Source organism: Ramlibacter montanisoli, assembly GCF_013087525.1.
GTDB classification, from domain to species: Bacteria; Pseudomonadota; Gammaproteobacteria; order Burkholderiales; family Burkholderiaceae_C; genus Ramlibacter; species Ramlibacter montanisoli.
In genome coordinates this window covers 1-55,767 of the sequence record NZ_JABFCS010000002.1, presented here as the reverse complement: position 1 = coordinate 55,767, position 55,767 = coordinate 1, and the positions used below count along the sequence as shown (strand labels likewise).

At 67.9% G+C, this 55,767-nt stretch carries 50 protein-coding genes, 1 tRNA gene and 12 pseudogenes (1 of these 63 only partly in view); 27 read left to right on the top strand and 36 right to left on the bottom strand.

The window, feature by feature from the left end; genetic code table 11:
* The 3 genes and pseudogenes from HK415_RS22510 to HK415_RS22500 form a co-directional block, all read right to left on the bottom strand.
* Positions 1-979 (bottom strand): annotated as a pseudogene (locus HK415_RS22510) (acyl-CoA dehydrogenase family protein); it reaches 136 nt to the left of the window's first position.
* 11 nt (positions 980-990) lie between these two features.
* A pseudogene (locus HK415_RS22505) lies at positions 991-2,167 on the bottom strand (acyl-CoA dehydrogenase family protein).
* Between the two features lie 26 nt (positions 2,168-2,193).
* Entirely contained in the window at positions 2,194-2,865 is a 672-nt protein-coding gene (locus HK415_RS22500; protein WP_171563644.1) for a YceH family protein, read from the bottom strand.
* A gap of 24 nt (positions 2,866-2,889) precedes the next feature.
* Between HK415_RS22500 and purN the strand changes: the two genes are divergently transcribed.
* The 4 genes and pseudogenes from purN to HK415_RS22480 all read left to right on the top strand — a co-directional run bounded on the left by purN (position 2,890) and on the right by HK415_RS22480 (position 6,635).
* Positions 2,890-3,471 (top strand): phosphoribosylglycinamide formyltransferase, encoded by a 582-nt coding sequence (gene purN, locus HK415_RS22495; RefSeq protein WP_171563643.1) that lies wholly within the window; start codon positions 2,890-2,892, stop codon positions 3,469-3,471.
* A gap of 7 nt (positions 3,472-3,478) precedes the next feature.
* Positions 3,479-4,745 (top strand): annotated as a pseudogene (locus HK415_RS22490) (RsmB/NOP family class I SAM-dependent RNA methyltransferase).
* Between the two features lie 103 nt (positions 4,746-4,848).
* Entirely contained in the window at positions 4,849-6,063 is a 1,215-nt protein-coding gene (locus HK415_RS22485) for a DesA family fatty acid desaturase (protein ID WP_171563642.1), read from the top strand.
* 188 nt (positions 6,064-6,251) lie between these two features.
* A complete protein-coding gene (locus HK415_RS22480; RefSeq protein ID WP_171563641.1) occupies positions 6,252-6,635 on the top strand; it encodes a hypothetical protein in 384 nt (127 codons plus the stop codon).
* 45 nt (positions 6,636-6,680) lie between these two features.
* On the opposite strand, the gene rpmG is transcribed toward HK415_RS22480, so the two are convergent.
* From rpmG to trxB, 3 genes are all read right to left on the bottom strand, one after another.
* The gene (gene rpmG, locus HK415_RS22475) at positions 6,681-6,851 is read right to left on the bottom strand and encodes a 50S ribosomal protein L33 (protein WP_055899695.1); all 171 of its coding nucleotides are present in this window, start codon (positions 6,849-6,851) and stop codon (positions 6,681-6,683) included.
* A gap of 17 nt (positions 6,852-6,868) precedes the next feature.
* On the bottom strand, positions 6,869-7,102 hold the full coding sequence (rpmB, locus tag HK415_RS22470; RefSeq protein ID WP_171563640.1) for a 50S ribosomal protein L28: 234 nt from the start codon (positions 7,100-7,102) through the stop codon (positions 6,869-6,871).
* A gap of 151 nt (positions 7,103-7,253) precedes the next feature.
* Entirely contained in the window at positions 7,254-8,207 is a 954-nt protein-coding gene (gene trxB / locus HK415_RS22465) for a thioredoxin-disulfide reductase (protein ID WP_171563822.1), read from the bottom strand.
* 155 nt (positions 8,208-8,362) lie between these two features.
* Here trxB and HK415_RS22460 point away from each other — a divergent pair, with 155 nt between their 5' ends.
* The 3 genes and pseudogenes from HK415_RS22460 (at position 8,363) to lolA (ending at position 12,158) form a co-directional block, all read left to right on the top strand.
* Positions 8,363-9,037: a Crp/Fnr family transcriptional regulator gene (locus tag HK415_RS22460; RefSeq protein WP_171563639.1), complete on the top strand. Its 675-nt coding sequence runs from the start codon at positions 8,363-8,365 to the stop codon at positions 9,035-9,037.
* Between the two features lie 60 nt (positions 9,038-9,097).
* Positions 9,098-11,429: pseudogene (locus tag HK415_RS22455) on the top strand (DNA translocase FtsK).
* Positions 11,430-11,524: 95 nt separating this feature from the next.
* A pseudogene (gene lolA, locus HK415_RS22450) lies at positions 11,525-12,158 on the top strand (outer membrane lipoprotein periplasmic chaperone LolA).
* Here lolA and HK415_RS22445 read toward each other — a convergent pair.
* Positions 12,155-12,526 carry a hypothetical protein gene (locus tag HK415_RS22445; protein WP_171563638.1) on the bottom strand — a complete coding sequence of 124 codons (372 nt, stop codon included), beginning with the start codon at positions 12,524-12,526 and terminating at the stop codon, positions 12,155-12,157. The pseudogene lolA and the gene HK415_RS22445 overlap by 4 nt on opposite strands.
* Before the next feature lie 52 nt (positions 12,527-12,578).
* Here HK415_RS22445 and HK415_RS22440 point away from each other — a divergent pair, with 52 nt between their 5' ends.
* The 6 genes and pseudogenes from HK415_RS22440 (at position 12,579) to HK415_RS22420 (ending at position 17,603) form a co-directional block, all read left to right on the top strand.
* Positions 12,579-13,847: a replication-associated recombination protein A gene (locus tag HK415_RS22440; RefSeq protein WP_171563821.1), complete on the top strand. Its 1,269-nt coding sequence runs from the start codon at positions 12,579-12,581 to the stop codon at positions 13,845-13,847.
* Positions 13,848-13,999: 152 nt separating this feature from the next.
* Positions 14,000-14,929: a branched-chain amino acid ABC transporter permease gene (locus HK415_RS22435; protein ID WP_171563637.1), complete on the top strand. Its 930-nt coding sequence runs from the start codon at positions 14,000-14,002 to the stop codon at positions 14,927-14,929.
* A gap of 13 nt (positions 14,930-14,942) precedes the next feature.
* Positions 14,943-16,064 carry a branched-chain amino acid ABC transporter permease gene (locus tag HK415_RS22430; RefSeq protein WP_171563636.1) on the top strand — a complete coding sequence of 374 codons (1,122 nt, stop codon included), beginning with the start codon at positions 14,943-14,945 and terminating at the stop codon, positions 16,062-16,064.
* 10 nt (positions 16,065-16,074) lie between these two features.
* Positions 16,075-16,810, top strand: a pseudogene (locus HK415_RS22425) (ABC transporter ATP-binding protein).
* Entirely contained in the window at positions 16,789-16,890 is a 102-nt protein-coding gene (locus HK415_RS27355) for an ABC transporter ATP-binding protein C-terminal domain-containing protein (protein WP_373684669.1), read from the top strand. Before HK415_RS22425 ends, HK415_RS27355 begins: the two are co-directional and overlap by 22 nt.
* Positions 16,887-17,603: an ABC transporter ATP-binding protein gene (locus HK415_RS22420; RefSeq protein ID WP_171563635.1), complete on the top strand. Its 717-nt coding sequence runs from the start codon at positions 16,887-16,889 to the stop codon at positions 17,601-17,603. The genes HK415_RS27355 and HK415_RS22420 overlap by 4 nt, the downstream gene beginning before the upstream one ends.
* Positions 17,604-17,619: 16 nt before the next feature.
* Here the strand turns inward: HK415_RS22420 and HK415_RS22415 are convergent, their stop codons facing one another.
* The 15 genes from HK415_RS22415 to HK415_RS22345 all read right to left on the bottom strand — a co-directional run bounded on the left by HK415_RS22415 (position 17,620) and on the right by HK415_RS22345 (position 29,764).
* Positions 17,620-18,156: a hypothetical protein gene (locus HK415_RS22415; protein WP_171563634.1), complete on the bottom strand. Its 537-nt coding sequence runs from the start codon at positions 18,154-18,156 to the stop codon at positions 17,620-17,622.
* Between the two features lie 72 nt (positions 18,157-18,228).
* Positions 18,229-19,230 (bottom strand): Bug family tripartite tricarboxylate transporter substrate binding protein, encoded by a 1,002-nt coding sequence (locus HK415_RS22410; protein ID WP_171563633.1) that lies wholly within the window; start codon positions 19,228-19,230, stop codon positions 18,229-18,231.
* Between the two features lie 42 nt (positions 19,231-19,272).
* Positions 19,273-20,073 carry a tyrosine-protein phosphatase gene (locus HK415_RS22405; RefSeq protein WP_171563632.1) on the bottom strand — a complete coding sequence of 267 codons (801 nt, stop codon included), beginning with the start codon at positions 20,071-20,073 and terminating at the stop codon, positions 19,273-19,275.
* On the bottom strand, positions 20,066-20,749 hold the full coding sequence (locus HK415_RS22400; RefSeq protein WP_171563631.1) for an O-antigen ligase family protein: 684 nt from the start codon (positions 20,747-20,749) through the stop codon (positions 20,066-20,068). The genes HK415_RS22405 and HK415_RS22400 overlap by 8 nt, the downstream gene beginning before the upstream one ends.
* Positions 20,725-21,375, bottom strand: coding sequence for a hypothetical protein (locus HK415_RS22395; RefSeq protein ID WP_171563630.1), 651 nt, complete (start codon positions 21,373-21,375; stop codon positions 20,725-20,727). The genes HK415_RS22400 and HK415_RS22395 overlap by 25 nt, the downstream gene beginning before the upstream one ends.
* A 116-nt stretch (positions 21,376-21,491) precedes the next feature.
* Complete coding sequence (locus HK415_RS22390; RefSeq protein WP_171563629.1) at positions 21,492-21,758, bottom strand: hypothetical protein; 267 nt, start codon at positions 21,756-21,758, stop codon at positions 21,492-21,494.
* Positions 21,755-21,949: a hypothetical protein gene (locus HK415_RS22385; protein WP_171563628.1), complete on the bottom strand. Its 195-nt coding sequence runs from the start codon at positions 21,947-21,949 to the stop codon at positions 21,755-21,757. Before HK415_RS22385 ends, HK415_RS22390 begins: the two co-directional genes overlap by 4 nt.
* Before the next feature lie 327 nt (positions 21,950-22,276).
* Positions 22,277-22,735 carry a FecR family protein gene (locus tag HK415_RS22380; RefSeq protein ID WP_171563627.1) on the bottom strand — a complete coding sequence of 153 codons (459 nt, stop codon included), beginning with the start codon at positions 22,733-22,735 and terminating at the stop codon, positions 22,277-22,279.
* Positions 22,736-22,811: 76 nt separating this feature from the next.
* A complete protein-coding gene (locus HK415_RS22375; protein ID WP_171563626.1) occupies positions 22,812-23,378 on the bottom strand; it encodes a hypothetical protein in 567 nt (188 codons plus the stop codon).
* 23 nt (positions 23,379-23,401) lie between these two features.
* The gene (locus tag HK415_RS22370; protein WP_171563625.1) at positions 23,402-23,611 is read right to left on the bottom strand and encodes a hypothetical protein; all 210 of its coding nucleotides are present in this window, start codon (positions 23,609-23,611) and stop codon (positions 23,402-23,404) included.
* 35 nt (positions 23,612-23,646) lie between these two features.
* On the bottom strand, positions 23,647-23,982 hold the full coding sequence (locus HK415_RS22365) for a hypothetical protein (RefSeq protein WP_171563624.1): 336 nt from the start codon (positions 23,980-23,982) through the stop codon (positions 23,647-23,649).
* A 33-nt stretch (positions 23,983-24,015) separates the two neighbouring features.
* Positions 24,016-25,242, bottom strand: coding sequence for a DnaJ domain-containing protein (locus HK415_RS22360; protein WP_171563623.1), 1,227 nt, complete (start codon positions 25,240-25,242; stop codon positions 24,016-24,018).
* A 234-nt stretch (positions 25,243-25,476) separates the two neighbouring features.
* On the bottom strand, positions 25,477-27,813 hold the full coding sequence (locus tag HK415_RS22355; RefSeq protein ID WP_171563622.1) for a GumC family protein: 2,337 nt from the start codon (positions 27,811-27,813) through the stop codon (positions 25,477-25,479).
* A gap of 62 nt (positions 27,814-27,875) precedes the next feature.
* Positions 27,876-28,652, bottom strand: coding sequence for a polysaccharide biosynthesis/export family protein (locus HK415_RS22350; protein WP_171563621.1), 777 nt, complete (start codon positions 28,650-28,652; stop codon positions 27,876-27,878).
* Positions 28,653-28,717: 65 nt separating this feature from the next.
* Positions 28,718-29,764, bottom strand: coding sequence for a CDP-6-deoxy-delta-3,4-glucoseen reductase (locus HK415_RS22345; RefSeq protein ID WP_171563620.1), 1,047 nt, complete (start codon positions 29,762-29,764; stop codon positions 28,718-28,720).
* A gap of 48 nt (positions 29,765-29,812) precedes the next feature.
* Here HK415_RS22345 and HK415_RS22340 point away from each other — a divergent pair, with 48 nt between their 5' ends.
* Positions 29,813-30,739, top strand: coding sequence for an SDR family oxidoreductase (locus tag HK415_RS22340; protein ID WP_171563619.1), 927 nt, complete (start codon positions 29,813-29,815; stop codon positions 30,737-30,739).
* A 2,137-nt stretch (positions 30,740-32,876) separates the two neighbouring features.
* Here the strand turns inward: HK415_RS22340 and HK415_RS22335 are convergent.
* Both HK415_RS22335 and HK415_RS22330 read right to left on the bottom strand, forming a co-directional pair.
* Entirely contained in the window at positions 32,877-33,062 is a 186-nt protein-coding gene (locus HK415_RS22335; RefSeq protein ID WP_171563618.1) for a hypothetical protein, read from the bottom strand.
* A gap of 100 nt (positions 33,063-33,162) precedes the next feature.
* A complete protein-coding gene (locus tag HK415_RS22330) occupies positions 33,163-34,188 on the bottom strand; it encodes a S1C family serine protease (protein WP_171563617.1) in 1,026 nt (341 codons plus the stop codon).
* A 146-nt stretch (positions 34,189-34,334) separates the two neighbouring features.
* On the opposite strand from HK415_RS22330, the gene HK415_RS22325 reads away from it, so the two are divergent.
* Positions 34,335-34,658, top strand: a complete 324-nt coding sequence (locus tag HK415_RS22325) for an H-NS histone family protein (RefSeq protein ID WP_309246874.1) — start codon at positions 34,335-34,337, stop codon at positions 34,656-34,658.
* An 11-nt stretch (positions 34,659-34,669) separates the two neighbouring features.
* On the opposite strand, the gene HK415_RS22320 is transcribed toward HK415_RS22325, so the two are convergent.
* Together HK415_RS22320 and HK415_RS22315 are read right to left on the bottom strand one after the other, a co-directional pair.
* A complete protein-coding gene (locus tag HK415_RS22320) occupies positions 34,670-35,752 on the bottom strand; it encodes an MraY family glycosyltransferase (RefSeq protein ID WP_171563615.1) in 1,083 nt (360 codons plus the stop codon).
* A gap of 489 nt (positions 35,753-36,241) precedes the next feature.
* Positions 36,242-36,328, bottom strand: a tRNA-Leu gene (locus HK415_RS22315).
* 41 nt (positions 36,329-36,369) lie between these two features.
* Between HK415_RS22315 and cysM the strand changes: the two genes are divergently transcribed.
* The 6 genes and pseudogenes from cysM (at position 36,370) to HK415_RS25975 (ending at position 38,901) form a co-directional block, all read left to right on the top strand.
* On the top strand, positions 36,370-37,272 hold the full coding sequence (cysM, locus tag HK415_RS22310; RefSeq protein ID WP_171563614.1) for a cysteine synthase CysM: 903 nt from the start codon (positions 36,370-36,372) through the stop codon (positions 37,270-37,272).
* A 3-nt stretch (positions 37,273-37,275) separates the two neighbouring features.
* Positions 37,276-37,812, top strand: coding sequence for an NUDIX hydrolase (locus HK415_RS22305; protein ID WP_171563613.1), 537 nt, complete (start codon positions 37,276-37,278; stop codon positions 37,810-37,812).
* Positions 37,813-37,814: 2 nt separating this feature from the next.
* Complete coding sequence (locus HK415_RS22300; RefSeq protein WP_171563612.1) at positions 37,815-38,042, top strand: sulfurtransferase TusA family protein; 228 nt, start codon at positions 37,815-37,817, stop codon at positions 38,040-38,042.
* A 15-nt stretch (positions 38,043-38,057) separates the two neighbouring features.
* Entirely contained in the window at positions 38,058-38,312 is a 255-nt protein-coding gene (locus HK415_RS25750) for a hypothetical protein (protein ID WP_253262378.1), read from the top strand.
* Positions 38,228-38,710: pseudogene (locus tag HK415_RS27350) on the top strand (aldose epimerase family protein); the annotation flags it as partial. The gene HK415_RS25750 and the pseudogene HK415_RS27350, both read left to right, overlap by 85 nt.
* A gap of 62 nt (positions 38,711-38,772) precedes the next feature.
* Positions 38,773-38,901, top strand: a complete 129-nt coding sequence (locus HK415_RS25975) for a hypothetical protein (RefSeq protein WP_256373127.1) — start codon at positions 38,773-38,775, stop codon at positions 38,899-38,901.
* Here the strand turns inward: HK415_RS25975 and galU are convergent.
* Positions 38,891-39,766: pseudogene (gene galU / locus HK415_RS22290) on the bottom strand (UTP--glucose-1-phosphate uridylyltransferase GalU); the annotation flags it as partial. The gene HK415_RS25975 and the pseudogene galU sit on opposite strands and share 11 nt — an antisense overlap.
* A gap of 118 nt (positions 39,767-39,884) precedes the next feature.
* Here galU and HK415_RS22285 point away from each other — a divergent pair.
* A complete protein-coding gene (locus HK415_RS22285; protein WP_171563610.1) occupies positions 39,885-40,934 on the top strand; it encodes an NAD(P)-dependent oxidoreductase in 1,050 nt (349 codons plus the stop codon).
* On the opposite strand, the pseudogene HK415_RS22280 reads toward HK415_RS22285, so the two are convergent.
* The 4 genes and pseudogenes from HK415_RS22280 to HK415_RS22265 form a co-directional block, all read right to left on the bottom strand.
* A pseudogene (locus tag HK415_RS22280) lies at positions 40,935-43,749 on the bottom strand (valine--tRNA ligase). It abuts the gene before it with no gap.
* Positions 43,750-43,758: 9 nt separating this feature from the next.
* Positions 43,759-43,950, bottom strand: a complete 192-nt coding sequence (locus HK415_RS22275; RefSeq protein ID WP_171563609.1) for a DUF2783 domain-containing protein — start codon at positions 43,948-43,950, stop codon at positions 43,759-43,761.
* Positions 43,947-45,665 (bottom strand): FAD-dependent oxidoreductase, encoded by a 1,719-nt coding sequence (locus tag HK415_RS22270; protein WP_171563608.1) that lies wholly within the window; start codon positions 45,663-45,665, stop codon positions 43,947-43,949. Before HK415_RS22270 ends, HK415_RS22275 begins: the two co-directional genes overlap by 4 nt.
* 23 nt (positions 45,666-45,688) lie before the next feature.
* Positions 45,689-46,306, bottom strand: coding sequence for a VOC family protein (locus tag HK415_RS22265; RefSeq protein WP_171563607.1), 618 nt, complete (start codon positions 46,304-46,306; stop codon positions 45,689-45,691).
* Positions 46,307-46,549: 243 nt separating this feature from the next.
* Between HK415_RS22265 and HK415_RS22260 the strand changes: the two genes are divergently transcribed.
* From HK415_RS22260 to HK415_RS22250, 3 genes and pseudogenes are all read left to right on the top strand, one after another.
* Entirely contained in the window at positions 46,550-46,972 is a 423-nt protein-coding gene (locus HK415_RS22260; protein WP_171556308.1) for a rubrerythrin family protein, read from the top strand.
* 104 nt (positions 46,973-47,076) lie between these two features.
* Positions 47,077-48,428, top strand: a pseudogene (locus HK415_RS22255) ((Fe-S)-binding protein).
* Between the two features lie 5 nt (positions 48,429-48,433).
* Positions 48,434-49,024 carry a DUF3501 family protein gene (locus HK415_RS22250; protein ID WP_171563820.1) on the top strand — a complete coding sequence of 197 codons (591 nt, stop codon included), beginning with the start codon at positions 48,434-48,436 and terminating at the stop codon, positions 49,022-49,024.
* A gap of 9 nt (positions 49,025-49,033) precedes the next feature.
* On the opposite strand, the gene ugpQ is transcribed toward HK415_RS22250, so the two are convergent.
* The 5 genes and pseudogenes from ugpQ to ugpB form a co-directional block, all read right to left on the bottom strand.
* Entirely contained in the window at positions 49,034-49,768 is a 735-nt protein-coding gene (gene ugpQ / locus HK415_RS22245; protein WP_171563606.1) for a glycerophosphodiester phosphodiesterase, read from the bottom strand.
* Positions 49,765-50,774, bottom strand: a pseudogene (locus tag HK415_RS22240) (sn-glycerol-3-phosphate import ATP-binding protein UgpC). The gene ugpQ and the pseudogene HK415_RS22240 overlap by 4 nt, the downstream one beginning before the upstream one ends.
* 8 nt (positions 50,775-50,782) lie before the next feature.
* A complete protein-coding gene (ugpE, locus tag HK415_RS22235; RefSeq protein WP_171556310.1) occupies positions 50,783-51,637 on the bottom strand; it encodes a sn-glycerol-3-phosphate ABC transporter permease UgpE in 855 nt (284 codons plus the stop codon).
* A 1-nt stretch (position 51,638) separates the two neighbouring features.
* Positions 51,639-52,520 (bottom strand): sn-glycerol-3-phosphate ABC transporter permease UgpA, encoded by an 882-nt coding sequence (ugpA, locus tag HK415_RS22230; RefSeq protein WP_171556311.1) that lies wholly within the window; start codon positions 52,518-52,520, stop codon positions 51,639-51,641.
* Between the two features lie 133 nt (positions 52,521-52,653).
* Positions 52,654-53,967, bottom strand: a complete 1,314-nt coding sequence (gene ugpB / locus HK415_RS22225; protein WP_171556312.1) for a sn-glycerol-3-phosphate ABC transporter substrate-binding protein UgpB — start codon at positions 53,965-53,967, stop codon at positions 52,654-52,656.
* A 185-nt stretch (positions 53,968-54,152) separates the two neighbouring features.
* On the opposite strand from ugpB, the pseudogene HK415_RS22220 reads away from it, so the two are divergent.
* Both HK415_RS22220 and HK415_RS22215 read left to right on the top strand, forming a co-directional pair.
* Positions 54,153-54,782 (top strand): annotated as a pseudogene (locus HK415_RS22220) (DUF3683 domain-containing protein); the annotation flags it as partial.
* Between the two features lie 374 nt (positions 54,783-55,156).
* A complete protein-coding gene (locus tag HK415_RS22215) occupies positions 55,157-55,300 on the top strand; it encodes a hypothetical protein (RefSeq protein ID WP_171563604.1) in 144 nt (47 codons plus the stop codon).
* Positions 55,301-55,767 lie beyond the last annotated feature (467 nt).

Below are 55,767 nucleotides of genomic sequence, written 5' to 3'. Positions count from 1 at the left end.
TGCCGCCGTGCAGCTGCACCGAGTTCTGGCCGACGAAGCGCATGGACACGCCCAGCTGGTACTTGGCGCGCGCCATCGCGCGGCGGCGCTCGTCGGCCGGCGCATTCAGCTTGAGCGAGGCGTAGTAGCTCATGGAGCGGGCCAGCTCCTGCTGCATCTTCATGTCCGCCATGCGGTGGCGCAGCGCCTGGAAGGTCGCCAGCGTCACGCCGAACTGCTTGCGCGTGTTCAGGTACTCGGCGGTCAGCTGCATGGTGCGGTCGATCACGCCCACGGCCTCGGCGCAGGTGCAGGCGATGCCGATGTCCACCGCGTGCTCCAGCGCGGGCAGGCCGTCCGGCGCCACCAGCGTGCCGCGCGCATCGCGCAGGTTCACTTCCGCGGCGCGCGCGCCGTCCATGGTGGGATAGCCGCGCGTGCTGACGCCCTGCGTCTGGCGCTCCACCAGGAACAGCGCGATCTTGCCGTTGGACTTGGCCGGCACGATGAAGGCGTCGGCCTGGTCGCCCGCGGGCACCAGGCTCTTGTCGCCGGTGATCTTCCAGGCATCGCCGGCCTGCGTGGCCGTCGCTTCGCACTGCTCCAGGCGGTAGCGCGCCTTGCGCTCCTGGTGCGCCAGCACGATCAGCGCCTCGCCACCGGCCAGCCTGGGCAGCCACTGCGCCTTGACGGCTTCCGGTGCGTAGGCGCCCAGCAAGCCGCTGGCGACCAGCGTCTGGCCCAGGGGCTCCAGCACGATGCCGCGCCCGAGTTCCTCCATCACCACCATGGCCTCGACCGGGCCCATGGCCATGCCGCCGTGGTCCTCGGACACGTACAGGCCCGCCAGGCCCAGTTCAGCGAGTTCACCGTAGGCCGCGCGCTCGAAGCCGCCGGCCTTGGTGATGCCGCGGCGCCGCTCGAAGCCGTAGCTGCGGTCCACCCACTTGCGCACCGCGTCGCGCAGCTGTTCCTGCTCGTCGGAAAAATTGAAGTCCATGTCGTGTCTCCTCAGCCCAGCACGGTTTGCGCGACGATGTTGCGCTGCACTTCGTTCGATCCGCCGTAGATGGTGGTCTTGCGCATGTTGAAGTAGCTCGCCGCCAGGGGTGCGAGATAGGCGGCGCCCACGAACTCGCCCTGGTAGCCCGCCTCCATCGCTTCCTTGACGAAGGGCAGGGCGTAGGGGCCGGCGGCCAGCATCATCAGTTCCGTGTAGCGCTGCTGGATCTCGCTGCCCTTGATCTTCAGCAGGCCGGCGATGTCCAGCGGGTTCTTGCCCGACTTCTCTGCAGACAGCACGCGCAGCACCAGCATCTCCAGCGCCACCACGTCCACTTCCAGCTTGGCCACTTCGTCGCGGAAGCGCTGCTCGTTGTACACACCCTCGCCCTTGGCGATGCGCTTGAGGCGCTCGAGCTCGCGCTTGGCGCGGTTCACGTCGGCGATGTTGGTGCGCTCGTGCGACAGCAGGTGCTTGGCGTAGGTCCAGCCCTTGTTCTCCTCGCCGATCAGGTTCTCGGCGGGCACTTCGACGTTGTCGAAGAACACCTCGTTCACCTCGTGCCCGCCGTCCAGCATGATGATCGGCCGCACCGTGACGCCGGGCGACTTCATGTCGATCAGCAGGAAGGAGATGCCGGTCTGCGGCTTGCCTTCGGTGGACGTGCGCACCAGGCAGAAGATCCAGTCGCCGTACTGCGCCAGCGTGGTCCAGGTCTTCTGGCCGTTGACGATGTACTTGTCGCCCTTGCGCTCGGCGCGCGTCTTGAGCGACGCGAGATCCGAGCCCGCCCGGCTCACTGTAGCCCTGGCTCCACCACACCTCGCCGCTGGCGATGCCGGGCAGGAAGCGCTTCTGCTGCTCGGGCGAGCCGAAGGCCATGATCACCGGCGCGACCATCACCGGGCCGAAGGGCACGATGCGCGGGGCGCCGGCCAGTGCGGTCTCTTCCTCGAACAGGTGCTTCTGCACGGCGGTCCAGCCGGGGCCGCCGAACTCCCTGGGCCAGCCGTAGCCCAGCCAGCCCTTCTTGCCGAGGATCCTGGCCCAGCGCTGCATGTCCTCGCGCGTCAGGTGCAGGGCGTTGTGCACCTTGTGCGCGATCTCCTGCGGCAGGTTGGCGCGCACCCAGGCGCGCACTTCCTCGCGGAATTTCTGTTCTTCAGGGGTGAATGCAAGATCCATTGCGTGTCTCCGGAGCAGTCGCAGATTTAAGCACGGTCGTTCGATTCGGGGTGTCCAGGTGGCGACAAGCCGAGCTGGGTGGCGAGATCGGTCATGAGGGCGCGCAGCTCGGCCACTTCATTCTCCAGCGCCGACACCCGCGCCGCCAGCCCACCCTCCGGCGCGCGTTCCTCCGCCGCCGGCGCGGCCGTGGCATCCACGGGGCCGCACAGCAGGTGCGCCCAGCGCGCCTCGCGCGCGCCCGGCGCCTTGGGCAATTGCACCACCAGCGGCCCGCCCTTGTCCTCGCTGCGCGCGGCCAGTTCGTCGAGGAAGCCTTCCACCGAGGAGATGTCGGCGAAGCGGTACCAGCGTTCGCTGTGGATGCGCAGTTCGCCCGCCGTCTGCGGCCCGCGCAGCATCAGCAGGCCCAGCAGCACGGCCGACTGTTCCGGCACGACCATGGCGCGCTGGAAGTTGTGCTCCCAGCGGTCGACGCGGCTGCCGCGCGCGGTGAAGGCGAGCGAACGGCGCTTGAGGCCGTCCAGCGCCTCCTGCACTTCGGATTCGGTGAGCTGGGTGATGGGGTCGCGGCTGCTTTTCTGGTTGCAGCCGGCCACCAGCGTGTTCAGCGTCATCGGGTAGCTGTCAGGCACCGTGCGGGCCTTTTCCATCAGCGTGCCCAGCACGCGCGCTTCGGCAAGGGTGAGCGGGTTCATGCGGCAGGGATAATCGCGGTCGACATGAAGAACATCGTGATCCTGATCTCCGGCGGAGGCTCCAACATGGCCGCCATTGTGCGCGCGGCGCAGCGCGAGCGATGGGGCGCGGCCCTGGGCGCGGAGGTCAAGGCGGTGATCAGCAACCGGCCGGACGCGGGCGGCCTGGCCTTCGCGCGCGAGCACGGCATCGCGGCCGAGGTGGTGGACCACAAGCCCTTCGCCAGCCGCGAACTGTTCGACGAGGCGCTGGCCGCCGCCATCGACCGCCACGCGCCGGCGCTGGTGGTGCTGGCGGGCTTCATGCGCATCCTCACGCCGGGCTTCGTGTCGCGCTACGAGGGCCGGCTGCTGAACATCCATCCTTCGCTGCTGCCGGCCTTTCCCGGCCTGCACACGCACCAGCGCGCGCTCGACGCCGGCTGCAAGGTCGCCGGTGCCACCGTGCACCAGGTGACGGCGGAGCTCGATCACGGGCCCATCCTGGCGCAGGCCGTGGTGCCCATCGTGCCGGGCGACACGGCGCAAACGATCGCTGCGCGCGTGCTCACGCAGGAGCACTTGATCTACCCTCGCGCGATCGCCCAACTGCTGCCCACGCTGTAGGAAACGCATGCATCCCAAGGCCCTGCTGGAGGCCTGCGCCGATCTCGTCGCGCAGGTCCTGAAGTTCGACCATCCCGCCGACGCCATCGTGTCGCGCTACTTCCGCGAGCACCGCTCGCTGGGCCCGCGCGAGCGGGCGACGCTGGCCGAGACCGCCTACGCCGTGCTGCGTCGCAAGCTGCTGTTCGAGCACTTCGCCGGCTCCGGCAGCGGCGCGCGCGAGCGGCGCCTGGCGATCCTGGGTTTCGCGGGACCGCGCGACTTCCTCAAGAGCGCGCTGAGCGAGCAGGAGAAGGCCTGGCTGGACCAGTGCGACGCGGCCGATCCGGCGACGCTGTCGGAACGGCACCGCCACAACATGCCCGAATGGCTGGTGGAGCCGCTGAAGGCGCAGCTGGGCGACCGGTTCTGGGCGCTCGTCGACGCGCTCAACCATCCTGCCGGCCTGGACCTGCGCGTGAACACGTTCACCGACAAGCGCGAGGACGTGCAGCAGGAACTCAAGCTGGCGGGCATCGCGGCCCGCGCCACGCCGTACTCGCCCTGGGGCCTGCGCGTGGACGGCAAGCCGGCACTGACCAAGCTCGATGCCTTCGCGCGCGGTGCGATCGAAGTGCAGGACGAGGGCTCCCAGCTGCTGGCGCTGCTCACGGACGCACGGCGCGGCCAGATGGTGGTGGATTTCTGTGCCGGCGCCGGCGGCAAGACGCTGGCGCTGGGCGCGGCCATGCGCAACACCGGGCGGCTGTACGCCTTCGACGTGTCCGCGCACCGCCTGGACAACCTCAAGCCGCGCCTGGCGCGCAGCAAACTGTCGAACGTGCACCCGGCGGCGATCGCGCACGAACGCGACGAGCGCATCAAGCGGCTGGCCGGCAAGATCGACCGGGTGATCGTGGACGCTCCCTGCTCGGGCCTGGGGACGCTGCGCCGCAACCCCGACCTGAAGTGGCGGCAGTCCCCCAGGCTGTCGTCGAGCTGACGGCCAAGCAGCGTGCGATCCTGGACAGTGCGGCGCGGCTGTTGAAGCCGGGCGGCCGTCTCGTCTACGCCACGTGCAGCCTGCTGAAGGCCGAAAACGAGGACATTGCGGCGGAATTCACGGCCGCCCATCCCGCTTTCCGGCGACTTTCGGTGCAGGAACTGCTCGAATCGGCCAAAGTGCCGCAAGCAGCCAGCCTCTGCAGTGAGGGGGCTCCGACCTGCGGCTCTGGCCCCATGTCCACGGCAGCGACGGCTTCTATGCCGCAGCCTGGGAAAAAGTCCAGCCCTGAAGTCAAAGATTGATGGGCGGGGGAACCCCCGCCCTAGAATCCGTCCTACAGGCACGCGGGATGTCCCGCGCGCTCACGCTTTTTCGAAAGAGACTCACACCACATGCTGCTCCCGGATTGGGCCGTGCTGACCGCGGCGATCGACTGGCTCGCCAACGGTCTTTGGAATCTGTCCTGGTGGCAGATCGTGCTGTACACGCTGGTGACGACCCACATCACCATCGCTGCCGTCACCATCTTCCTGCACCGCACCCAGGCCCACCGGGCCATGGACCTGCATGCGATCCCCTCGCACTTCTTCCGCTTCTGGCTGTGGCTGGGCACGGGCATGGTGACCAAGGAATGGGTCGCCATCCACCGCAAGCACCACGCCAAGTGCGAGACGCCGGACGATCCGCACAGCCCGCAGACCCGCGGCATCGACACGGTGTTCTGGAAGGGCTCCGAGCTCTATCGCGCCGAAGCGAAAAACAAGGAAACCATCGCCAAGTTCGGCCTCGGCACGCCCAACGACTGGATCGAGCGCAACCTGTACACCCGCTACAGCTGGCAGGGCGTGGGCCTGATGCTGATCATCGACCTGGCCCTGTTCGGCGCCGCCGGCGCCGCCGTGTGGGCGGTGCAGATGGCATGGATCCCGATCACCGCCGCCGGCGTGATCAACGGCATCGCCCACTACTGGGGCTACCGCAACTTCGAGGCGCCCGACGCCAGCACGAACATCACCCCCTGGGGCATCGTGATCGGCGGCGAGGAACTGCACAACAACCACCACACCTACCCGACCTCGGCCAAGTTCTCGGTCAAGCCCTACGAGTTCGACATCGGCTGGGTCTACATCAGCGTGATGCAGAAGCTCGGCCTGGCCACGGTCAAGAAGGTGCCGCCCAAGCTGCGCCTGGGAACGATCAAGCCCGTGGCCGACGAGAAGACGCTCGAGGCCGTGATCGCCAACCGCTACGAGGTGATGGCCGGCTACGCCCGCGAAATGCGCCGTGCCTGCAAGGCGGAGATCGACCAGTTCAAGGCCAAGGGCCAGGACATGGCGACGCTGAAGATCGCCAAGCGCTGGCTGCACCGCGACGAAGACCGCGTGCCGACGGCGGCGCGGCAGCAGCTGGCGCAGGTGCGCGCCGAACACCCGGTGCTGGACAAGATGGCCAGCATGCGCGAGGAGCTGCGCCAGATGTGGCTGAACACGAACCAGTCGCGCGAGCAGCTGGCTGCCGACCTGCAGGCCTGGTGCCGCCGGGCGGAGGAAAGCGGCATCGAGGCGCTGCGCCAGTTCTCGCTGAAGCTGCGGTCTGCCCACGCCTGAGGCTCCCGGCTCGAACCGAAAAGCCCCGCGATGCGGGGCTTTTTCTTGGTGGACACCGCGGAGCAGGGAATGCCTACGCGGGCGGGCGCGCATGTCCCACGCCTTTCTCGCCGCCCACCTCTGGCGTGGGCGCCACTCGCAAGGTCGAATGGTGGAAAGCGGACGTTCCGCTCACAGGAGATCAGCAAATGAAGAAGTTCATCCTTTCGGCCGTGGCGGCGGGTGCCCTCGCCGTCGGTGGGGCGGCCTCCGCGCAGGACCTTGGCGGCGTCATCGGCAGCCTCTTCGGCTTCGGCTCGCCGCCGGCGGCCGTGCAGCCGGGTTCCGTTTACATCGACCAGTACGGCCGGCAGGTGGCGGTCGACCAGTTCGGGCGCCACCGCATCCTGCAGTCGGCCGTCGGCATCGTCGGCTACGACGCCTGGGGCCGGCCGGTCTACGGCAACCTCGGCGCCCGCTCGGGGAATGCCGCGGTCAACGCCGTGGTGAACGCGGCGCAGACCCGCGACAACGACGGCGACGGCGTGATCAACATGCACGATCGCATGCCGAACGACGCGAACGTCCAGTAATGAAAAAGCCCCGCGATGCGGGGCTTTTTCCTGGGACCAGCCGAATCACTTCAGCTTGGTTTCCTTGTACTCGACGTGCTTGCGAGCCTTGGGGTCGAACTTCATGATCGACATCTTCTCGGGCATCGTCTTCTTGTTCTTGCTGGTCGTGTAGAAGTGGCCGGTACCCGCGGTGGATTCCAGCTTGATCTTTTCGCGTCCGCCTTTGCTAGCCATGTCTGTGCTCCTTCCGCTTAAGCCTGGCCGCGGGCACGCATGTCTGCGAGCACGGCTTCGATGCCATTCTTGTCGATCAGGCGCACGGCGGCGTTGGAAACGCGCAGGCGGACCCAGCGGTTCTCGCTTTCGACCCAGAAACGGCGGTATTGCAGGTTCGGCAGGAACCGGCGCTTGGTCTTGTTGTTGGCGTGGGAGACATTGTTCCCCACCATCGGGGCCTTGCCCGTCACGTCGCAGACGCGTGCCATCTGGATTTTCCTTTATCCGCCCGTCACTCCCCGCGAACCTTGCGTTCGCTCCGAGGACCGGGCTCACCTCGCCCTGACGGGGGCGGTAACCGGCCGGTTTCCCGGCGAAGCCCACGATTATAGCCCACCCCCGAAGGGGCTGCGCCGGGGGCTATTCCTCCTGCTCCAGGAAGCGCTGGGCGTCGAGGGCGGCCATGCAGCCGGTGCCGGCGCTGGTGATGGCCTGGCGGTAGATGTGGTCCTGCACGTCGCCGGCGGCGAACACGCCCGGGACGCTGGTCATGGTGGCGAAGCCTTCCAGGCCCGCCTTGGTCAGGATGTAGCCGTTCTTCATCTCCAGCTGGCCCTGGAAGATCTCGGTGTTGGGACGGTGGCCGATGGCGATGAAGCAGCCCTGCAGCTTCAGGTCCTCCGTTTCGCCGGTCTTGGCATCCTTCAGGCGCACGCCGGTCACGCCGCTCTGGTCGCCCAGCACTTCGTCCAGCGTCTTGAACAGCTTCAGCTCGATCTTGCCTTCGGTGACCCGCTGCATCAGCTTGTCCACCAGGATCGGCTCGGCGCGGAACTTGTCGCGGCGGTGCACGAGGTAAACCTTCTTGGCGATGTTCGACAGGTACAGCGCCTCTTCGACCGCGGTGTTGCCGCCGCCGATCACGCAGGTCACCTGGTCGCGATAGAAGAAGCCGTCGCAGGTGGCGCAGGCGCTCACGCCCTTGCCCATGAACGCCGTCTCGGACGGAAGTCCCAGGTATTGCGCCGAGGCGCCGGTGGCGACGATCAGCGCGTCGCAGGTGTAGCTGCCGCTGTCGCCGGTGAGCGTGAACGGGCGCTTGCCGAAATCGACCTTGTTGATGTGGTCGAAGATGATTTCGGTCTTGAAGCGCTCGGCGTGCTCCAGGAAGCGCTGCATCAGCTCGGGGCCCTGCACGCCGTGCACGTCGGCCGGCCAGTTGTCCACTTCGGTGGTGGTCATCAGCTGGCCGCCCTGCGCGATGCCGGTGACCAGCACCGGCTGCAGGTTGGCGCGTGCTGCGTAGACGGCGGCGGTGTAGCCCGCGGGGCCGGAGCCGAGGATCAATACTTTGGCGTGCTTGTTGGTCATGATGGGAAAAACCTGTGTGGGAAACACCACAGGTCGGTGTACATTTCTGGCCGGTTCGAGAAGTATCAAGCATCCGGGCACGGCCGGTACTTGCGGCTTCTCAATCAGAACGATTGTAAGAATTCACGAGCGGCCGCCTGGCAGGAGGGAATTGGAACATGTCGATGCTGTCGAACCTGGAGTTGATCCGCCGGGTACCGTTGTTTGCCCTGCTGACCTCCAACCAGGCGGAAGCGGTGGCCGACGCGGTGATCAAGCGCCGCTTCAAGCGCGGCGAGACGATCGTGGAGCAGGGCGAGAAGACCAACACGCTCTTCATCATCCTGACCGGCCGCGTGCGCGTGGTCACCTCCGACAAGCGCGGGCGGGAAGTGATCCTGGCGACGCTGAACCCGGGCGACTACATCGGCGAGATGAGCCTGATCGACAACGAGCCGCACTCGGCGACCTGCCGCGCCGAAGTGCAGACCGACATGCTGACCCTGGGCCGCGCCGAATTCGCGCGCTGCCTGCCGGAAAACAGCTCGATGTCGTACGCGATCATGAAGGGCCTGGTGCAGCGCCTGCGCCAGGCGGACCGCAAGATCGAATCGCTGGCCCTCATGGACGTGTACGGCCGCGTGGCTCGCGCGCTGCTCGAGTTCGCGCAGCCGGACCGCGAAGGCCTGATGACCATCCGCGAGCGCATCTCCCGCCAGGACATCGCCAAGATGGTGGGTGCCTCGCGCGAAATGGTCAGCCGCGTGATGAAGGACCTGGAGGACCGGGGCTTCATCGAGACCCGGGAAGACGGCTCCATGCTGGTGAAGGACCGGCTGACGACGCTCGGTTGACGGCAAACAACACCTCCTGAGGAGGTGAGCGCCCCCTGCGCGCTAAGCTCGCGCTTGCGCATGACGTATTCGCTCCACACCCTCACGGACGGGGCTGCCCCCGCATCCGCGCCCCGCACGGGCATCGCCCGCTTCGCCCACGAAACGGCGCTGGTGCTCGGCGCGGCCGCCCTCGTGTTCTGGCTGCTCGCGATGGTCAGCCACTCCCCGCCGATCCTGCCTTCTCCACCTCGGGTGACGGCGGGGCCATCCGCAACTGGGGCGGCCGGCTGGGTGCCTGGCTGGCCGACGGCGGCTTCTTCCTGCTTGGCTACTCCGCGTGGTGGTGCGTGGCAGCGGGCGTGCGCGCCTGGATGGCTTCGCTGGCGCGCTGGATGCGCGGCGACGAGGCGGCGCCGCCGGTGGCCGGCATGCGCTGGCTGCACGGACGCATGGCCTTCTGGATCGGCCTGGCCGTGTTGCTGGTGGCCAGCACCGCGCTCGAGTGGTCGCGCCTGTACCGGCTGGAGCCGCGGCTGCCGGACCACGCCGGCGGCGCGCTCGGCTACCTGGTCGGGCCCACGGCGGTGAAGTGGCTGGGGTTCACCGGCTCGGGCCTGCTGTTCATCGCCTTGATGGTGCTGGGCGCGGCGGTGGTGTTCCGTTTTTCCTGGAGCCACGTGGCCGAGCGCATCGGCGCGGCCATCGACGGCTTCATCGAGGCGCGCCGCGAGAAGCGCGAGCTGGCCGAGGACCTCGCGCTGGGGCAGCGCGCCGCGCGCGAGCGCGAGGAGACCGTGCAGGTCGAGCGCGTGGAGATCGAGGAGCACCATCCCACGCCGGTGCTGATCGAGCCGGTGGTGGCCGAGGTGCCGCGCAGCGAACGCGTGGCCAAGGAAAGGCAGAAGCCGCTGTTCTCCGAGATGCCGGACAGCAAGCTGCCGCAGGTGGACCTGCTGGACACCGCGGGCGTGCGGCAGGAAAGCGTTTCCTCCGAGACGCTGGAGATGACCTCGCGCCTGATCGAGAAGAAGCTCAAGGACTTCGGCGTGGAGGTGCGCGTGGTGCTCGCCTCGCCGGGCCCGGTGATCACGCGCTATGAGATCGAGCCGGCCACGGGCGTGAAGGGCTCGCAGATCGTCAACCTCGCGCGCGACCTCGCACGCTCGCTGTCGCTGGTGTCGATCCGCGTGATCGAGACCATCCCGGGCAAGAACTACATGGCGCTGAGCTGCCCAACGCCAAGCGGCAGTCGATCAAGCTGTCGGAGATCCTCGGCTCCAACGTCTACAACGAAGCCAGGTCGCAGCTCACGCTGGGCCTGGGCAAGGACATCGTCGGCAACCCGGTGGTGGCCGACCTCGCGAAGATGCCGCACGTGCTGGTGGCCGGCACCACCGGTTCGGGCAAGTCGGTGGGCATCAACGCAATGATCCTCAGCCTCCTGTACAAGGCGGAAGCGCGCGACGTGCGCCTGCTGATGATCGACCCCAAGATGCTCGAGATGTCCGTGTACGAGGGCATCCCGCACCTGCTGGCGCCCGTGGTCACCGACATGCGGCAGGCCGCCAACGGCCTGACCTGGTGCGTGGGCGAGATGGAGCGGCGCTACAAGCTGATGTCCAGGCTGGGGGTGCGCAACCTGGCCGGCTACAACCACAAGATCGACGAGGCGAAGGGCAAGGGCGAGTTCCTCACCAACCCGTTCAGCCTGACGCCGGAGAGTCCCGAGCCGCTGGACCGGCTGCCCCACATCGTGGTGGTGATCGACGAGCTGGCCGACCTGATGATGGTGGTCGGCAAGAAGATCGAGGAACTGATCGCGCGCCTGGCGCAGAAGGCGCGCGCCGCCGGCATCCACCTGATCCTGGCGACGCAGCGTCCCAGCGTCGACGTGATCACCGGCCTGATCAAGGCGAACATCCCCACGCGCATCGCCTTCCAGGTCTCCAGCAAGATCGACAGCCGCACCATCCTGGACCAGATGGGCGCCGAGGCGCTGCTGGGCATGGGCGACATGCTGTACATGGCCAGCGGCACCGGCCTGCCGGTGCGCGTGCACGGCGCCTTCGTGAGCGACGAGGAAGTCCACCGCGTGGTGCACTACCTCAAGGAGCAGGGCGAGCCGAACTATATCGAGGGCGTGCTGGAAGGCGGGACCATCGATGGCGAGGACGGCGCGCTGGGCGGCGCCGGTGGTGAAGGCGGCGGCGAGAGCGATCCGCTGTACGACCGCGCGGTCGAGGTCGTGCTCAAGAACCAGAAGGCGAGCATCTCGCTGGTGCAGCGCCACCTGGCCATCGGCTACAACAAGGCGGCCAACCTGCTGGAATCGATGGAAAAGGCCGGGCTTGTCAGTGCGATGAATGCCCGGGGACAGCGCGAAATCCTCGTGCCCGGACGTCAGGAATAGCCGCGTCTTCGCGATTTCGGCCCGTCCTAACGACTCGTAACGAACTTCAGCGCGCCGCGCGCACCCAAACGACAATGTCGCGTTGGGAGAAAGCAATGAAGAAACTGTTCGCTACGTTCGCGCTGACGGCCCTGGCCGCAGCCGCCCATGCCGGTGCCATGGAAAGCCTGGAGAACTTCGTGCGCAATGCGAAGACCGGCCGCGCCGATTTCACGCAGGTGATCACCGCCCCGGCCCGCGAAGGCCAGGCCGCGCGCACCAAGAATTCCAGCGGCACCTTCGAGTTCCAGCGGCCGAACCGCTTCCGCTTCGAATACCGCAAGCCCTTCGAGCAGACCATCGTGCGACGGCCAGACGCTGTGGCTGCACGACAAGGACCTGAACCAGGTGAGCCAGCGCAAGCAGGCCAAGGTGCTGGCCTCGACGCCCGCCGCCCTGATCGCTTCCGCGCCCGACCTGGAGACGCTCAAGCGCGACTTCGAGCTGCAGGCGCTGCCGGACCAGAACGGCCTGCAGTGGGTGCAGGCGACGCCGCGGCAGAAGGAAGGCCAGCTCACGAACATGAAGGTGGGCTTCCGCGGCGACCAGCTCGCCGCCCTCGAGATCCTGGACAGCTTCGGCCAGCGCTCGGTGCTGACCTTCAACGGCATGCAGGTGAACACCGCGGTGAGCGCCGAGGCCTTCCGCTTCACGCCGCCCAAGGGCGCGGACGTCGTGCAGGCGCCCTAGATCTCGCGCGCGATCTGATCGAGCTGCTTGCGCTCGATGTATTCGTCCATCCGCGACAGCAGCCGCCACCACTCGGAGCCGTCCTCGCGGTAGACGCGGATCGCGCCGGCGCGCACCAGGATCTTGCGCAGCTCGTCGTCCCCGAAGCCGCCGAGGTGCTTGCGCAGGGTGTCGAAGGAACGGTCGGTGAAGCTCTTGTGGCCCAGGAAGTGGCGCGCCGTTGCCTCCGCCATGAACTCCACCTTGTGCTGCTCCTGCAGGATGCGCAGCTGGTTGCGGAACTGCTGGCGATTCAGCAGGTAGCTGATGCCGCCGCCCACGGCGGCGCCGAGCAGGGCGGAGAGGGAGGACCAGATGGCCGGTTCCATGATCCGCGCAATATAAACTGCCCGGGATGAGCAGCAAGTCCGCCCACGCCCCCTGGCCGAGCGCCTGCGGCCGCAGTCCCTGGGCGAGGTGATCGGGCAGCAGCACCTGCTGGGCGAGGGCATGCCCCTGCGCATCGCCTTCGAGTCGGGCCAGCCCCACAGCTGCATCCTCTGGGGGCCGCCCGGCACCGGCAAGACCACCATTGCGCGCCTGATGGCCGATGCCTTCGATGCCCAGTTCATCACCATCAGCGCGGTGCTGGGCGGGGTCAAGGACATCCGGGAGGCGGTGGAGCAGGCGCAGATCGCCCAGGGCCACGGACGGCGCACCATCGTGTTCGTCGACGAGGTGCACCGCTTCAACAAGAGCCAGCAGGATGCCTTCCTGCCGCACGTCGAATCGGGCCTCTTCACCTTCATCGGCGCCACCACCGAGAACCCGTCCTTCGAGGTGAACTCGGCGCTGCTGTCGCGCGCCGCGGTCTACGTGCTGCAGCCGCTGGGCGAGGAGGACCTGAAGCAGATCGTGCAGAGGGCGCAGGCCATCGACGCCGTGCCGCCCATCGCGGAGAAGGCGCTCGACCGCCTGATCGCCTATGCCGATGGCGACGCGCGCCGCCTGCTGAACACCCTGGAAACGCTGGCGGTCGCGGCGACCAAGGAAAAGCGCGGCGAAGTCACGGACGAGTGGCTGCTCAAGGTGCTGGGCGAGCGCATGCGCCGCTACGACAAGGGCGGCGAGCAGTTCTACGACACCATCAGCGCGCTGCACAAGTCGGTGCGCGGCTCGGATCCGGACGCCACGCTGTACTGGTTCGTGCGCATGCTCGATGGCGGGGTGGACCCGCGCTACGTGGCCCGCCGCATGATCCGCATGGCGGTGGAGGACATCGGGCTGGCCGACCCGCGCGCGCTGCGCCTGGCGCTGGACGCGGCCGACGTGTACGAGCGGCTGGGCACGCCCGAAGGCGAGCTGGCGCTGGCCGAGTGCCTGGTGTACCTGGCGATGGCGCCCAAGTCCAACGCGGTCTACGTGGCCTACAACGAGGCACGCGCCCTGGTGCGCAAGGACGGCACCCGGCCGGTGCCCCTGCACCTGCGCAATGCCCCCACGAAGCTGATGAAGGACCTGAACTACGGGCGCGACTACCGCTATGCGCACGACGAGGAAGGTGGCTTCGCGGCGGGAGAAACCTACTTCCCGGAAGGGATGAAGCCGCCCCGCTTCTACCGTCCGGTGGAGCGCGGCCTGGAGATCCGCATCGCCGAGAAACTGCGCGAACTGCGGGCGCGCAACGATGCGCAGGGGACAAACCCCTAGGAACCAGGAATTTTGGCGTCAGGCGGCGCCATTACAATCCCGCCCGCACAACCCGCCCAGGATCCGCATGGCGGGTTTTTTGCTACATGGCCGCACGCCTCACAAAGGCGCCCACCGGCCACACAAGCGGCAAAGAAACGGAGAAAACCTCTATGGAGATCCTGCTGCAGCAGATCATCAACGGTCTGGTCCTCGGCAGCATGTACGCACTGGTGGCCCTCGGCTACACCATGGTGTACGGCATCATCAACCTGATCAACTTCGCGCACGGCGAGGTGCTGATGGTGGGCGCGCTCACCAGCTGGGCGATCATCACCACCGCGCAGGAAGCGATGCCGGGCATTCCCGGCTGGCTGCTGCTGCTCCTGGCGCTGATCATCTCGTGCGTGGTGGCGGCGGCGCTGAACTTCACGATCGAGAAGGTGGCCTACCGGCCGCTGCGCAACAGCCCCAAGCTGGCACCGCTGATCACGGCCATCGGCATGTCGATCCTGCTGCAGACGCTGGCGATGATCATCTTCAAGCCGAACTACAAGCCCTATCCGACGCTGCTGCCGGCCGCGCCCATCCAGTTCGGCGGCGCGGTGATCACCACGACGCAGATCATGATCCTGGGCATGACCGCCTTGTCGCTGGCGGTGCTGATGTACCTGGTGAACTACACGCGGCTTGGACGGGCGATGCGCGCGACCGCGGAAAACCCGCGCGTGGCGGCCCTGATGGGCGTGAAGCCGGACATGGTCATCTCGGCGACATTCATCATCGGTGCGGTGCTCGCCACCATCGCCGGCGTCATGTATGCCTCGAACTACGGCACGGTGCAGCACACCATGGGCTTCCTGCCCGGCCTGAAGGCCTTCACGGCGGCGGTGTTCGGCGGCATCGGCAACCTGGCCGGCGCGGTGGTCGGCGGCATCCTGCTCGGGCTGATCGAGGCGATCGGCTCCGGCTACCTGGGCGTGGTCACCGGCGGCGTGCTGGGCAGCCACTACTCCGACATCTTCGCCTTCATCGTGCTGATCGTCGTGCTCACGCTGCGCCCCTCCGGGCTGCTGGGTGAGCGGGTCGCCGACCGCGCCTGAGGGGATCCGCACCATGATCAACAAGCAGAACAAGACCGTGGTGTGGGTGCTGGGCGCGCTCGCCCTGTGCATCCTCCCGCTGCTGCTGCAGGCGGCGGGCAACTTCTGGGTCCGCATCGCCGACACCGCGCTGCTGTACGTGCTGCTGGCGCTGGGCCTGAACATCGTGGTCGGCTACGCCGGCCTGCTGGACCTGGGCTTCGTCGCATTCTTCGCCATCGGCGCCTACATGTACGGCCTGATGGCCTCGCCGCACCTGTCGGAAGCCTTCCCCTGGTTCGCGCAGATGTTCCCCAACGGGTTGCACTCCTCGGTGTGGCTGGTCATTCCGCTCGGGGCGGGGATCGCGGGCTTCTTCGGCATCCTGCTAGGCGCGCCGACGCTGAAGCTGCGCGGCGACTACCTGGCCATCGTGACGCTCGGCTTCGGCGAGATCATCCGCGTGTTCCTGAACAACCTGGACCACCCGGTCAACATCACCAACGGCCCCAAGGGCCTGGGGCAGATCGACTCGATCACGCTGTTCAAGTTCGATGCGCTGGGGCTGCCCGGCATCAACCTCGCGCGGCCGATCGAGATCACCGAGACCTATTCGATCAACTCGGTCACGCTCTACTACTACCTGTTCCTCGCGCTGTGCGTTGTCAGCGTGATCATCTGCCACCGCCTGGAGCTCTCGCGCATCGGCCGCGCCTGGATGGCGATCCGGGAAGACGAGATCGCCGCCAAGGCGATGGGCATCAACACCCGCAACATGAAGCTGCTGGCCTTCGGCATGGGCGCAACCTTCGGCGGCGTGTCGGGCGTGATGTTCGCGGCCTTCCAGGGCTTCGTGTCGCCCGAGTCCTTCAGCCTGATGGAGTCGGTGATGATCGTCGCCATGGTGGTGCTGGGCGGCATCGGCCACCTGCCGGGCGTGATCCTCGGCGCCGTGCTGCTGTCGGCGCTGCCGGAAGTGCTGCGCTGGGTGTCCGGCGTGTTCGACCTGCAGTCGATCACCGGCGGCCGCCTCGATGCGTCCATCCTGCGCCAGCTGCTGATCGCGCTGGCCATGATCATCGTGATGCTGTTGCGTCCGCGCGGCTTGTGGCCGACGCCGGAGCACGGCAAGAACCTGCCTGCGACGGCGAAGTAAGGAGAGACAGATGGCAGAAGTCGTCCTCCGCGTCGCGGGGATTTCCAAGCGCTTCGGCGGCCTGCAGGCCCTGTCGGACGTGGGCCTGACGATCGAGCGCGGGCAGGTGTACGGCCTGATCGGCCCGAACGGCGCGGGCAAGACCACGTTCTTCAACGTGATCACCGGCCTCTATTCGCCCGACAGCGGCACGTTCGAGCTCGCGGGCAAGCCCTACACGCCCACCGCGGTGCGAAGTGGCGCGCGCGGGCATCGCGCGCACCTTCCAGAACATCCGCCTGTTCGCCGACATGACGGCGCTGGAGAACGTGATGGTGGGCCGGCACGTGCGCACGCACTCGGGCCTGCTCGGCGCGATGTTCCGCACCAAGAAGTTCAGGAAGGAAGAAGCCGAGATCGCCCAGCGCGCCCAGGAACTCCTGGACTACGTGGGCATCGGCAAGTTCACCGACTACAAGGCGCGCACGCTGTCGTACGGCGACCAGCGCCGGCTGGAGATCGCGCGCGCGCTGGCGACCGACCCGCAGCTGATCGCGCTGGACGAACCGGCCGCCGGCATGAACTCCACCGAGAAGGTGGTGCTGCGCGAGCTGATCGACCGCATCCGCAAGGACAACCGCACCATCCTGCTGATCGAGCACGACGTGAAAGCTGGTGATGGGCCTGTGCGACCGCGTCACCGTGCTGGACTACGGCAAGCAGATCCGAGGGTTCGCCCTACGACGTGCAGCGCGACGAGAAGGTGATCGAGGCCTACCTCGGCCACAGCCACAAGGCGACGGGGACGGCACCTGCGGCCGCGACCGCGACCGGAGAAGAACAATGAGCCAGGTGCTGCTGAAGGTGAGCGGCCTGAAGGTCGCATACGGCGGCATCCAGGCCGTCAAGGGCGTGGATTTCGAGGTGCGCGAGGGCGAACTGGTCACGCTGATCGGCTCCAACGGCGCCGGCAAGACCACCACCATGAAGGCCATCACGGGCCTGCTGCCGCTCAATGACGGCGACATCCAGTACCTCGGACAGAGCATCCGCGGCCGCGGCGCCTGGGACATGGTCAAGCAGGGCCTGGCCATGGTGCCGGAAGGCCGTGGCGTGTTCACGCGCATGACCATCACAGAGAACCTGCAGATGGGCGCGCACATCCGCCGGGACAAGGCGGGCATCGCGCAGGACATGGAGCGGGTGTTCACGACCTTCCCGCGGCTGAAGGAACGCAAGGACCAGCTAGCCGGCACCATGTCCGGCGGCGAGCAGCAGATGCTCGCCATGGGCCGCGCGCTCATGAGCCGGCCCAAGGTGCTGCTGATGGACGAGCCCTCCATGGGCCTGTCGCCCATCATGGTGGACAAGATCTTCGAGGTGGTGCGCGACGTGCACGCCCAGGGCGTGACCATCCTGCTGGTGGAACAGAACGCCAGCCGCGCGCTGGAGATCGCCGACCGCGGCTACGTGATGGAGTCGGGCCTCATCAGCATGAGCGGCAAGGCCGCCGACATGCTGAACGACCCGAAGGTGCGCGCCGCCTACCTGGGCGAGTGAGGCGCTTGCTGCGCCTTCAGTAGCGCCACTGCAGGCCGAGGCTGGTGCGCACGTCGCGCGCCTCGCCCGTGCCGGTGCGCATGTCGTAGCTGTCCAGGCCGAACGCCGCGGAGCCGCGGCGCGAGAAGTCCCAGCTCAGGCCGATGCCATAGGTCAGGCCGCCTTCTCCCGTCGTGTTCGGTGCGAGCGCCGCGCGGTTGAAGGTGGTGCCCACGCGGCCGTACACGCCCAGGTCCCAGGCGAGACCGGCCTTCCCCACCAGGCTCACGTTGAGGCCGGGCGCGGGCCCGGCGCCGAACGGGGCCGGAGCCTCCGCACGACCGACCTGCATGCTCAGGGAACGCGGTGCCTTCGCGCTCGAATAGAGCGGCAGGGTCGCAGCATCGCAGGAGAAGGTGAAGCTGCCGCAGGGAACGCGCAGGTCCGGCTGGCCGACCTGCAGTCCCAGGCCGGTGCCGCCGCGCCATCGCAGGGCGCCGCCGGACTGCGCCTCGGCGCTGCCAACCGCCGCCAGTGCGATGGCCAACCCCAGGAGGTGACGCTGCGACGACATTGCGGGCTCCTCACGTTGTGCTTGGAAAGCCACTGTGCCGCCGCGGCTCATCCGGGGCGTGTAGGACAAGTCTCACGAGGCCTGTAGGAGGCCCGGCTCTGCCTTAATCGACTTGGCGCCCGAACCCTTCACAACTTTTTCGTATTTGGCGAGTTCGGCGCGCATGAAGCTGCCGAATTCGTCCGGCGTCGTGGCCACGGGCTCCGCCATCAGGCCGGAGAAGCGGGTCTTCGCTTCCGGCGAATTCAGCGCCGCCACGAAGGCCTGGTTCAACTTCTGGACCACGTCGCGCGGGGTGCCCGCCGGCGCCACCAGGCCCCACCAGGTGTCGATCGCGAAGCCCCGCAGGGTGTCGGCGACAGTCGGCACTTCCGGCAGGTTGGGCGAACGTGCCAGGGTGGTCACCGCCAGTGCCTTCAGCTTGCCGGAGCGGATGTTCGGCGCCGCGGTCGCCAGGTTGTCGAAGTTGAAGTCCACCTGGCCCGAGAGCAGCGCCAGCTGCGCCGGGTTGCCGCCGTTGTAGGGAATGTGCACCGCGAAGATGCCGGCATCGCGCTTGAACATCTCGCCCGCGAGGTGGCCGGCGCTGCCATTACCGCCGCTGCCGTAGTTCAGTTTCGCCGGATTGGCCTTGGCATAGGCGATCAGGTCGCGCAGCGAGTCGATCTTCAGGCGCGCGGCCGTATCGGCGTTCATCACGAGCACGTTTGGCACGCGGACCATCTGCGTGATGGGTGCGAAGTCCTTCACCGGGTCATAGGGCATCTTCGAGAACAGCCACGGGTTGATCGCGTGCGTGGCCACGGCGGAAATGCCGATCGTGGTGCCGTCGGGTGCCGCTTTCGCCACCGCGTCGGCGCCGATGTTGCCGCCGCCGCCCGGGCGGTTCTCGATGATCACGGTGCCCAGCGAGTCCTTCACCCGCTCGGCGAGCACACGCGCGGTGACGTCGATGGGGCCGCCGGCGGCATAGGGAACGATGATCCGGATCGGCCGCGCCTGCGACCAGGCGGCGGGAGAGGCGGCGGCCGCGGCCGCGCCCAGGGAGGAGAGGAGGAGGTGTCGGCGTTTCATGCCCGGCATTGTCGCAAGGCGGAGGCACCCGTGCGCGGGGTGCTAGCCGCGGGCGCCGAACAGGCCCTTCCACCAGCCGCCACCGCCGCCGCGCTTGCGCTCGACCTCCGGCAGGGGAGGCACGGCGGACGGCAGTTCGTTGCGCAGCATGTATTCCTGGCGGCCGCGCACCAGCAGCTCGGCCTCTTCGCGACCCAGCGCGCGCTCCGCAATCTGGCGTGCCTTGGACATGATGGGCGAGCGCCGGCCGTTGGAGTGGGCATCGGTGGCGATGATGTGCGTCAGGCCGTCGTTGAGGAAACGTTCGCCCCAGTACTTGGCGCGGGCGCCGAAGACTCCGGTCAGCGAGGCGGCGGTGATCTGCATCCAGGCACCCTGCCGCACGAGGTCCGCGAACACCGGGTAGTGGTCCTCGACCCAGGTCAGTCGCTCCGGGTGGGTGATCACGGGCACGTAGCCGGCAGCCACGAGCTGGAACACCGAGTCCTGGAAGCGGGGCGGCGCGACGTGGTGCGAGGGCTCCAGCAACAGGTAGCGCGTGTGGTGCAGGCAGGGCACGATGCCCGTGCGCAGGCCGTCCAGGAGGCCGGGAACGAGGTGCACGTCGGCACCGATCGTGAGCTTCAGGGGGATGCCGTTCTCGTCGAGCGATTGCTGCAGCTTGTCACGCTCGGCCTCGATGCCCGCCGTGTCGTTCATGTACAGCCCCGGGTAGATGTGGGGCGTGCACGCGGTCATCGTGATGCCGTCGTCCACGGCCATGCGCGCCATCTCCAGCGACATCTCCAGGCTGCGCGAACCGTCGTCGATGCCGGGCAGGATGTGGCAATGCAGGTCAATCACCGTTGTGCTCCTCGTCGCCGTCGCCGTCGCTTTCGCTCTTGAGCGGGCGCAGGAAGGCGCCCGCCAGCAGCGCCGCCGCGATGGCGTTTGCCGGGATGTGCATGTTGAACTCAACGAACGAGTGAAGCAAGAAGCCGAGCAGGCCCAGGCCGCAGATGGCGGCGGCCATCTCGGAGCGGCGCAGGCGGCGGCCGCGCAGCGCGGTACGCACGAGCTGGACCGCGCGCGTGATGGCCAGCCAGGCGAAGGTCGCCATCAGCAGCACCGAGAAGATGCCGCCTTCGAACAGGAGCTGCGCGTAGTCGTGGTGCGCGTGGCCGGCCGTTCCGTCCACCGTGGCCGGCTGGAAGCGCGGATACACCGCTCCATACGTTCCCCAGCCCGCGCCCCAGGGCCAGAAGGCAGCGGCGCCGTCCAGAGTGCTGGAGGCGAGCAGGGTCCGGAAGGAAGCATCGCCCGCCATGGTCTCCAGCTGGAAGCGAGTCACCACGGAGTCGAAGCCGACCATGGCCATGGCCAGCCCGAGCGCAATGCCTGTCGCGATCAGTGTCGTGCGCCATTGCCGCGATTTCGATGCCGCCGATGCTGTAACCGCCAAGGCGCACATCGCTGCAGGAAGCCCTGCGAGCGCCGCGCCGCGCGAGCGCGACATCAGGATGCCGATGGCCAGCAGCATGCCGCCCGCGGCCCACAGCGCCAGCCTGCGCGCCTGCCAGGAGCGATGGTGCATGCCGAGCACGGGGCGCTGCGAGACGCTGGTCCAGGCGAGCCATATGTACACCGCGAGGCCCATCGCCACGTAGTTCGCGAAGTGGTTGGGATTCGCGAAGGTGCCGAAGGGCCGGCCGCCGATGCCACCGAAGTACAGTGAGGAACTCGCGCCCCCGCGACCTGCAGCAGGCCCATGATCACCTGCAGGATGGCGACGCCCGCCAGGACGCCCAGCACGAGTTTCAGCTGGCGCAGCCGCATCCAGTGGCCGGCAACGAATGCGGCCACGATGGGAATGCCCGCGAACAGGGACGCTGCCGTCGCATCGGGCACCAGCGACAGGGGCAGGAAGGAGGGCGTGGCTATCCCCGCCGCGGCCAGCACCTCGGGATAGATGGCGCGGCCGGGCGCACCAGCCCACAGCGCTGCGGGGAGCGGAAGCAGGTACACGAGCGCCAGCCACAACGGGCTGGCGAGCAGGAAGGCAAGCAGGAAGCCGCGCACCGTGATGCGGCTGCCGCTCCGGTGCGCCCGGACCAGCGACGCGGCCAGGAAGGCCAGGGCAGCGCCTTCGAGCACGATCAGCGCCACGTGCCTGTTCCCTCCGCGCATGAGGGGCGAGGCGGCCACGAGGAACAGGAACGCAGAAACAGCGACGGGGCCGATGGGCCCCGTTTCATCGGTCGCAGCGACGACCTCTTGCGAACTCACTGTGCGCTGAGTGGCGGCGGCACGAAGACGTCATCATCGTCCGTCAACGCGCGAACGACGCCGATCGCGACGGCGGCGGCGCCGACGGCGATGAGGCCATTGACCAGGCCCGGGTTCGGCGCGAACGAGGGCGAGGCGGCAGCCACCGGCACAACGGGCTGCACCGCGGCGGTCAGCTGCTGGCAAGTCATGGTTTGCAGCACCGTGACGCCATGCGCGGGCGGAACGGTGACCGTGCAGCCGTTGTTCAGGCGAAGCGTCACGGACCCATGGACGTGGTCACGAAGCGCATGCCGTTCTGGATGGCGGTGCCGGGCGCGACCGACACGCCGGTGGCGCCTTGCGTGGCGGTGACCACGCCCTGGACGTTGGAAACGGTGCCCAAAGGTGCCTGCGCGAAGGCGGAAGCACCGATCAGGGCGGACAGGGCGAGTAGCAGTTTCTTTGGTGTCATTTGGTTGCTCCCGGAATGAATGACCGGGCCACTATAGCACCGGCTTTTTGCGGGCGGGTGGTTTTACCGAAGCGAATTTCGGCTGCGGGCGCCGGAACCGTCGAATGCAACGCGACCTTAATTCAGGGTTGAGGCGGCGAATTGCGCGGCAGTTTCCACCGGCCGCTGGTCACGGCGTCACGGTCGGGTGGTGCCGTGGACCGGGGGCCGCAGGATCATTGCTTCGCGGCCGGATGTGCAGGGCCCGGGTCGTCAGGAAAGCGCAGGAACGGCAACGGGGCCGATGGGCCCCGTTGGATCGGCCGCCCGGGCGGCCTCCTGCCAGATTTACTGTGCGCTCAGCGGCGGCGGCGCCGCGGCATCATCGTCGTCCGTGAGTTCCCGAATGACGCCGACCGCGATGATCGCGGCGCCGACGGCGACCAGGCCGTTCACGAGGGAGGGATTCGGCGCGAAGGCCGGGGATGCGGCGGCCACCGGCACCACGGGCTGCACCGCGGCGGTCAGCTGCGGGCACGTCATGTTCTGCAGCACGGTGACGCCATGCGCGGGCGGAACGGTGACCGTGCAGCCGTTGTTCAGGCGAAGCGTCACGGACCCATTGGACGTGGTCACGAAGCGCATGCCGTTCTGGATGGCGGTGCCGGGCGCGACCGACACGCCGGTGGCGCCTTGCGTGGCGGTGACCACGCCCTGGACGTTGGAAACGGTGCCCAGGGGTGCTTGCGCGAAGGCGGAAGCACCGATCAGGGCGGACAGGGCGAGTAGCAGCTTTTTGGTCGTCATCTTGGTTGCTCCCCGGGATTGCGTGGCGAGCGAGAACTATATCACGCAGGATTTCGACGGGATCGAATTGCTGCCCTCAATTCGAAGTACGCGCGAGGTTGAATCCGTCAAATGCGACGCGCCCCTTTATTCCGGTCGCCGCCTCGAATTGCGCGGCCGGTTCCAGTTGCAGGCTGGCCACCACCCCACAGTCGGACGGCACCGTGAATTCGGCTTCCAGCGGCTGCCACACGCCGCCGGTGTCCTGGATCGGCCGCGACCGCACCAGCACTGCCTTGCGCCCGGATGTGCAGACCACGGACCAGGTCAACCCGGACTCCGACCGGAGCTTGGAAGCCATGTATTCGCCGCGCAGGCGGTAGGCGCCCGGCGCCGCGAACAGGTACTGGCGCACGATGGGGGCGGTGAAACTGCGGCCGGTGAAATCCAGGCCCAGCACCATCCCGCGGCGCGCCATCACCTCCTGCTCGACCATCACGCCCGCGCGGCTGCGCGGCGCGCGGCTGAATTCCCAGTCGAAGCCATCCTGCTCGATGGCCTGGTCGAAGCTGCCGTTGTACAGCAGCGGGACCGACTCCTTGTGCTGCGCCAGCCAGAGGCCGTAGGCATCCAGCCACTGGCCGCCGGCCTTCAGCGAGCGCATGTACTGGTGCCTGGCTTCGTCGCTCAGCGCCCCTTTTTCACCGCCTCGGCGACCAGCGGCAGCGCGTTGCCCGGGGGCAGTTTCAGAGCGTTTCCGGCGGCGAGCACCTTCGGCAGCCACGTGGTCCCGGGCTTGAGGTGCGGACGCAGGAAGTTGATGCCGTCCGGCGTGGCCGCGATCTGCGCCAGCACGCGGGCTGACTCCGACGAGTTGCGGATCTGCAGGATGGCCACCAGCAGCGCGATGCCTTCGGGCAGCTGGCCGTTCTTCAGCGCCTGCGCGGCACGCCAGCGGGCGACCAGGGGTCGTTGGGCGCCGCCAGCGCGGCGCCCTGCAGCACGCTGTCGCTGCGCTCCCGGGGTTCCGCCACCAGCAGCTTGGTCCAGGCATACGAGTCGCCGGGATTGCGGGCGATGCGCGCGCGCAGTCCCTCGCGCACGGCCTCCGGCTCTTTCGAGGGATCGGCGCACAGCGGCAGGTAGGGCGTGTCCAGTTCCGTGCAGGCGCGGCGCAGGTGGACCGTCATTCCCGCGAGGAACACGCCCACGGCGGCGGCGGCGGCCACGATGCCGAGAATCCAGCGCCTGGAAGGGGGAAGCGGCATCTCAGTCCGGCGCGCCGCTGAGGTTCGTCAGCATCACCTTGCCGCCACGGGAGGCGAATTCGGCGCGCAGCAGGAACCGTTGCCCGTGGGAGCCGATGGTCGTCTCCCCGCGTGCAGCCGGATGCGGCCGGTGACGAGCAGGACGCCATCACGCGGCTCGCCCTTGAACTCCACCTGTGAAAGGTGCACCGGACGCGCACCTTTCACCAGCTGCTCGAAGTTGCGCGACAGCGCCTGTGCGCCCGGCGACTGGCGGGCGTCGGCCTCCAGCAGCCGCAGGAGCTGGTCGCCGCTGCCGGTCTCCAGCATCTGCAGCAGCTGCGTGAGCAGGGGCTGGGCGTCGCTGAGGGTGGGACTGGGGATGGGAGGTGCCACGGCCGGCGCGGCCCTTGCGACCGGAGGCGCGCTGGCGACCGGGGCGGCTGCGGGTGGCGGGCTCGCCACCGGAGCCACCGCGATGGCGGCGACCACCGGGGAAGGAAGCGGCGCAGGCAGGGGCGGCGGCACTGTCGCCGGCGCCTCCTGCGGAGGCCTGGCGGGTGCGGCCGCCATGGGTAAGGCCGCGGGTGGGGACGGCGCAGCGGGGGCGGTACGAGCGGCCACTGGCGCCACCGGCCGTGGCGCCGCCTGGGCTTGTGGCGGGGCTGATGGAAGCTGCCCGAGCCGATCCCACTGCGCGGCCGGTGCCGGTGCCGGCGCCGGCACCGGCGCCTGCGCGGGCGCCCGCTCGGCGACCGCGGGCAGGACCGGGAGCTCGGCAATGCGCGTGGGCGCAGGCGGCAAGGCCAAGGGCTCCTGGGCGCGGGGCAGGTCGCGGGGGACGGTGGCGGGTGCCGCCGTCTTGCGTTGCACGAGGTGATCGGGCTCCTGGCGTGGCATGAGCATGAGGACAGCCATGCCGGTGAGCGTGATGCCCAGCGCCCAGGCCGCCCGCTTGCCGACCTGCAGGCGCGGCTCCTGCTGCCTGCGCACTGCCGCGGCGGGCGCGTGGCTCGCCGCCTTGGCGACGCCGGCGGGGCGCTGCTGCTTCAGGTTCGCCAGCTGCTCCTCGTACTCGCGCCGCAGCGTGGGCGAGGAAAGAACCTCGTTGGCGCGGTTCACCCGCATCGCGGCGTCCGCCGGCCAGGCTGCCGCACCTGCCTGGGCGAAGTCGGGGTGGATCAGGCGCATCAGGAGCCGGTAGCGCTCCTTCAGGTCGCTGGTCTCGGTGCCGAAGCCGAAGCCCATGACCGCGTAGTGATCGGCCCCGGGATAGAGCAACGCGGCCCGGATGAAGAAGGAAGCTGCCTCCCGCAGGGTGCCGTCGGAAGCCTGGGCACGCCCCCGCGTCCGGCAGCGATCTGGAGGATTTCCCGGATCGAGGCGAACAAGGTGGCCGGCTGCCGCAGGCTGAGCTGGTACTTGCCCGGTGCGCTGTAGTAGTCGAGCAGGGCAGCTTGCAGTGTCGCGGCAGAGGGACTCGTCGTCGCTTCGTCTTCCTTCATCGACCTGATGCTAGCGCGACCGTGGCAATGCGGCAGCCGGGTCGGCGCCATAGCCGTAGTAAGACTCGTAGTCTTGCGGCAGCGCGTGCTGCAGCGTCTGGGTGAGCACCACCCCGCGCGGCACCAGGCCGCTCTGGCGCAGCCGGCGCAGCGCGTTCTTGATCTGCGTCTTGCGGGTGCTGCTGGCCTGCACGACGAACAGCACGTTCTGTAGCTGGTTGCCCAGGACCACGGAATCCGCCAGCCCCAGCATCGGCGGCGCATCGACGATCACGTAGTCGATGCCGAGAGCGGACGTGATGTTCAGCAGCAGCAGGAGCTTGGGGCCGGTCAGCAGGTCCACCGGGTTGGGCGGGATCGGGCCGGCGGTGAGGACCGACAGGTTCGGGATCGACGTCGGCGTGATCATCTTGTCGCCGCGGTTGTCGCTGGACAGCAGGTTGGACAGGCCGAAATCGTTCGGGATCCCCAGCAGCTTGTGCACCGTGGGGTTGCGCATGTCGCCGTCGATCAGCAGCACGCGCTGTCCCATCTGCGCGAAGTTGATGGCGAGCGCCAGCGAGGTGGTGCTCTTGCCCTCGTTGCGCGTGGTGCTGGTGACCACCAGGCGCTTGGGCGCGCCTTCGGCGGTGGAGAACTGCAGCGCCGTGCGTACCGAGCGGTACGCCTCGGCGAGCGTGGAACGCGGATCCTCGTGCACCTCCAGCGCCACCGGCTTGTTGGTCAGCGAGCGCTTGCGATTGAGCTTGGGGATGACGCCCAGCAGCGGCAGGCCCAGCACCCTTTCCACTTCGTCCGGGTACTTGATGGAGTCGTCCATGACTTCCAGTGCGACGACGATGGCCGCGCCCAGCAGGATGCCGGCGACGATGCCCGCCAGCAGGTTCGCCAGCAGGTTCGGCTTGTAGGGGAACAGCGAAGGCTCCGCCGCATCCACCACCGACACGTTGTTGCTCACGACGTTGCCGGAGACGCCCAGTTCCTTGAAGCGTTGCAGCAGGCTGTCGTACAGCTGCCGGTTGGTGTCGACTTCCCGCTTCAGCAGGTTCATGTCGATGCCGTGGTCCTGCGTCGTCAGAACCTGCTTGCGCGTCTGGCTCACGCGTTCCTTCAGCAGGGACTCCTGCTTGGCGACGGCATCGTAGTGCGCCTGCAGGCTGCCGGCGACGTTCTGGATCTCCTGCTTGATCTGGGTGTCGATCTCGGAGATCTGCGCCTGGATCTGCTGCATCTTCGGGAAGTCCGGCTTGTAGATGCGCAGGTTCTCCTGGTAGTCGATCTGCAGCTTCGCGCGCCGCTCCTTGTATGCCTGGATCGTCTTGTTCTCGACGACGGCGATGGAGGCTTCGGGATTGCGCTTCATCTCCGCGGCGACGGCTTCGGCCTTGATGCGCTCTTGTTCCGCCTTGGCCAATGCGGCGGCGAAGTCGGTGTAGGTCTGGTTGATCGCGCTGGTCTTGTCGTCCAGGGTCAGGATCTGGTTGGCCTGCGCGTAGCTGTTGAGGCGGCGTTCGGATTCCTCCAGCTTGGCCTTCATCTGCTTGATCTGGTCTTCCAGGAAGCTCTTGGCATAGGAGGAGGCTTCCAGGCGGCGCTCCATGCCCATGGCGATGAAGGCCTGCACCGTCGAATTGGCGATGCGGGCGGCGAGCGCGGGGTCCGTGTTGTCGACGTGCACCTTCACCAGGCGCGAACTGCGCACGGGCTCGACGGTCAGGGACTTGAGGAACCGGCCCACCACCGCTTCCCGCCCGAGCACTTCGCTGTTGCGCACGCTCGGGCTGGTCATCTTGCGGTAGCCGTTGATCAGGCGGTCGAGGTAGTCGCCGCTGTTCTCTTCGGCGGTGGCTTCGCCGTTGTCGCCGTCGGGCTTTTTCGTCGGCGAAAGGGGCAGCGGCGAGCCGCTGGGCGCGGACTGGTCAAGGCGCAGCTCATCGATGACGCGCTCCGCCAGCGAGCGGCTCTTCAGCAGTTCCTGCTGCGTGCGCATCGAGATCGCATCGTCGCCGCCCATGCGTTCCTGCTCGGGGTCGTTCTCGAAACGCACCACGCGTGGCGTCGCCCGGTCGATCTGCAGGATCACGGTCGAACGGTAGATCGGCGTGCTGAGGAAGGTGCGGATCGCGGCGACCGCGCAGGCGAGCGCAATGACGAGCAGGAGCGTCCACTTGTGCTTGAGGATGATCCGGCCGATGTCGGTGAGGGTGAGGGAATCGTCCCCCACCTGTTCCTCCTCGGCACGGGCCATGCCCGGCTGCAACTGGTATTGCTGGCGCAGTGCCAGCTCGTTCGCCTGCGTCGGGGCAAAACCCGAGGTGTCGTCGCGTGAGATTTCGGAAGCGGACATCGTGACGGCTCTTCTTCGTTGGGTCGGCCCTGGCCGTCCCACGACGGCCGGGAGGCGGGAGCTTACCGGCTAAAGACCGAGAACGGGTTCACGGAATCCAGAACGTCGCGGAAGATGGAATCCTTCAGCAGGGCGCGCGCGGAATCCCGCTGCACCACGATCAGGTCGTCCCCGCGGATCATCGGGTCCGGATCCTTGCCCGACCGGATTCGCTCGACATCGAAGGTCGCCACCTGCCGCTCGCCCTTCTCGCCCTGGCGGAACAGCATCACCTGCTGGGAGTTGGCGATCTGGCCGAAGCCGCCCGCCAGCGCGATCACCCGCAGCAGCGTCATCTGGCCGACCAGGGGATAGATCCCGGGCTTGGCCACCGCGCCGTCGACGGTGATCCGCTCGGTGGTGAATTCCTTGATGAAAACCGACACCTGCGGGTTTTGCAGGTATTTTTCACCGTACAGCGCGGCAATATGGGATTCGACCTGCTGCTGGGTCATGCCGGCCACCGTGACCTGGCCGATCAGCGGCATCGTGATATAGCCGGCGGCATTCACGCGGACGGTGCGCTTGCCGTCCCCGAGATTCAATACTTCGATGTCCAGCAGATCGTTCGTTCCGACGCGGTATTCCTTGCCTATGTTGTAGAGCGGATTACCTTGCTGCGGATTTTGCGATCCCTTCGCCTGGGGATCGCCGACCGGCGCGGCGGGCCGGAAGACGCCGTTGTCCGCACCGGAGGACGGCAACATGGAAGAGAGGCTTGGCGCGTTCTGGGCAAACGCCACTGTGCAAAAAAACAGTGTAGCCGCCGCGAGCGCATAACGGTTGATGGTCGCAGTCATACAGCCCCCAAAAGAGTCGATTCTAGGGAAGTATCGGCGAGCTTCCAACGCGGCGTCCTGCAAAGTTAGTGTTTATCCGCCTCGGTGGTAAACGAATCGGCAAAAAATTCCTCGGCCGGTAGGCGGGCCCGCGCGCTGTATTCGGCCCGCGCGGAATCGACGACGATCGGCGCCCCGCAGGCATAGACCTGGTGCCCCGAGAGATCGGGGTGGTCTTCCATCACCGCCTTGTGCACGAAGCCCGTGCGCCCGGTCCAGTTGTCGTCGGGCAGAGCGTTGGAAATCACCGGCACGTATTTCAGGTTCGGCATTTCCGCGAGCCGCTCGCGCACCCATGCATCCATGTAGAGGTCGCCCGGCCGGCGGCCGCCCCAATAAAGGGTGGCGTGACGCTGGATGCCCTTGAACTGCATGTGCTCGATGAGCGACTTGATGGGGGCGAAGCCGGTGCCGGAGGCGAGCAGGATCATCGGCTTGTCCGAGTCCTCGCGCAGGAAGAAGCTGCCGAAGGGGCCCTCGACGCGCATGATCTCCTTTTCCTTCATCGCGGTGAACACGTGGTCGGTGAACTTGCCGCCCGGCATGTGCCGGATGTGGAGTTCGACGCCCGGGCCGTTGTGCGGCGCGTTCGCCATCGAATAGCTGCGGCGGGCGCCGTCGCGCAGGATGAACTCGATGTACTGCCCTGCGTGATAGCGCAGCGTGTCGTTCGCCGGCAGCTGCAGCTTCACGATCATCACGTCGTGCGACACCTTCTCCATGGCGGAAACGCGCGAAGGCATCTTGCGGACCGGGAACGCACTTTCGTCGGTGACCTGCCGCGACTCCAGGACGATGTCGCTCTGCGGAACGGCGCAGCAGGTGAGGATCAGCCCGTTGGCTTCTTCCTCGGCCGACAGCGCCTTGGCCTGGTGCGGGCCGTGGACCACGGTGCCCTCGAGCTTGCGGCACTTGCAGGAACCGCAGGCGCCGTCCTTGCACCCATAGGGCATGCCCACGCCCTGGCGGATGGCCGCCTCGAGGATCGCTTCCCCGCCCTCGCTGCTGAACGCGCGCCCACTGGGCTGCACGGTGATCTGGAAGGGGCCGGCGCTTGCGGGGGCGGCTGTCATGCTTTAGGTATCCTCAGGGGCACTTGTCTGTGTGCTGCGGCCTCGATTTTGCCCTCAAACCAGAACCCCCTCGGCGCATTGCCCGCCCGCTTCCGCCGCAGCCGCGTCCTGATCGTCGGTTGCGGCGACGTCGGCCTGCGCGTCGTGCGCGCCCTGCCGGCGCGCGTGCGCGTCATCGCATTGACCTCTTCGCCGCAGCGCGCACCCGCACTGCGCGCGCGGGGCATCACCCCGCTGGTCGGAAACCTCGATGCGCCGGCGACCCTTTCGCGGCTCGCGGGGATCGCCGATCGCGTCGTGCACCTCGCGCCGCCGGCGGGCGAGCCGCAGGAGCAGTGGTGGCGCGACCGGCGCACGCAGGCGCTGCTGCGCGCGCTGCGCCTGCGCTCGCTGCCGCAGTCGCTGGTGTACGCATCCACCTCGGGTGTGTATGGTGATTGCGGCGGCGAACGCGTCAGCGAGACACGCCGCGTGGCGCCCCACACGCCGCGGGCGCAGCGCCGCGTCGATGCGGAGCGGCAGTTGCGATTCTTCGGTCGCGGCACGGGCGTGCGCACGGCGCTGCTGCGCATCCCCGGCATCTACGCGCCCGACCGCGCGGGAGGCACCCCGCGGGACCGGCTGCTCAAGGGCACGCCGGTGCTCACGCCGGAGGATGACGTCTACACGAACCACATCCATGCGGAGGACCTCGCGCGGGCGGTGCTGGCCGCCCTGTGGCGTGGCCGTGCGCAACGGGCCTACAACGTCAGCGACGACAGCGAGCTGCGCATGGGGGACTATTTCGACCTGGCCGCGGACATCTATGGCCTGCCGCGGCCGCCACGCGTCCCGCGCAGCACCGCGCAGGAACAGCTGCCGCTGATGCTCCTGAGCTTCATGAGCGAGTCCCGCCGCCTGGACAACGCGCGGCTCAAGAACGAACTGCGCCTGAAGCTGCGCCATCCGACGGTGGACAGCGGCTTGCGCGGCTGACGGTCCTCACTGCGCCAGCGAGGCGGACGGGGCCGGCTGCTGCGCGCGCAGCTCCGAGCAGCGCTGTGCGAGTGCCTGGTGCATCTGCACGTGGCGCTGCCCGATCTCGTCTTCCTGGCCCGGCGCCGGCGCGTTGGCCGCCAGGCGCTCGACGCAGTTGTCGCGGCGCAGGTCGTTGCCGATAGCGGCCAGGTAGCGTTCGAGCCGCAGCAGGCTGCTGTCGCTGGCGCGTGCGTTGTAGCGTTCCAGCTCCCCCTGCAGCTGCACCCAGCGTTGCGCGGCCGGATCGTTGGTGAGCGAGGGGCTGCCGAGGGCCAGCAGTCCCTTGGCCTGCTGCACGAGCATGTCCAGCCGGGTGGCGGTGCGCGAGAACGAGGGGGTGCCGCGCCCGCTTCGGCGCCGAGCGCCTGCGCCAGCGGCAGGGGCTCGCCCTGCCACCAGGAGAAGTTGCCCACCTTCGCGTCCTGCAGCGGCTGCTGTTGCCACAGCTCGTGCACCGAGGCGAGCCGCCGCAGCAGCTCGCCGTCCAGCGTCGCCGCCAGCCGGTCGCCGAACCAGGCACCGCCGGTGTCCTTCAGCACGGCCTGCACGGCCAGCACCTGTTCGCGCTGCTGCCGGAAGGCGGCCGGATCGAGCGGGGTCGTGGCGTCCGGAGGAAGGACGGTCTTGAGCGTGCGGAAGGCGCGCTGGTAGATCAGTTCGGACACGCGCGCGTCGATCACGCGCGCCACCACCGGCTGCGCCTGGGCGGGGAACACGGGGAGGATCTCCTGCACGGCGCGCGTGCGCTCCTGCGCCAGCGCGCGCGCCTCCTTCAGCACCATCGGCAGCGTGGTGGTCGTTTCGCGGCCGGCGCGCGCCGCCTCCTCCGACATGAAGGAGGTCTTGAGCAGCGCGCCGAGGCCCTCGCGCATGGCGGCGCGCTCGCGGGACAGGCCGAAGCGCTGCTCGCCTTCCAGCCACACGATGCCGGGCTCGCCGTGGCCGCCGAAGGCGGTTTCGAACTGCCTGCGGAATTCGACGAAGGCCGTGCCGGACTGGTTCTGCAGCTGCTGCAGCGTGTCCGGCCCGAGCAGGCGCATGCGCTCGACGCGCTGCAGGATGTGCTGGTAGGCGGGGCCGAGCTGCAGCGTGCCCTGGCGCATCCAGTCGTTGCGCCCCTTCCCTAGCAGCGCCGCCTGGTCGTCGAGCAGCGCGTGCACCGCCCGGTAGCGCTCCAGCGTGCGGTCGAAGGGCACCGGCCGCGCCGGCGGATCGAACAGGCCGGTGCTGCGCTCCACCAGGCCCTGCTCCAGCGCGAACAGGTCGTTGGTGTTCAGCAGGCGGGTGTGCAGCGCGCCCATGGCCTTGAGCAGCGAGCAGCGCGCGGCCCATTGCAGGCGTGCCTGCATCAGCGCGGGCTGGATGTTCACTTCGTCGCCCACCTGGAACATGCGCATGGCGCCGTCGAGCGCCCCGGGCAGCTCCTTGCCGAGGGTGTAGGCCACCAGCTTGCGCAGCTGCTCCGGCTGGCCGCCGCCGCTGTACTGCAGCGACAGGAAGGACTGCACGGCGTCATCCAGGCGCTCGAGGTTCACCACGTAATCGGCGACCGCCAGGAACTCGGGCATGTCCTCGGCGGCGGCGGTGAGCTTGCGCTCGGTGGACTGCGGCACCGGCGACTGGCAGTCGGCCCCCATCAGCAGGTCGCCGGTGCCGCGCACCAGCGGCACGCCGGTCAGGCGGCTCGCGCGCGCATAGAGCTCGCGGCGCACGGTCTCCACCACGATGTCGCTGAACTCGCGCTCGAGGCGCGACTGGATCTGTTCCTCCAGGCTGTCGAAGGCCTGCCAGGAGCCGGGCAGGAACACGGTCCACATCGAATCGCGCTGCAGCCGCTCGGTCGCCGAGAGCAGCGCGAGCGCCTTGCGCCGGTACCACTCCGGGTCGACGGCTTCGCGGAACTGGGCGCGGGCGCGGAAGTGCGCGTCGGCATTGAGCTGCATCAGCGTGCGCGTGAGCTCCTGGCGCCAGCTCCCGAGCTCGTAAGCCGCCACGCAGATGCCCAGCGCCCACGCGGCCAGCAGCACGTAGGCGGCGGTGACGAGCAGCCCATGGCGACGCACCGCGCCCACCAGGCGCTGCAGCAGCGGATGGATCATGGCGTGCCGGCGCTTCGGGGCGCGGGCGGTTGCAGGAGTTCGCGCACCGGCCACGTCTGCCAGAACCAGAGCGCTTCGGACAGCACCAGCAAGGCGGCCGCCACCCCGGCGACGCGCAACCACGGCCGCCAGCCCGCACGCGCGCGCTGCACCTCAGTGGAGCCTGGAGTTTCCGCCGTCATCACATCCCCTCGCTTGAATGCAGACCCGCAAGGCTAAGGACTGCGGCGCGGCTCCCTGTCAGGATTTATCCGAAGGACCTGTCGGACGCGGCTGTCAGATTCAGATGCCCGCGGGCTTGCGCATCATCTTCATCCGATCGACGGCCTTGACGGTGACCTGCCGGATCGTCGATCCGTTCATCACGGTCAGGCGCACTTCCGCATCGGGCGCCGGCCGTGCCCACAGCTTCTTGTAGAAGCCCTCGAGCGTGCTGACCTTCTCGTCGTCGATCGCAAGCACGACGTCGCCGGGCGAGAGGCCTGCTTCCTGCGCCGGGCTTTCGCGGCTCACGCGCACGATCTGCACGCGCCCACCCTGTTCGGTGGAACTCAGTCCCAGCCACGGGCGGCGACTGACCTGCGTGCTGCCGGTCTGCTGCATCTCGGCGAGGATCGGCTTGAGCAGGTCGACGGGCACGAACATGTTGCCGGGCATCTGACGCTGGTCGCCCATCGCGTTGCCGACGAACAGGCTGCCGATGCCCAGGAGTTCGCCGCGCGGGTTGAAGAGGGGCGCGCCGCTGTGGTTGCGCAGGGGCGGGCTGGTGAACAGCGCGTTCTCGATGTGGTATTCCCAGTAGCCGGAGAAGGGCCGTGCGCTCACCAGGCGCGTGAGGCCCATGCCGCCGTCTTCTCCACCGGTCGCGGCGACCAGGGGCGTTTCCAGCGCGATGCCACTGGCGGCGCCCAGCGCCACCGGCTGGATGCCGCGCAGCGGAAGAAGCGCGCGCACCAGCCCGAAACCGGTGGCCAGGTCATAGCCTATGGGCCGGGCCGGAATCACGCGGTTGTCGTGCGTGGTGACCTGGATGCTGTCGGCCTCCAGCACCAGGTAGCCGATCGTGAGGATGAGGCCGTCCGGTCCGATCACCACGCCGGAGCCCGCGCGCTGGCGGCCCAGGGTCTCGGCCGAACGCGCGCCCTCTGCCGCCGTCACCTGCACGCCGACCACCGCTTCCAGCGCGCGGGTGATCGCATCGATGCTGGCTTGCGAAGCAGGCGGTGACGCCGCGATGGCCGGAGCGGCGATCAGGAAGGGCAGGGTCAGGGCCCCGGCAAGCCGGCGGGCAAGGCACAGGAAGGACATGGTGATCCCCGGAAGTGAACGCACAGGATGCGGCAAAAGGCGGCGCGCTGCAAGCCGGCCGCAATTGACCCCGGCCGTGCAATTGTTCGCGAATTGCGCGCGCTTTTTTTTGCATAATGCGCCGCACCCGAAGCGAAGGAAATTCCGTGGCCACTTATCTCGAACTGAAACAACAGGCCGAAAAGCTCCTGGCCGAGGCCGAGCGTGTGCGCGAGCAGGAAATCGCCGATGCGATCGCGGACGTGAAAAAGAAAATCGAGCTCTACGGATTGACCGCTGCCGACCTGGGATTCGCCCGGAATGCCGGCCCGGGCAATTCACGCGCGAAAGGCACCAAGGGGATCGTGAAATACCGTGGCCCCAATGGCGAGACCTGGGGCGGCGGCCGCGGCCGCAAGCCGCAATGGGTGGCCCAGGTCCTCAAGGAAGGCCGCAGCCTGGACGATTTCGCCGTGAAGAACGGCCGCTAGCCAGAGCGCGCTCAGGCGCGCAGGTCGATGGCGGGCTGGCCCAGCTCCGCCTCGTCGGCCGAGGCGGCCAGGCGGCGATAGGTCAGGTGGTAGGCGAGCACGCACAGTGCCAGCGCACCGAGCAGAAGGTCCGGACGCCCGGGAGCCAGTACCGCGGGAATCACCGGCACGGCCGCGCAGATCCACATCAGCATGGACACCGCCGCATTGCGCAGGTTGGGTGCGACCCCCTGCAGGCGCGGCTGGACGAACTGCGTGGCCACCAGGCTGTGCAGGTGCCGCCGGTCCGCTTCGCCCGGAGACCGACGCTGCTTGCGCCTGCGCACGATGCTGTAGACCACTTCCACGGTGGGATAGGCGCAGAGCAGCACGCTCGCCCAGGGCGACACGCCCGGGTTGCGGGCAAGCAGTTCCACCGACAGCCAGGCCAGCGCGAAGCCGGAGAAATAGGCGCCGCCGTCCCCCAGGAACAGCTTGCCCCAGGGGAAGTTCACCAGCCAGAAGCCGGCCACCGCCGCCGCCAGCACGAAGGCCACCGTGGCCAGCGGCATGTCGCCGACCGACATCGCGATGGCCGCCAGGGCCAGCGAGGAGATGATCACCGTGCCGCTGGCGAGCCCGTGGAAGCCGTCGATGATGTTGACGGCGTTGGCCACGCCGCCCACGGCGAAGGCCGTGAACAGCACCGCGACCGGCCACACGGACAGCAGGACGTCCGCCACCGGCACGTCGACGCGCGTGAGGCCGATGCCGGTCCACAGCGCCGCGAGGCCGCCGCTGCCCATGGTGACCAGCAGGCGCGTGCGCACGCTCACCCGCTTGGTGACGTCCTCGGTCAGGCCCACCAGCAGGGCCGGCATGCCGGCCAGCAGGATGGTGGACAGCAGGTTGGTCTCGGCGCGTCCGGGCACCAGCAGCCAGGCGGCAGTGACGGCCACGTAGATCGCGATGCCGCCGACACGCGGCGTCGGGTTCGAATGGAATTTCTGGACGCCGCTGGGCAGGTCCATCGTCAGGTGGCCATGCTTGTGCGCACTGAGCACCAGGGCCTGGGCCAGGAGCAGCGAAATGACCAGCGTGATCGCAATCGCCATGGGTAAACCGAAGGAGAGCACGGTTTTCTATTCCTGTTCTGGTTCTGTGGGCGCGGGCGCCGTGCCAAGCTCAACACATCGTGTCACAGAGGGTCGCACTTTATTGCAACCACGCAGCGACCGCAATACCAATTTGGGCCGTGTAGCAAGCATGCGCCATTTCCATTGCAGAGCTCGAATTGCTTTCATTGGGGAAAGCAGCTCGGCAATTGAAGATTGGGAATAGCTTGGGCGGCATCAATGCTTTGCCGGCGTGCAGGCCGGGAGCATGCCGGTTCTCGCGTGACTGCGGTTCCATCTACAGCATTTCCGGGGTGGGAAGCGCTGGAGTCTCAGGGTCGCTGTGCTCGGCCGGTGTGTCCAGCTGATTCGACCGTCACCGTTCACCGCTGCACCTTCAGAGCGGTGATGCCGGAAGGTGGCGGGCGCGATGAAGAATTCCCCGGAGGGCCAATTCAAGGAAGAAGGGCTCGGGGTGGTCAGGCGCGCTGGTGCCGGAGGCCGGAATCGAACCGGCACGGTGTTGCCACCGGCAGATTTTGAGTCTGCTGCGTCTACCGATTTCGCCACTCCGGCAGCGTCTCGAGGGGGAAAAGAAATTATGGCACAGTGACAGCATGCAATATCCCACGATCGAGGATGCGATCGGCAGGACTCCGCTGGTGGTGCTGCAGCGCATAGGCGCGGCGGACAACGCGAAACGCGGCAACGTCATCCTCGGAAAACTAGAAGGCAACAATCCCGCCGGCTCGGTCAAGGACCGTCCCGCACTGTCGATGATCAAGCGCGCGGAGGAACGCGGCGAGATCAAGCCGGGCGACACCCTGATCGAGGCCACCTCAGGCAACACCGGGATCGCTCTGGCGATGGCCGCCGCGATCCGCGGCTACCGCATGGTGCTGATCATGCCGGAGGACCTGTCGATCGAGCGGGCGCAGACCATGAAGGCCTTCGGCGCCGAACTGCTGCTCACGCCCAAGAGTGGCGGCATGGAATACGCGCGCGACCTGGCCGAGAACATGCAGCGCGAAGGCAAGGGCCGCGTGCTGGACCAGTTCGCCAACGCCGACAACCCGCGCGTCCACTACGAGACCACCGGGCCCGAGCTGTGGGACCAGACTGGCGGCCGCATCACGCACTTCGTGAGCGCGATGGGCACGACCGGCACCATCACCGGCGTCTCGCGCTACCTGAAGGAAAAGAACGCGGAAGTGCGGATCGTCGGCGCGCAGCCGAACGAAGGGTCGCGCATTCCCGGCATCCGCAAGTGGCCGCAGGAATACCTGCCGAAGATCTACGATCCCACCACGGTGGACGAGCTGGTCTACGTCAGCCAGGACGAGGCCGAGGAGATGTGCCGCCGCCTGGCACGCGAGGAAGGCATCTTCGCCGGCATTTCCGCCGCCGGCGCCTGCTGGGTTGCGCTGCAGATCGCGCAGCAGGTGGAGAACGCCACCATCGTCTTCGTCGTGTGCGACCGCGGCGACCGCTACCTGTCCACCGGCGTCTTCCCCGCCTGATCCATGGGCGAGTACCGCTTCTGCCCGCAGTGCGCCACGGCGCTGGCGTGGATCGCGCAGCAGGAGGACGGCGGCGAAAAGCAGCGGCTGCGCTGCCCGGCCTGCAACTGGACGCACTGGAACAACCCGACGCCGGTGCTCGCCGCCGTCGTGCAGTACCAGGACCGCATCCTGCTCGCGCGCAACGCGGCCTGGACGCACAAGATGTACGCGCTGATCACCGGCTTCATGGAAGCCGGCGAGACGCCGCAGGACGGCATCGTGCGCGAGATCGAGGAAGAGACCAGCCTGCGCGCACTCTCGGTGGACCTCATCGGTGTCTACGACTTCCAGCGCATGAACCAGGTGATCATCGCCTACCATGCGGTGTGCGAGGGTGAAGTGAAGCTGTCGCCGGAACTGGTGGACTACCGCCTGTTCGCGTACGAGCAGCTGCGCTGCTGGCCGGCGGGCACCGGCTACGCGCTGGCCGACTGGCTGCGCAGCCGCGGCCTGGAGCCGCAGTTCATGGAACCGGTGCGGCCACCCGAGGAGAAGTAGCGATGCAGATCGACAAGGAAATCGACACCCGCGGGCTGAACTGCCCCCTGCCCATCCTGAAGGCGAAGAAGGCCCTGACCGACATGCAGAGCGGCCAGTTGCTCAAGGTGGTGTCCACCGACGGCGGGTCGCTGCGCGACTTCCAGGCCTTCTCCAAGCAGACCGGCAACGAGCTCGTCGAGCAGCAGACCGTTGGCGACGAGTTCATCCACGTGCTGCGCCGGCGCTAGCGTGCAGGCGGACCGGTGACGGCGGCCGACGAATCGCTGGTCGTGCTGCGCAATGCCGGCGGCGATGCAGCGAGCGTCACGCTGCACGGCGCGCAGCTGCTGTCCTGGGTCCCCGCAGGTGCTTCCGAACAGATCTACCGCAGCCCGCTGTCCGCGCCTGCCGCCGGCAAGGCCTGCGCGGGGGCGTGCCCGTCTGCTTTCCGCAGTTCTCCGAACGCGGTCCGCTGGCCAAGCATGGCTTCGCGCGCACCAGCCGCTGGGAGCTGGTGACGCAGCCGACTCCGGGCGCCACCGTCGCCGAAGCTCGCTTCCAGCTCGACTCCGCGATGGCGGCCGCAGCAGCCTGGGAGCATGCTTTCTGCCTCGTGCTGGTCGTGCGGCTGGGCCCGGGCTGGATCGAGCTCGAGCTGCAGGCCGCCAACACGGGCCGAACGGCCTTTGCCTTCACCGGCGCCCTCCACACCTACCTCGCAGTGCAGGACGTGCGCAGCGCCAAGGTGCTCGGGCTGCAGGGGCTGCAGTACGAGGACGCGACGCAGGCCAATGCCCTGGGCCGGCAGTCGGTGGCGGCGCTCACCTTCCCGGGCGAGATCGACCGCGTCTACCGGCAGGCGCCGGCGATGCTGCGACTGGAAGGCGGCGGGATGCCGCCGCGCCGCGTGCTGCAGGAGGGCTTCGTCGACACCGTGGTCTGGAATCCGGGGCCGGAGCGCGCGGCGCGCCTGGCGACATGCCGCCGCAGGACTGGCTGCGCATGCTGTGCATCGAAGCCGCGGTGGCGGCGCAGCCCGTGCAGCTCGCGCCGGGCAAGACCTGGCGCGGCCTGCAGCGGCTGGAAGCGGGCCCGCTCAGCCCTTGAGGGCCAGGGAGCGCAGGTAGTCGCGGAAGCTCGCGCCCACCTCGGGGTGCTTCAGCGCGAACTCCACGGAAGCTTCCAGGAATCCCTGCTTGCTGCCGCAGTCGTAGCGCTTGCCCTCGTACAGGAAGGCGTGGACCCCTTCGGTGGCGATCAGCTGCGCGATGCCGTCGGTCAGCTGGATCTCGCCGCCGCTGCCGCGCGGCTGGTTGCGGATGCAGTCGAAGACTGCCGGAGTGAGCACATACCGGCCTGCGACGCCCAGCCGCGACGGGGCCTTCTCGGGCGAGGGCTTCTCCACCATCTGCCGCACCTTCACCAGCCGCTCGCCCACCGGGTCGCCGGCCACGATGCCGTAGCGCTGCACGTGTTCCAGCGGCACCTCCTGCACGGCCAGCACCGAGGTCTGCACCTCCTGGAACACTTCCACCATCTGCGACAGCACGCCCGGGCCGCCTTCCGGGCCGATCATCAGGTCGTCGGCCAGCAGCACCGCGAACGGGTCGTTGCGCACGATGTGGCTGGCGCACAGGACGGCGTGGCCGAGGCCCAGCGAGCGGGGCTGGCGGACGTAGGAGCAGTCCATGTCCTCCGGCGCCAGCGTGCGCACCAGCGAGAGCAGTTCCTCCTTGCCACCCGCCTCGAGCTCGCTTTCCAGCTCGTAGGCCGTGTCGAAGTGGTCCTCGATGGCGCGCTTGTTCCGCCCGGTCACGAAGATCATGTGGCGGATGCCGGCTTCGTAGGCCTCCTCCACCGCGTACTGGATCAGGGGCTTGTCGACGATCGGCAGCATTTCCTTGGGCTGCGCCTTGGTGGCGGGCAGAAAGCGGGTCCCGAGGCCGGCGACGGGGAAGACCGCTTTGGTGACAGTGTGAAGTTTTTCATCGACCGCCTGTGGGGTTGTGGCTAGAGTGTGCCGACGCTGGCAACGGACGGACATTTTCCCCAAGAAGTGGTCCTTGCGGTGAAGACGGAGAACCTTCGTTTTGGACATCCTTCTGCTCGAGCGGCTGGTGCCGGAAGCGCACGCGTGGCTGGAAGCGCGCCACCGCGTGGCGTACCGGCCCGAACTGGCGCAGGACCTCGGGGCCCTGCGCAAGCAGCTGTACAACGTGCAGACGCTGGTGCTGCCGCGCAAGGTGGTCGTCACGCGCGAGTTCCTCGATTTCGCCCCGGTGCTGCGCGGCCTGGCCCGCATGCACGTGGGCACCGACAACACCGACCTGGAAGCCTGCCGCGAGCGCCGCATCCGGGTGGTGCAGGCGATCAACGCGCACGTGCGCTCCAACGCCGAATACCTGCTGGCCAGCCTGCTGCTGCTGTTCCGGCGCGGCATCGGCACCTCGATCAAGGGTGACCGCACGGCGCCCGCCACGCTGGGCCGCGAGATCCATGGCAGCACCATCGGCATCCTCGGGCTCGCGCCGTCCGCGCACGCGCTGGCGATGATGCTCGATGGCATGGGCGCACGGCTGATAGGCTACGACCCCGCCGTGCACCACACCGCCGCCACCTGGCAGCGCCTGCGCATCCAGCCGGTGGGCCTGCAGGAGCTGATGGCGCAGTCGGACGCTGTGTCGGTGCAGGTGCTCTATGCCTCGCGCTACGAACGCTTCGTCAACGACAAGGTGCTGGCGCACTGCAAGCCGGGGCAGGTGTGGGTCGGCACGACCCGCTCCTCGCTGTTCGACCCGGACGCGCTCGCACGGGCGCTGGGCGACGGCCGCATCGAGGCGGCCATGCTGGATGGCGGCGAAGCCGGCTTCGCCGCGCGCGGCACGCCCCTGCACGAGCAGCGCAACCTGTTCCTCACGCCGAGGCTGGGGTCCTACACGCGCGAGTCGCGCGTGCGCGCCAGCTGGTACGTCGCGCAGCGCCTGCACGAGGTGCTGACGGCGCCGCGCAACTCGGGCTTCGAGCCGATCCTGAGCGCCTCCATGGGCCTGGACTCGGTGGCGCCGCCCGAAAGCCAGCCCGCGCCACTGTCCGATCGCGCGCCGCTCTCGGACAACGCGCCGCTGCCCGACGAGCGCTGATCAGCCCAGGCGCTGCAGTTGCGCCTGCACCTTCTGCAGCGTGGCGGTGAATTCGGCGATGCGCTTGCGCTCCTGCTCGATCACCGCGGGCGGCGCCTTCGCCACGAAGGCTTCGTTGGCCAGCTTGCCGGTGGCCTTGGTCAGTTCGGTCTGCAGGCGCGTGGCTTCCTTGCCCAGGCGCGCCTTCTCGGCGGCCACGTCGATCTCCATGTACAGGCACAGGCGCGCCTCGCCCGCCACGGCGACCGGCGCGGCCTGCGCGGCCGCGGCCCAGGTCGCTTCGTCGTCGAAGATGCGCACTTCGCTCAGCTTGGCCAGCGCCTGCAGCACGGGGCCGCTTCGCGCATGAACGCGGCGTCGCCCAGCACGTACGCGGGCAGGCGCGTGCCGGGTGACACGTTCATCTCGCCGCGCAGCGTGCGGCAGACATCCACCACCGCCTTGAGCTTGTCCATCCAGGCTTCGGCCTCCGGACTCACGTTGGCCGGATTGGCCTGCGGGTAGGGCGCGACGCTGATCGACTCGCCGGTCTTGCCGGCGACGGGCGCCACCGTCTGCCACAGTTCCTCGGTGATGAAAGGGATCACGGGGTGCGCGAGGCGCAGGATCGCCTCCAGCACCCGGATCAGCGTGCGGCGCGTGCCGCGCTGCTGCGCGGCGCTGCCGGTCTGGATCTGCACCTTCGCGATCTCGAGGTACCAGTCGCAGTACTCGTCCCACACGAACTGGTAGATCGTGTTGGCGACGTTGTCCAGGCGGTACTCGGCGAAGCCCTTCGCCACCTCGGCCTCGGCCTGCTGCAGCCTCGAGATGATCCAGCGGTCGGCGAAGGTGAGGCTGGCGTCGGCCTCGGACAGGTCCTGCCCCTCGCAGTTCATCAGCACGAAGCGGGTGGCGTTCCAAAGCTTGTTGCAGAAATTGCGGTAGCCCTCGCAGCGCTTGGAGTCGAAGTTGATCGAACGCCCGAGCGTCGCCAGCGCCGCGAAGGTGAAGCGCAGCGCGTCGGCCCCGTAGGCCGGGATGCCTTCGGGGAATTCCTTCTCGGTGTTCTTGCGCACGGCGGGCGCGGTCTCGGGCTTGCGCAGCCCGGTGGTGCGCTTGTCCAGCAGCGGCGCCAGCGCGATGCCGTCGATCAGGTCCACGGGATCGAGCACGTTGCCTTCCGACTTGCTCATCTTCTTGCCGTGCGAGTCGCGCACCAGGCCGTGGATGTAGACGTGGCGGAAGGGCACCTGGCCGGTGAAGTGGGTCGTCATCATGATCATCCGGGCGACCCAGAAGAAGATGATGTCGTAGCCGGTCACCAGCACGCTGGACGGCAGGTACAGGTCCATGTCCTTCGTCTTCTCCGGCCAGCCGAGCGTGGAGAAGGGCACCAGCGCGGAGGAGTACCAGGTGTCCAGCACGTCGGGGTCGCGCACGAGCTTCTTGCCGGGCGCCTGCGCCTGCGCTTCCGCCTCGGTGCGCGCGACGTAGACCTCGCCCTGCTCGTCGTACCAGGCGGGGATCTGGTGGCCCCACCAGAGCTGGCGCGAGATGCACCAGTCCTGGATGTTCTTCATCCACTGGTTGTAGGTGTTGACCCAGTTCTCCGGCACGAAGCGAACCGCGCCGCTGTCCACCGCGTCGATCGCCTTCTGCGCGATCGACTTGCGCGTGGGGTCCTGCGGGCTGACCTTGGTCATCGCCACGAACCACTGGTCCGTGAGCATGGGCTCCACCACCTGGCCGGTGCGGGCGCAGCGCGGCACCATGAGCTTGTGCTTCTTCGTCTCCTCCAGCAGGCCATGCGCCTCGAGGTCGGCCACCACCTTCTTGCGCGCGACGAAGCGGTCCAGGCCGCGGTAGGCGGCGGGCGCGTTGTCGTTGACCTTCGCGTCCAGCGTCAGCACGCCGATCATCGGCAGCTGGTGGCGCTGCCCCACCGCGTAGTCGTTCGGGTCGTGGGCGGGCGTCACCTTCACCACGCCGGTGCCGAAGGCCTTGTCCACGTACGCGTCGGCGATGACCGGGATCTCGCGGTCGCACAGCGGCAGCTTCACGTACTTGCCCACCAGGTGACGGTAGCGGTCGTCCTCGGGATGCACCATCACGGCCACGTCGCCCAGCATGGTCTCCGGCCGGGTGGTCGCGACCGTGAGGTGGCCGGAACCGTCGGCCAGCGGATAGCGGATGTGCCAGAGGAAGCCGTCCTCCTCCTCGCTCTCCACTTCCAGGTCCGACACGGCGGTCTTCAGCTCGGGGTCCCAGTTGACCAGGCGCTTGCCGCGGTAGATCAGGCCCTGGCGGTACAGCTGCACGAAGGTCTCGGTCACGATCTTCGAGAGCTTCCGTCCATCGTGAAGTACTCGTGCGACCAGTCCACGCTGTCGCCCATGCGGCGCATCTGCGTGGTGATGGTGTTGCCCGACTTCTCCTTCCACTCCCAGACCTTCTGCACGAAGTTCGGGCGGCCGAGGTCGTGGCGGCTGGTGCCCTGTTCCTGCAGCTGGCGTTCCACCACGATCTGGGTGGCGATGCCGGCGTGGTCCGTGCCGGGGACCCACAGCGTGTTGAAGCCGCGCATCCGGTGGTAGCGCGTCAGGCTGTCCATGATGGTCTGGTTGAACGCGTGGCCCATGTGCAGGGTGCCGGTCACGTTCGGGGGCGGCAGCTGGATCGCGAAGGAGGGCTCGCCCGCCTGGGGCGCGCCGGTGCCGCGGAAGCCCGCGCGCGCGTAGCCGCGCTGCTCCCACAGCGGGCCCCACTTGGACTCGATGGCGGCGGGTTCGAAGGACTTGGAGAGGCTGTTCAGGCCGGGTTGTTCGGTGCTCACCCCGGGATTTTACGGGGCGGGCATCTGCCGCGCCGCCTCGACGCATTCGTGCAGCACCTTGGCATCGCCCAGGTGGTTGGCCAGCAGCAGGATCAGGCGGGCGTTGAGCAGGGCGGACTGGCGCTCGTCGAGGCCCTGGTGGGCGTCCAGCAGCTGTTCGTAGAAGCTGTCCGCGTCCTGCTGGTTCAGGATGGTCTTCATTCGGATTCCTCCAGGCGGGCGCCCAGTGCCAGTCCCACCGCGTGCACCAGCGAGGCATCGATGCTCTCGCCGGTGGCGGCCACGTAGCCGTCCGGCCGCACCAGGGCCCAGGCATGGCCGAACACGTGGCAGGCGCCCTGCAGGTGGCCCTTGGGGTCGCGCAGGTGTTCGCGCGCGCCGGGACGCTCGGTCGGGCCGAGCACCTGCACGCAGCGGATCGGCGCCGTCTCGGCCAGGCCACGCAGCCGCTCCAGGGATGCGGGCGCGGTCGCGCCGAACACCAGCACCAGCAGGCGGCCGTCGCACCAGCGCAGCAGGTCGTTGACCCTGCCTTGCGAGCCATCCGGCCAGTCGAAGGCCACGTTCTGCACCGACTGCCCGCCCGAGCGGTCGCAGGCACTGGTGCGCGTGTAGGGGTTGGCCACCGCCATGCGCCCGGTATTGACGAACTGGCGGGCGAACACGTGCTGCCGCGCCAGGCCCAGCGCCGCGTCGCGGAACAGCTTCTCCACCGCGGTGGCCGGGCGCAGGAAGCGCGCGGTGCGGTTGGTCACCATCACGTTCTGTTGCGCGGCCTCGTGCCTTTCCTCGTGGTAGCTCTCCAGCAGCGCCGGGGCCGCGCGGCCCTTGAGCACCGCGGCCAGCTTCCAGGCCAGATTGTCGGCATCGGCGATGCCGGTGTTGCCCCCGCGCGCGCCGAAGGGGCTGACCACCTTGGCGGAGTCGCCCATGAAGAACACGCGGCCGTGGCGCATGCGGTCGACGCATTCGCTGCGGTAGGCATAGGGCCCGACCCACACGATCTCGACGCCGGCGTCGGGACCGAACTGGCGCGTGAGGCGTTCGCGCACGACTTCCTCGCGGCTCACTTCCGCGGGGTCGGCATCCGGCGCCATCTGGTAGTCGATGCGCCAGACGTTGTCGCCCATCAGGTGCTGCCACACGGCGCGGTTGTCATTGAAGGGCGCCTCGATCCAGGTATGCCGCTCCACCGGCGGGTGCTTGCGGAAGCGCACGTCGGCGATGCACCAGCGGTCGTCGCCCTTCTTCGCCGTCACCGAGGCGCCCACCCACTGGCGGAAGGGACTGTGGCTGCCGGTGGCGTCGAGCACGTAGTCGGCGCGCAGCTGGTATTCGCCGGCCGGCGTGGCCACCGTCAGCAAGGCGCCTTCGCCGTCCTGCCGGAAGGCGGTCACGCGGTTCTTCCAGCGCAGCTCCACGTTGCCGAGCTCGTAGATGCGCTCGACCAGGTAGCCCTCGATGTAGAACTGCTGGATGTTGATGAAGGGTGGCTGCGTCGACAGGTTGAAGGCGCTCTGCTGCTTCAGGTCGAAGGAATACACCTCGTCCTTGCCGGCGAAGGTGCGGCCCACGCTCCACTGGATGCCCTTGGCGGCGATGCGCTCGTACACGCCCAGGCGCTCGAAGATCTCCAGCGACTTCTGCGTGTAGCAGATGCCGCGCGAGGATGCGCCCTTGACGCCGACGGTGTTGTCCTCGTCCAGCAGCACGGCCTGGATGCCGTACTGGGCGAGGGCGCAGGCCGCGGTCAGCCCGGTGATGCCGCCGCCGACGATGACGACCGGATGGTGGCTGGGCTCGCCGGCCGCGATCTCCGGAGGCTCCCGGAAGGGATATTCCGGCAGCTCGTAGCCCGTGCCCTGGGTGAACTCGTAGCCGTTGCCGAAGCCGGTCTCCTTGTAGCTCTCCGCCATCGTCGCTGTCCTCCTGCCTTGGCCTATTTCTTCACGAACTCGGGCCTGTCATTCTGCTGCGGCTTCAGCGGCGCCGCCACCTTTCCTTCGGCGCGCTCCTTGCGCCACTGTTCCTTGCGCGCGGTCCAGTCGTTCAGGCGCGCGTGCGCGGTCTTGCTCTCCTGCAGCATCTGGAACTCGTCCGCCAGCTGCGCCGTGAGTTCCAGGCGGATGCCGTTGGGGTCGAAGAAGTAGATGCTGTGGAAGATGTGGTGGTCGGTGATGCCGAGCACCTCGATCCCGTGCGCTTCCAGCCGCGCCTTCATGTCCTTCAGCGCCTGGATGTCGTCCACGCGGAAGGAGACGTGGTTCACCCACTTGGGCGTGTTCGGGGAGGGCTCGCAGGCCTGGTCGTCGCCGAGGTCGAAGAAGGCGATGAACGAGCCGTCCTGCAGCCGGAAGAAGAAATGCGTGTACGGGCAGTACTCGCCGGTGCTCGGCACGTAGTCGCTCTGGATGATGTGGTACAGCGGCAGGCCGAGGATGTCCTCGTAGAAATGCCGGGTCTCCTCGGCATCCCGCGCCCGGTAGGCGTAGTGGTGCAGCTGCTGGATCGGCGCGGGCGCGGGCAGGGCGCCCGGGCTCTTGAGGACGGCGGCCATCGTGTCTCCTGTCGTTTACCAATGCGTAATGCGTTTACTGTACCGTAATGCCGGGGGCGAGTCGACCCGGCGGCGGGCGCTCTTTGAGATCGGTTATCAACTGGACCTTGTTCATAGCCATGCTGCATGGAGTGCATTGAGCCTGGCTATTAGACGCCGCCGCCGGGCCTCACTACGCTTGCAGCGTCTCCGGCGCCGCCGGGGCGCGACGCTTTGTCTTCATTCACCTCGAAGGAGAACCCCATGGCCGCATTGAAAGGCTCCAAGACGGAAGAGAACCTGAAGGCCGCCTTTGCCGGCGAGTCCCAGGCCAACCGCCGTTACCTGTACTTCGCAAACAAGGCGGACGTCGAAGGCCAGAACGACGTGGCGGCGCTGTTCCGCTCCACGGCCGAAGGCGAGACGGGCCACGCGCACGGCCACCTGGAATGGCTGGAGCAGGTGGGCGACCCGGCCACTGGCCTGCCGATCGGCAGCACGCGCAACAACCTGAAGGCCGCCGTGGCCGGTGAAACCCACGAGTACACCGACATGTACCCGGGCATGGCCAAGACGGCACGCCAGGAAGGCTTCGACGAGATCGCCGACTGGTTCGAGACGCTGGCCAAGGCGGAGCGCTCGCACGCGAACCGCTACACCAAGGCCCTGAACGAACTGGCCGACTGAACCCGGTCTCCTCACTTCCTCCCTCCCCCTCCGGGGAGGGCTGGGGTGGGGGCGCGCGCGGCGTGCTCCAATTCCAGCCCTTACAACAACGCGAAGTACCACCCATGGCCGTCCGCGAAGGCAGTCTCGAGGCGCCCACGCGCCACCCCATCGACTGGAAATCCCCGGGTACTACGACGAAGGCGCGACCTTCAAGAAGCTCGAGCGCATCTTCGACATCTGCCACGGCTGCCGCCGCTGCGTCGCCCTGTGCGGCGCCTTCCCAACGCTGTTCGACCTGGTCGACGAGGGCAAGAGCGGCGAGGTGGACGGGGTCGAGAAGAAGGACTACTGGAAGGTCGTCGACCAGTGCTACCTGTGCGACCTCTGCTACATGACCAAGTGCCCTTACGTTCCGCCGCACGAGTGGAACGTGGACTTCCCGCACACCATGCTGCGCGCCAAGGCCATCAAGTTCAAGAACGGCGGCGTGGACTTCGGCTCGAAGTTCCTGTCGTCCACGGACGTCCACGGCAAGTTCGCCGGCATCCCGATCGTGGTGCAGGCGGCCAACGCGGTGAACCAGACCAGGCCGATGCGGGCGCTGATGGAAAGCACCCTGCACGTGGACCGCAACGCCTGGCTGCCCTCGCTGGCTACACGCAAGTTCCGCAGCGCGGCGCCCAAGGCCGCCGACCTGCCGGTGAAGAACGGCGAGCGCACGCCGGGCAAGGTCGCGATCTACGCCACCTGCTACATCAACTACAACGAGCCCGGCATCGGCCTGGACCTGCTGAAGGTCCTTGCGCACAACGACGTGCCCTACGTGCTGGTGGAGAAGGAGCAGTGCTGCGGCATGCCCAAGCTCGAACTCGGCGACCTGGATTCGGTGGACGCGAGCAAGCGCGCGAACATCCCGGTGCTGGCGAAGTACGCGCGCGAGGGCTACGCCATCCTCTCCGCCGTGCCCAGCTGCACGCTGATGTTCAAGCAGGAGATCCCGCTGATGTACCCCGACGACGCCGAGGTGCAGGCCGTCAAGGAGGCGATGTGGGATCCCTTCGAGTACCTGGGCGCGCGCCGCCGCGACGGGCTGCTCAAGACGGAGTTTCCCAAGCCGCTGGGCAAGGTGAGCTACCACGTCCCCTGCCACACGCGCGTGCAGAACATCGGCCGCAAGACCGAGGAGCTGCTGAAGATGGTGCCCGGCACCTCGGTGCACACCAACGAGCGCTGCTCCGGGCACGCCGGCACCTTCGGGGTGAAGAAGGCGTACCACGAGGTCGCGATGAAGATCGGCAAGCCGCTGTTCAAGCGGATGGCGGAGCACCCGGAGGGCGGCGCGCCCGACTACATCGCGTCCGACTGCCCGCTGGGCGGCCACCACATCCGCCAGGGCTTCGACCGCAACGGACTGGGCACGCCGCAGCTGGAGCACCCGATCACCCTGGTGCGCATGGCCTACGGACTGGAGTGAGCATGATGCAGACCACCGGCAAGATCACCGCCGACAGCCTGATGACGCTGGAGGCCTATGCGAAGTGGCGCAAGCACCACCACGCGGAGCTCGTCGCGCACCGCAAGCTGCGCGCCGTCCCGCTGGGCGAGCACGTGTCGGTGCAGTTCGAAAGCGAGCTGACCATGCGCTACCAGGTGCAGGAGATGCTGCGCATCGAGAAGATCTTCGAGGAGGAGGGCATCCAGCAGGAGATCGATGCCTATGCGCCGCTGGTGCCGGACGGCAGCAACTGGAAGGCGACGATGATGATCGAGTACCCCGACATCAACGAACGCAAGCGCGAGCTGGCGCGGCTGATCGGCGTGGAAGACCGCATGTTCGTCGAGGTGGAAGGGCACCCGCGCGTCTACGCGATCGCCGACGAGGACCTGGACCGGGAGAACGACGAGAAGACCTCGGCGGTGCACTTCCTGCGCTTCGAGCTCGCGCCGGCGATGCGGCAGGCGGTGAAGGCGGGCGCGGCGGTGAAGCTCGGGTGCGACCACACGAACTATCCGGCGCACGTGGCGATCGCGCCGGAGACGCTGGCTTCGCTGGCGGGGGATTTGAAATAGGGCTGTCGCTCAGGCCGGCGAGAACAGGTCCACCCGGTCCGTGATGATCCCGTCCGTGCCCAGCGCGATCAGCCGCTGCGCCGCCCACTCGTCGTTCACCGTGTAGCTCAGGGTGCGCAGCCCCAGGCCCTTGGCCTTGGCCACTGTCGCCGCGTCCCACAGCGCGTGGTTGCACACCACCGCCACGCACTGCAGCTGCTGCGCATGGTCCCAGCAGCCATCCCACAAGGTGTCCAGCAGCAGGCCGCGCGGCAGTTGCGGCTGGGCCTGCAGGGCCGCCTGCAGCGACTCGGGACGGAAGGACGTGAGCAGCGGCGGCAGCTCGGTGCCGCGCCAGATGCGCTCGGCGTGGTTCGCGACCACTTCGCCGGTCTTGGCTTCCAGTCCCGGCGTCGGCTTGATCTCGATGTTCAGGAAGAAGCCGTTGGCCAGGCAGTAGCGCCCGATGTTCTCGAACGTCGGCAGCGGCTCGCCCGCATGCGCGCGCGAGTGCCAGCTGCCGGCGTCGAGCCGCGCCAGCTGGTCCCAGGGCTGGTCGCCGCCGAGGCCGATGCCGTTGGTGGTGCGCTCCAAGGTCGCGTCGTGCATCAGGAAGGGGACGCCGTCCGCCGACAGCTTCACGTCGCACTCGAACATGCGGTAGCCGTTTTCCGCGCCGAGGCGGAAGGCAGCCAGCGTGTTCTCCGGCGCCAGCCTCCCCGCGCCGCGGTGCGCCACCCAGCGCGGATAGGGCCAGGCCTTCATGCCGAGATGCGCTTGCCGCTGTCCGCGTCGAACCAGTGCAGCCGGTCCTCGCGGGGCTTCACGTGGATCACCTGGTCGGGGCGGGGGAGGGCTGGCCTTCCTCGATCCGCACGATCAGCTGCTCGCCGTTGACCCGCCCGTACACCAGGCGTTCGGCACCGAGCAGTTCCACCGTCTCGGTGCGCACTTCCCAGCCGGCGTCGCCCACGTCCAGGTGCTCGGGCCGGATGCCGGTGATGGCGCCGCGGCGGCCGCCCTGCACGTCCTTCAGCAGGTTCATGGGCGGCGAGCCGATGAAGCTGGCGACGAAGGTGGAGGCCGGCCGGTGGTACACCTCCTCGGGCGTGCCGAACTGCTCCATGTTGCCGGCGTTCATCACGATCATGCGCTGCGCCAGCGTCATGGCCTCGACCTGGTCGTGCGTGACGAACAGGGAGGTGATGCCCAGCTCGCGGTGCAGCTTCTGGATTTCCAGCCGGGTCTGCGCGCGCAGCTTGGCGTCGAGGTTGGACAGCGGCTCGTCGAACAGGAAGACCTGCGGCTGGCGCACGATCGCGCGGCCCATGGCGACGCGCTGCCGCTGGCCGCCGGAGAGCTGGCGCGGCTTGCGTTCGAGCAGGTGCCCCAGTTCGAGGATGCCCGCGGCCTTGTCCACGCGCGCCTTGATCTCGGGCACCGGCACCTTGCGGATCTTCAGGCCGTAGGCCATGTTGTCGAACACGCTCATGTGCGGATAGAGCGCGTAGTTCTGGAACACCATGGCGATGTCGCGCTCGGCCGGTTCCAGCTCGTTGACCACGCGGTCGCCGATGGCGATCTCGCCGCCGCTGATCTCCTCCAGGCCGGCCACCATGCGCAGCAGCGTGGACTTGCCGCAGCCGGACGGCCCGACGATCACGATGAACTCGCGGTCGGCGATCTCCGCGTTGATGCCGTGGATCACCTGCAGGGCGCTCTTGCCCGTGCCGTATTTCTTGATGACGTTGCGCAGGGAAATGGAAGCCATCTGTGTTCTTACTTTTCGGTGTCGACGAGGCCCTTGACGAACCACTTCTGCATCAGGATCACCACCACCGCCGGCGGCAGCATGGCGAGGATGGCCGTGGCCATCACCACGTTCCACTCGATGTAGACCTCGCCGAACAGCAGGCGCTTGATGCCCATGACGATGGGGTACATCTTCTCGTCGGTGGTCACCAGCAGCGGCCACAGGTACTGGTTCCAGCCGTAGATGAACTGGATGACGAACAGGGCCGCCATCGAGGTCTTGGACAGCGGCAGAAGCACGTCCTTGAAGAAGCGCATCGGCCCCGCGCCGTCCATGCGCGCGGCCTCCACCAGTTCGTCCGGCACGGTGAGGAAGAACTGCCGGAACAGGAAGGTCGCCGTGGCGGACGCGATCAGGGGCACCGTCAGGCCCGCCATCGAGTTGAGCATGCCGAGGTTGGAGATCACCTCGTAGGTCGGCCCGATGCGCACCTCCACCGGCAGCATCAGCGTGACGAACACCATCCAGAACACGATGTTCTTGGCCGGGAAGCGGAAGTACACGATCGCGAAGGCCGACAGCAGCGAGATGGCGATCTTGCCGATGGCGATGATCAGCGCGCTGGCCAGGCTGATGCCCATCATGGGCAGGGCCGGTGCCACGGTCGCGCCCGCCTCGGTCTTGCCGCCGAAGAGCGCGAAGCGGTAGCTCTCCACGATGTTGTTCCCCGGCAGCAGCGAGATCGGGTTGCTGGAGCTGATCTGCTGCGCGGTCTGCGTGGAGCCGATGAAGGTGACGTAGATCGGGAAGAAGACGATCACCACCCCCAGGATCAGGATCAGGTGGGTGAAGAAATCGAGGATGGGGTTGCGCTGGACCATGTCAGTAGTGAACCTTCTTCTCGACGAAGCGGAACTGGATGACGGTGAGCGCGACCACGATCACCATCAGCACCACCGACTGCGCGGCCGACCCGTTGATGTCCATCGCCTTGAAGCCGTCGTAGTAGACCTTGTAGACCAGGATCGAGGTGTCCTTGCCCGGGCCGCCGTTGGTGGCCGCGTCCACGATCGCGAAGGTCTCGAAGAAGGCGTACACGACGTTGATCACCAGCAGGAAGAAGGTCGTGGGCGACAGCAGCGGCCACACGATGCTCCAGAAGCGCTTCCACGGCCCGGCGCCGTCGATGGTCGCCGCCTCGATCAGCGAATGGGGGATCGACTGCAGGCCGGCCAGGAAGAACAGGAAGTTGTACGAGATGTGCTTCCAGATCGCCGCCATCACGATCAGCGCCATCGCGTGGTTGCCGTTGAGGAGGTGGTTCCACTCGAAGCCCATCTCGATCAGCGCGTAGCGGATCGCGCCGTAGGGCGAGGCGAACATCATCAGCCACAGCACGCCGGCCACCACCGGGGCCACCGCGTACGGCCAGATCAGGAGGGTCTTGTAGATGCCGGCGGCGCGCACCACGCGGTTGGCCATCACCGCCAGCAGCAGCGAGATGGCCAGGCCCCCGACCGCCACCAGCACGGAGAAGATCGCCGTGATGCGGAAGGAGTCGAGGTAGCCCGGGTCGGTGAAGAGGCGGCGGAAGTTCTCGAGGCCGACGAACTCGCTGGTGGCGCCGAAGGCGTCTTCCTGCAGCACGCTCTGGTACAGCGCCTGGCCGGCGGGCCAGAAGAAGAACACCAGGATGATGGCCATCTGGGGCGCGATCAGCACCCACGGCAGCCATGCCGACTTGAACAGGACCCTCTTCTCCATGGCGGCGTATTGTGTATGAGTTGTGGCGTCCGTCATTCCCGCGCAGGCGGGAATCCAAGGCTTTCATCAAAAGGCCCCGCGGTGCGGGGCCTTCACAACGTTCTTGGGTCCCCGCCTGCGCGGGGATGACACTTCAGGACTTGTTGGCTTTCTGGAAGCGCTCCAGCTGCTCGTTGCCCCGCTTCACCGCGTTGTCCAGGGCTTCCTTGGCCTGCTTGTTGCCCTGCCACACGCCTTCGAGTTCCTCGTCGATGATGGTGCGGATCTGGACGAAGTTGCCCAGGCGCACGCCGCGCGACTTGTCCGTGGTCTTGCGGACCATCTGGTTCACCGAGACGTCGTAGCCCGGGTTCTGCTTGTAGAAGCCGGCCTTCTCGGTCAGATCGAACGAGGCCTTGGTCACCGGCAGGTAGCCGGTGCGCTGGTGGCTGGCCGCCGCGACTTCGGGCTTGGACAGGTAGTTCAGGAAGTGCGCCACGCCCTTGTATTCCTCGGGCTTCTTGCCGGCCATCACCCAGATGCTGGCGCCGCCGATGACGGTGTTCTGCGGCGCGCCGGGGACGTCCGGGTAGTAGGGCAGGGTGCCGATGCCGGCCGCGAACTTGCTGTTGCGCTTCACGCCGCCGGACAGCGCGGAGGAGCCGGTGATCATGGCGCATTCGCCGGACACGAAGGTCGCGTCGGCCTTGTTCTCGCGGCCCTTGTAGACGAACAGGCCGCTCTTGGCCATGTTGGCGAGGTTCTCGACGTGGCGCACGTGCAGGGGGCTGTTGAAGGCCAGGCGCGTGTCGGTGCCGCCGAAGCCGTTGTTCTTGGTCGCGTACAGCACGTTGTGCCAGGCCGAGAAGCTCTCCAGTTGCGTCCAGCTGATCCAGCTGGTGGTGAAGGGGCACTTGTGGCCCGAGGCCTTCAACTTGGCGGCGGCCAGCGCCACTTCGGGCCAGGTCTTGGGCGGGCTGTCCGGGTCCAGGCCGGCGGCCTTGAAGGCGTCCTTGTTGTAGTGGAAGACCGGCGTGGAGCTGTTGAAGGGGTAGCTGAGCATCTGCCCGTTCGGTGCCGTGTAGTAGCCGGCGACCGCGGGCACGTAGATGCTGGGGTCGAACTTCAGGCCGGCCTGGTTCATCACCTGCGCGACCGGGACGATGGCGCCCTTGGCGGCCATCATGGTCGCGGTGCCGACCTCGAAGACCTGGATCATGTGCGGCGCATTGCCGCCGCGGTAGGCGGCGATGCCGGCGGTCATGGATTCGGCGTAGCTGCCCTTGAAGGTGGGCACGACCTTGTAATCCTTCTGGCTGGCATTGAAGTCCTTGGCCAGGTCGTTCACCCATTCACCGAGCGCGCCGCCCATCGAATGCCACCACTGGATCTCGGTCTGTGCCTGGGCGGGTGCCGCGGCGAAGAAGGCAGCGGCGGCAACGGCCAGCGCGGGGAACTTGAATTTCATCTGGATCACTCCTGTTCGAATGCGTGAAGCCCGTAACTCTACGGTTTTCGTGTGACGCGGATTAGACAGGCGCCCTCCGGCAGCAACAAGCGGGTTTCCCATGACCGTCGGGGCCTGTGGCTTGCTGCACTGCGGTAACATCTCCCCTCAGCCGTGCACCTGTTGGCTGACATTGCACTGACACGATGAACGCGCCAACGACACTCGAACAACTGATGGCTGCGGTGGACGGCGACGCGCCGCGCCTGCGCGAGATCCCCTACAACTACACCTCGTTCTCGGACCGCGAGATCGTGCTCCGGGTGCTGGGCACGCGCGCGTGGGAAGTCCTGAACCGGCTGCGCGAGGAGCGCCGCACCGGCCGCTCGGCGCGCATGCTGTACGAGGTGCTGGGCGACATCTGGGTCGTGCAGCGCAATCCCTACCTGCAGGACGACCTGCTGGACAGCCCCAAGCGCCGCCGCATGCTGGTGGAAGCGCTGCACCACCGCCTCTCCGAGATCGGCAAGCGCCGCGACCCGCAGGCGGACCCGCAGCGCGACGGCCTGGTGGGCAAGCTGCTCGAGGCCGCGCAGGCCGCGGTGCACCACTTCGACCAGGCCTTCGGCGAGACCGCCGGGCTGCGCACGCACGCAGCGGCTGCTGCGCAAGTACACGGCCAGGACAACATCAAGTTCGACGGCATGTCGCGCGTCTCGCACGTGACCGATGCGACCGACTGGCGCGTCGAGTACCCCTTCGTGGTGCTCACGCCCGACACCGAAGCGGAGATGGCCGGCCTGGTGAAGGGCTGCATCGAGCCGTCGCTGCGGGTCCATCTGTTGTTCGCGGCGCTTGCCGTTCATCGGAGAGGCGGTGCAATGTCTTCCAACAGGTGCACGGCTGAGGGGTTGTGTTACCGGTCGTCCTGCAGGTAGGGATTGCGCTGACCCCGACGCCCATGCACCCCGCAGCATGCTGCCGGAGGCGGTGCGGCGCTCGTCACACGAAAACCGTAGAGTTACGCGCGCGTGCACGCATCTCGCGGTCGAGAACGAGGAGTGATCCAGATGGAATCTCGCGTTCCCGCGCTGGCCGTTGCCGCCCGCAGCCTTCAGTTGTTCGCGTTGGCGCGTTCATCGTGTCAGTGCAATGTCACAGACCTGAGATCCAGTGGTACCGCAGTGGGCGGCGCGCTCGGTGAAGATGGGTGAACGACCTGGCCAAGGACTTCAATGCCAGCCAGAAGGATTGGGTCGTGCCCACCTTCAGGCGCTTCGCCGAATCCATGACCGCCGGCATCGCCGCCTACCGCGGCGACTGTGGTGAAGCGGCGGTGGTGAAGGATGGGTAACCCGCAGTACGCCGGGCATCGCCGCGTGCGCCTCAGGTCTTCGGCGGTCGACACCCATTTCATGTTACGACCGCCAGACGCCATCCCCGATGAGCAGAAGTTCCAGCATCCATGCCGCGTCTCAGCTCCCGGCACCAGCAGGCTGGAGTGCTCAGCTACCGCAGCTGGAGATCCTCACCCAGCTGGGACGCCTTCAGGCTGCCGGCCTGAACTTGAACAGGTGGCCACCTGCTAGCCTCCCGGGCCACAGATGCCTTCACCACCAGTATCGCTGGACAGCTGGAGAGCTACTCGGCCTGGCTGCGTGCTATTACGCGACCAAACTTCGACGGCGCCTCGGCCGCGCACCTGGTAACAGCCTACGTGCTGCGTCATCGCCAGTGGCACAGAAGCGGCACGTTTCTACAGGCGCCGCGAAGGAGCCGACGCGTTTATCGCGCGATCACCGGCTCCTCCGCGCTGTCCGG

Coding starts and splice junctions, on each gene's coding strand:
- HK415_RS22500 (WP_171563644.1), bottom strand. CDS start 2,865: ATGAACCCGCTCACCCTTGCCGAAGCGCGCGTGCTGGGCACGCTGATG.
- purN (WP_171563643.1), top strand. CDS start 2,890: ATGAAGAACATCGTGATCCTGATCTCCGGCGGAGGCTCCAACATGGCC.
- HK415_RS22485 (WP_171563642.1), top strand. CDS start 4,849: ATGCTGCTCCCGGATTGGGCCGTGCTGACCGCGGCGATCGACTGGCTC.
- HK415_RS22480 (WP_171563641.1), top strand. CDS start 6,252: ATGAAGAAGTTCATCCTTTCGGCCGTGGCGGCGGGTGCCCTCGCCGTC.
- rpmG (WP_055899695.1), bottom strand. CDS start 6,851: ATGGCTAGCAAAGGCGGACGCGAAAAGATCAAGCTGGAATCCACCGCG.
- rpmB (WP_171563640.1), bottom strand. CDS start 7,102: ATGGCACGCGTCTGCGACGTGACGGGCAAGGCCCCGATGGTGGGGAAC.
- HK415_RS22460 (WP_171563639.1), top strand. CDS start 8,363: ATGTCGATGCTGTCGAACCTGGAGTTGATCCGCCGGGTACCGTTGTTT.
- HK415_RS22445 (WP_171563638.1), bottom strand. CDS start 12,526: ATGGAACCGGCCATCTGGTCCTCCCTCTCCGCCCTGCTCGGCGCCGCC.
- HK415_RS22435 (WP_171563637.1), top strand. CDS start 14,000: ATGGAGATCCTGCTGCAGCAGATCATCAACGGTCTGGTCCTCGGCAGC.
- HK415_RS22430 (WP_171563636.1), top strand. CDS start 14,943: ATGATCAACAAGCAGAACAAGACCGTGGTGTGGGTGCTGGGCGCGCTC.
- HK415_RS22420 (WP_171563635.1), top strand. CDS start 16,887: ATGAGCCAGGTGCTGCTGAAGGTGAGCGGCCTGAAGGTCGCATACGGC.
- HK415_RS22415 (WP_171563634.1), bottom strand. CDS start 18,156: ATGTCGTCGCAGCGTCACCTCCTGGGGTTGGCCATCGCACTGGCGGCG.
- HK415_RS22410 (WP_171563633.1), bottom strand. CDS start 19,230: ATGAAACGCCGACACCTCCTCCTCTCCTCCCTGGGCGCGGCCGCGGCC.
- HK415_RS22400 (WP_171563631.1), bottom strand. CDS start 20,749: ATGCTGCTGGCCATCGGCATCCTGATGTCGCGCTCGCGCGGCGCGGCG.
- HK415_RS22385 (WP_171563628.1), bottom strand. CDS start 21,949: ATGACACCAAAGAAACTGCTACTCGCCCTGTCCGCCCTGATCGGTGCT.
- HK415_RS22380 (WP_171563627.1), bottom strand. CDS start 22,735: ATGACGACCAAAAAGCTGCTACTCGCCCTGTCCGCCCTGATCGGTGCT.
- HK415_RS22375 (WP_171563626.1), bottom strand. CDS start 23,378: ATGCGCTCGCTGAAGGCCGGCGGCCAGTGGCTGGATGCCTACGGCCTC.
- HK415_RS22365 (WP_171563624.1), bottom strand. CDS start 23,982: ATGCCGCTTCCCCCTTCCAGGCGCTGGATTCTCGGCATCGTGGCCGCC.
- HK415_RS22355 (WP_171563622.1), bottom strand. CDS start 27,813: ATGTCCGCTTCCGAAATCTCACGCGACGACACCTCGGGTTTTGCCCCG.
- HK415_RS22350 (WP_171563621.1), bottom strand. CDS start 28,652: ATGACTGCGACCATCAACCGTTATGCGCTCGCGGCGGCTACACTGTTT.
- HK415_RS22345 (WP_171563620.1), bottom strand. CDS start 29,764: ATGACAGCCGCCCCCGCAAGCGCCGGCCCCTTCCAGATCACCGTGCAG.
- HK415_RS22335 (WP_171563618.1), bottom strand. CDS start 33,062: ATGACGGCGGAAACTCCAGGCTCCACTGAGGTGCAGCGCGCGCGTGCG.
- HK415_RS22330 (WP_171563617.1), bottom strand. CDS start 34,188: ATGTCCTTCCTGTGCCTTGCCCGCCGGCTTGCCGGGGCCCTGACCCTG.
- HK415_RS22320 (WP_171563615.1), bottom strand. CDS start 35,752: ATGGCGATTGCGATCACGCTGGTCATTTCGCTGCTCCTGGCCCAGGCC.
- cysM (WP_171563614.1), top strand. CDS start 36,370: ATGCAATATCCCACGATCGAGGATGCGATCGGCAGGACTCCGCTGGTG.
- HK415_RS22305 (WP_171563613.1), top strand. CDS start 37,276: ATGGGCGAGTACCGCTTCTGCCCGCAGTGCGCCACGGCGCTGGCGTGG.
- HK415_RS22300 (WP_171563612.1), top strand. CDS start 37,815: ATGCAGATCGACAAGGAAATCGACACCCGCGGGCTGAACTGCCCCCTG.
- HK415_RS25975 (WP_256373127.1), top strand. CDS start 38,773: ATGCCGCCGCAGGACTGGCTGCGCATGCTGTGCATCGAAGCCGCGGTG.
- HK415_RS22275 (WP_171563609.1), bottom strand. CDS start 43,950: ATGAAGACCATCCTGAACCAGCAGGACGCGGACAGCTTCTACGAACAG.
- HK415_RS22270 (WP_171563608.1), bottom strand. CDS start 45,665: ATGGCGGAGAGCTACAAGGAGACCGGCTTCGGCAACGGCTACGAGTTC.
- HK415_RS22265 (WP_171563607.1), bottom strand. CDS start 46,306: ATGGCCGCCGTCCTCAAGAGCCCGGGCGCCCTGCCCGCGCCCGCGCCG.
- HK415_RS22260 (WP_171556308.1), top strand. CDS start 46,550: ATGGCCGCATTGAAAGGCTCCAAGACGGAAGAGAACCTGAAGGCCGCC.
- HK415_RS22250 (WP_171563820.1), top strand. CDS start 48,434: ATGCAGACCACCGGCAAGATCACCGCCGACAGCCTGATGACGCTGGAG.
- ugpQ (WP_171563606.1), bottom strand. CDS start 49,768: ATGAAGGCCTGGCCCTATCCGCGCTGGGTGGCGCACCGCGGCGCGGGG.
- ugpE (WP_171556310.1), bottom strand. CDS start 51,637: ATGGTCCAGCGCAACCCCATCCTCGATTTCTTCACCCACCTGATCCTG.
- ugpA (WP_171556311.1), bottom strand. CDS start 52,520: ATGGAGAAGAGGGTCCTGTTCAAGTCGGCATGGCTGCCGTGGGTGCTG.
- ugpB (WP_171556312.1), bottom strand. CDS start 53,967: ATGAAATTCAAGTTCCCCGCGCTGGCCGTTGCCGCCGCTGCCTTCTTC.